Genomic DNA, 50,220 nt, shown 5'->3' on the forward strand with positions numbered 1-50,220 from the left:
TCAGTAAATTATTATAGAAATAGAAAAACAGGTGGAGAAAAACAACTCGTTTTTCTCCACCTGTTTTATTTTAGGGACTTATTAGACAGCCCCTTCATTTTTTTTGTGAAATGAAAGCTAAAACTTATATGGATGGTATATACATGAAATATGGAGGTGGGAAATATGGATGCATACGAGCAAAAGGCGCTATCTGAACTCGCCTCATGGATAAAGAAAGTCAATAAGAAGTCAGGCAAGTTTGAGAGGGTTTCCAAACAGGTTCAACTCAAAGTGAACAGTTATATTCCGTCAAGGGTTCATAAAGTGATTTCCGAGAGCATTAGAAGCATGGTGGGGGCTGTGTTGTCAGGATCTAAGTATATATCCAAAGAAAAAAACGTCATGCTGTTATCTTTGCAACAAAAGGAAGAGTGGGTAAAAGAAAAGGTCACGAGCCATCGAAGAACGGCGGTCATTGAAGGGGTGGGGACGGGTGCTGCAGGCCTATTGGTTGGGATGGTCGATTTCCCCCTGCTGTTAAGCATAAAAATGAAGCTGTTATTCGAGATTTCCCGCCTATATGGATTCGACCCAAACGAATATGAAGAACGCTTGTTCATCCTTCATGTCTTCCAAATGGCTTTTTCAAGCGAGAAAAAGAAAATGGAGACTTTAAGGGTCATTCAGGAATGGAATAGGGGAAATCACCCGGAAATCAATTGGCAGGATTTTCAGCAAGAATATCGCGATTATATTGATGTGGTCAAAATGTTCCAGCTTGTTCCGGGGTTTGGCGCGGCCGTCGGTGCCTATGCAAACCACCATTTACTTGAACAGCTTGGGGAGACGGCGATCAATTGTTATCGAATTCGTCTTTTATCCAGTAAAGAATGATTAGAGTACCCGTCGGTTTCTATTTAAAACTTCGTTTCACTTTTATGAACAGACATGAATATAGTTATTTTTCATACTATATATTGAGGTGAAAACATGCCAAGAGTAACTTACCGAAGTTCGGATGTAGATTTAATGGCAAGGATGATGAGGGCAGAGGCCGAAGGTGAAGGGCTCCAGGGGATGTTATATGTCGGGAATGTCATTGTGAATCGTGCTGTAGCAGATTGTTTGGACTTTAAAAATGTTAGAACAATCCCTGAAGTCGTCTATCAGGTTCAAGGAGGGAATTATTCTTTCGAAGCGGTTCAAAAAGGAAATGTATTTTATCAAAGATCGAGAGAGGCTGAAAGAAGATTAGCAAAAAGGAATTTGGAAAGTTGGAGAGAACACCCAGCGAAATATGCTCTTTGGTACTTTAATCCATATGCTGCGTGCCCTCCAACATGGTATGACCAGCCTTTCACCGGCCAATTTAAAAATCACTGTTTTTATGAACCAAAACCTGGAACATGTGAAAGTGTTTATATGGGATAGTTTTTGGATGTTCCGTCCATGTTACAGTTTTTTAAAGAACACCCTTGTAGGTGCTTCATTTCGTGCAAAAGGGAACCCCTGGAATTAATGGGGTTCCCTTTTGCTGTTCCCGGTAAGTCAATGCCTATCCTTTATTCATAATGGTGTCTTGTTCTTGGTGGGGTTGTTTTTTCTTATGATAAGTGATTGCCGCGTTACCTAATGTTTTGGCAGCTATAAGCATGGCCCGTTCATCAAAGTCGAATAGGGGATGATGGTGTGGATAAGTAGGGTCTTTTCGTGGTTGGGCACCAGTAAAGAAGAATGTTCCTTTAACATTCTGTAAATAATAAGAAAAGTCTTCACCTGTCATATTTGGCTCAACTTCCTCTAGGAATTGGACTTCTTTGATTGAGCTGGTGCAATCGATAAGGAACCTGGTCTCCTCTTCATGGGTGACGACCGCTGGATAGCCTTGATGGAATTGGTAGTCATAGGTGCAATCGGCAGAAAGGCAAATCCCTTTAACGACCCTTTCTATTTCTTCACGAATGAAAGAACGGACACCTTCTTTGAAAGTTCGGACTGTCCCAACTATCTTTGCTTTGTCTGCAATGACGTTAAAGGCATTATCCGCGACGAAGGAACCGATGGTGATGACGGCTGAATCCAATGGGTTAATGCGACGACTGACGATTTGCTGTAAAGCGACCACGAGCTGGGAGGCAGTCACGATGGCATCCCGTGTATTATGAGGTTGTGCACCATGTCCTCCTTGACCTTGTACCAGGATTTCAAAACGGTCGGCTGCCGCCATTAGCGGACCATATGCGTATTGAATGGTTCCTGTCGGGGCCGTTGCCCATAAATGAGTGCCAAAAATCACGTCCACCCCATTTAAACAGCCTGCTTCGATCATTGGTTTAGCCCCGCCTGGAGCATATTCCTCTGCATGCTGATGGATAAACACATATTCACCTTCCAATTCATCCCTCAGTGCATAAAGGGTCTTGGCAAGAACCAGAAGAGTCGCGGTATGGCCATCATGTCCACAGGCATGCATGACGCCAGGAACGGTGGACTTATAAGGAACTTCCTTTTCATCCTGAATGGGAAGTCCGTCAAAATCGGCTCGCAATGCAACGGTCTTACCGGGTTTACTACCATAGATTTTTGCCACTACTCCGTTTCCCCCGACGTTGGTTCGAACATCTATCCCTAGTTTCCGATAAAACTCGGCGATAAAGGCAGCTGTTTTGGTTTCATGAAAGGAGAGCTCAGGATATTGGTGAAGGTATCGTCGGATCGATACCATCTCCCCGTAGGACTCCTCGAGAAGAACATCTAATTGTTCAATCATCACAAAACTCCTAATCATTGGATTATTTGTAAATAGTATATCATAATTGGAGGGAGTAAAAGGGGAATCGGTCATACATAAAGGAGCATTTATCATGATTAAATATTCGAAGCTTGCTGCCATACTAATATGCTTGTTCATTTTCATTATGATCATGAACGAAGTAGAAAAAGGAGTCATATTACCCTTTGACAGTACTATTTCGAGAATCTTTACAGGGGTGGAAACTACATATTGGTTTCCTTTTTTTAAAACAATCACATATCTCGGTTCATCCATTTTTATAGGTTGTGGCAGTCTTGTTCTCGTTCTATATTTATGGTTTGGAAAGAAGGATTACACGGCGATGGCAGTCGTCTCGATAGGAGTGGCTGGAGGCGACCTCTTAAAGAGATTGATAAAGAAATGGATCCAAAGAGATCGTCCTGAATATAGCTTGGTGGAAGCTCCGGGTTTCAGTTTTCCAAGCGGGCATTCCATGGTAGGGATGATCTTTTATTGTATGGTTGCTTATTTCACCATTAAAGCAATAAAGTCCAAATCACTGAAATGGGTAGCCGGCATTGGATTTCTTTTACTAATCCTTCTCATCGGAATGAGCAGGATTGCCCTTAGAGTCCATTTTCCTACCGATGTCTTGGCTGGCTTTGCCCTCGGTGTGGCGTATAGCGTAGGTTGTCTATCCATATATCATGGGTTGAAGAGGAAAGAGGTTAGGGGAAATGATGGGCCTTGAAAGCAGGGTCAAGGATGATTCGTCCGTTTTTTGCCAGTTTTAAAAAAGAAAAGGCCGATATCCAAAAATGGGTGGCCTTTTCATGTATGGTTGATGCCTATTCATCGGAATCCTTCACTAAAGTGTATTGGGTCAGATAGGCTTCGCCTGAGAACATTTTCTGGCTTGAATTGGTTACCGGGGAATTGGATCCATTATTATGGAAGGCTTGCTTGAAGGAGCTTGAGTTCTTCCAACTTAAAAAATTCGTTTGTTTTTCCCAAATGGTCAAGATGACGTATGTTTCGGAATGGATCGGCCTTAGGATACGAAGGGCGACAAGGCCAGGTTCCTTTTCAATGAAACCAGAAATATTTTTAAAGCGATGCTCGAATACAGGACGGCCCTCTTCGCTGACAGGGATATTGTTCATGACGACATACCCGCTTTCAGGAAGTTCGCCCGTGCCACCCACGACTTCGTATTTACGTGGCGAGGCAAAAATGGTTTTACTTGTTGTCTCATGTAAGAGAACGGTAGTTTCCGCATTTTGCATGAGCAATATTTTTTCAGCTGGATGCTTATCTTTTTTTATTTTCATGAAATTGAATGTGCCTGATGTGATGTATATATTCATATTTTCCCCTCCGGTAGTTAATAGTATTCTCTATACCCATTTTACCCAACAGGTAATGTTTTTACCATGTTCCTTCAACTGGTTTTGTCACTTCGTTTGCTCAGGTTTTTATCGAAAAAGGTCGAATTTCTGACAAATACTTAGGTTGGCTATACTTCTATATTAGAAAAAGCTATAGTTTAAGGAGATTCAATTTGAAATTCAACTACCATCTGATATTCTATGTAAGTGATACATAAAAAAAGGAACGTTGAGTGTGTGAAAGGTGGATATTAATGAGTATGGATATTAAGAATGATACATTTTTAAAAGCTGCTAGAGGAGAGAAAACGGATCATGTGCCAGTTTGGTATATGCGTCAGGCAGGTCGTTCACAGCCGGAATACCGTAAATTGAAGGAAAAGTATTCTCTTTTTGAAATTACACATCAGCCGGAATTATGCGCTTTTGTAACAAGATTGCCTGTTGAACAATATGATGTGGACGCAGCGATTTTATATAAAGATATTATGACACCGCTACCAGCATTGGGCGTGGATGTTGAAATCAAGTCAGGAATTGGTCCAGTCATTTCCAATCCGATACGATCATTGAAAGATGTTGAAAAATTAGGGGAATTGACTCCGGAAGAAGATATTCCTTATGTATTGGATACGATTAAATTATTGACGAACGAACAATTGACTGTCCCATTGATAGGGTTTTCTGGTGCACCGTTTACGATCGCTTCCTATATGATTGAGGGCGGCCCATCGAAAAACTATAATAAGACGAAAGCATTCATGTATTCCGAGCCAAAAGCATGGTTTGCGTTAATGGACAAGTTAGCGGAAATGATCATTGTCTATGTGAAGGCACAGATTAAAGCTGGCGTTAAAGCCGTGCAAATCTTCGACTCATGGGTAGGTGCTTTAAATGTCGAGGATTATAGGGTGTTCATCAAACCTATCATGAATCGTATATTCACTTCGTTACGTGAGGAAAATGTACCGCTAATCATGTTCGGTGTCGGGGCAAGCCACTTGGCATTGGAATGGAATGACCTTCCTATCGATGTAGTAGGACTGGATTGGAGATTACCTATTTCACAAGCAAGGGAAATGGGTATTCAAAAAACGGTTCAGGGGAACCTGGATCCTGCCATTTTATTATCATCATGGGATATCATAGAGGAACGGGCTAAACAAATCCTTGATCAAGGCATGCAACAGGATGGCTATATCTTCAATTTGGGACATGGAGTATTTCCTGATGTGAACCCGGAAACATTGAAGAAGTTGACCGCTTTTATACATGAATATTCATCAAGCATGAAAAAAGGCTGAGCGAATCATTTGAACGTAATGGCTAAAAGATGCAAAATAGATTAATCGAAATTTTCTAAAGAGGTGTAATTTCATGACAACGAAAAAAATGGGCCTTTTAGTCATGGCTTATGGAACTCCGTACACAGAAGAAGATATTGAAAGATACTATACGCATATCCGTCACGGAAGAAGACCGAGTGATGAATTAATGGATGACCTTAAAGGGAGATATAAAGCAATTGGAGGTTTGTCCCCCCTTGCAAAGATTACAGCAGGACAAGCTGAAGCGCTTGAAAAACAATTGAACTCCATCCAGGACGACATTGAATTCAAGGCTTATTTGGGCCTTAAGCATATCGAGCCATTCGTCGAGGACGCGGTTAAACAAATGCATGATGACGGCATCACGGAGGCTGTCAGTATCGTATTGGCACCCCATTTTTCAACTTTCAGTGTGAAGTCCTACAATGGACGGGCACAGGATGAAGCGGCCAAATATGGCATGAGCATTCAATCCGTTGAAAGCTGGTACGATGAGCCGAAATTCATCCAGTATTGGGTCGATCAATTAAAAGGCGTAATCGGGAAAATGACTTCAGAAGAACGTGATAATTATGCGTTGATCGTTTCGGCACACAGTCTTCCGGAAAAGATTCTACAATTGGGGGACCCATATCCGAAGCAGCTTGAAGAAACGGCAAAATTGATTGCCGAGGGTGCAGGTGTCTCCAATTATGCGGTAGGTTGGCAAAGTGCTGGACAGACGCCAGAACCTTGGCTTGGCCCTGACGTTCAAGATCTTACAAGAGACCTTTATCATGAAAAAGGATTTAAGGCTTTCATTTACATTCCTGTAGGATTTGTAGCGGAGCATCTTGAAGTCCTATACGATAATGATTATGAGTGTAAAGTGGTTACTGAGGAAATCGGGGCTGGATATTACCGTCCGGATATGCCAAATGTAAAACCGGCATTTATCGATGCCTTGGCTACCATTGTTTTAAATAAGCTGGATGAGAAATAATTTTTAAAAAGAGGGCGATGAATGGTGGATCAGCCTATAAAAACGATTGCCATAATCGGCGGAGGGATAACCGGACTTGCTTCAGCTTATTATCTTCAAAAAAGGTTGAGGCAGGAAGGTCTTCCTCATGAAGTGCTTTTAATAGAAGCTGACCCTCGCTTGGGCGGGAAAATAAAGACCACCGTAAAGGATGGCTTTATCATCGAAAGAGGACCAGAATCATTTCCAGCCCAGAATTCACATGTAGTCCGCCTAGCGAGAGAAGTAGGTATGGAGGAACAGCTTGTAAGCATGAAGGATGGCAGTCTTTCCGTGTTAGTACGGGAAACGCTCTATCCTTTACCAAAGGGTACTTTAATAGGAATTCCGATGAAACTTGCTCCCTTTTTAAGGACCCAATCCATCAGTCTTTTCGGAAAGTTGAGAGCTGTGGCTGATTTAATCCTGCCTCGTTCTAAAGAAAAGAAGGATCAGTCGTTTGGCGGTTTCATCAGAAGGCGACTGGGTGATGAGGTATTTGAGAACCTAACAGAACCGGTGTTATCGAACATTGTTGCGGGGGATCTGGACGGAATCAGTCTAATTTCCACGTTTCCTGATTTCTACGAAACCCAGCAAAAACATCGTAGTCTCATCATGGGCTTGAAGAAAAATACCGCTTCCAAGGAACATTCCACGACAAGAAGTGACCAGCAAACGTTTAAGGCAGGGATGGAGTCGTTCATTCAGGCAATAGAAGGAAAACTGGCCCCTGAAACTATCCTTAAGGGCGTAAGGGTAAGGGAAATTGACAAAGTGAACGATGAATACGTCATTCAATTGAATAATAATTCTACGGTTCATGCCGCCTCAGTCATTGTGGCAACGCCCCATCAGGCTAGCTATAACATGTTTGCGAATTACCCCTACTTTGATATGCTAAGGGAAATGTCAGCCATCAGTGTGGCTACAATCTCTTTGGCATTCGATGAAGACGCATTTAATATGGAATTAAGGGGTAGCGGTTTTGTGGTGTCCCGAAACAGTGATTATACAGTTACTTGCTGTTCATACACTCATAAGAAGTGGCCACATATGACACCGGCCGGAAAAATTCTACTTCGCTGTTACATCGGACGCTCCGGTGACGAAACGGTGGTAGACTTATCAGATGAAGAAATCATAAGGATTGTATTGGATGATCTGAACAAGACGATGTCGATAACCAAGGAACCTGACTTTGCATTGATCAGTCGATGGAAAAAGACCATGCCGCAGTATACGGTCGGTCATAAAGAAAAGGTTGAACAGTTAAAGAAAAGCATCAGAACTGAACTACCCGGTGTCTTTCTTGCCGGCAGTTCTTATGATGGTTTCAGTTTGCCAGACTGCATCGGTCAATCCGAGAAAGTGGTGAAGGAGGTCTTTGACTTCATTCAACAAGTCGATGCCACTCCCATAAAAACAGTGTCTGTCCATTGATGGGTAGTCACTGTTTTATTGATAAACGGGAAGGCCAGTGAATCATATATTGGTAAATCGATTGAATTACAAGAGATGTTTTGGTAAGATATAATAGAACTTATTGACCGTTTCTTTATTTTGGTCAGATTTGGGGTGAGGAATGTCTGTTGATCGTAAAAAATTGATTTTAGAAGCTGCTACTAAATCCTTTTCTCTCTTTGGATACAAGGCAACGACGATGGATCAAGTAGCTAAAATTGCCAATGTTGGTAAAGGTACGATCTATACCTTTTATAAGAATAAAGAAGAGCTGTTCAAAGAAATTGTCCAACGGATGATAGAGGAAATGAAGTATGAAGCTGAACAATCCTTCGATCAAGAATTACCCTTCTTCGAGAATCTGCATAGAGCTGTGTATCGTATTCTGGAATTCAGGCAGGAACATCAATTATCCTTGAAACTTCTTCAGGAAGAAAGGGAAATTGGGACGCCGGCTGTTCAGGATATGGTGAATGAAATGGAAGAAGCCATAGTGTCGTATATTAAAGAAAAACTAATAGCGGCGATTGAAAAGGGTTACATTCAGGACTGTGACCCGGAGATAACCGCTTTCCTCATGTTAAAAATGTATCTTGCCCTCATTTTTGATTGGGAACGGTATCATGAACCATTAGGGAAAGAAGAAATTGCCGAGTTATTCAAAGTATATTTATTCAAAGGGTTATCAGTTACTTGATAATTCTTTTTTTTGTCTTTTGACCTACATACCTGTGTTCATCTGTTGTAAAAGAACAGATAAAAAGACGATTCCAAAAAAGGAATTGTCTTTTTATCTGGGGATAGGTCAGTTGGTGTAACCCTATATGGATCATCCTACTGGATGGTAAAACACTTAAACTCTCATTCTCCAGTAAGGCAATGATCACATTGGTTTCCGTAACATTCGTGCTGTTCTTCAATTTTCTTTCCACAATCCACACACTGCTTTGGAGGTAAGTTTCTAAAGAACTCTACGCTACTTTGAATCATGAACATCATCTCCTGAATTTTTTTATTAATCTGATTTCTATAGATTTATTGTATTATAACAGAGTGATAATGTCAACGAATGTTTTATAACATATATGAAAAAGATGAAATGAGGGGGAGAATAGTTTATATTTATGGGGAAGTCATGAGAGAATAAAGGAGTGCCAAAGATGAAAATCACCGTAATTGGCTGCTGGGGCGGCTACCCAGCTAAAAATGAGGCAAGTTCCGGCTATTTGCTTGAATATGAAGATTTTCGCATTCTGCTCGATTGTGGAAGCGGTGTTTTATCGCAGCTACAAAATCACATGAAACCCGAAGAACTTGATGCGGTCGTGCTATCACATTATCACCCAGACCATGTAGCGGATATTGGCGTCTTACAGCATGCGGCACTAATACAGCAAATCTTGGGCAGTGAAAAAAGGACCATTCCTATATATGGCCATGATTTGGATACTACGGAATTCGAAAAGTTAACATATAAGGATATTACAAATGGAGTGGCCTATTCCACTGATGAACCTTTAACGATTGGACCGTGCACTTTTACTTTTATGAAGACGAAACATCCTGTGCCATGCTTTGCCATGAGAATCGAAGCTGAAGATCATGCCCTTGTTTATACGGGGGATAGTGCCTATATGGATGAATTGGCTGAATTTGCGAAGGACGCCAATGTTTTATTGTGTGAAAGTAATTTTTACAGCAACATGGACGGCACGAAGGCTGGTCATATGACGGCAAGGGAAGCGGGAATGCTCGCCGATAAGGCCGACGCCCAACTTTTGTTGTTGACCCACCTCCCACATTATGGAGACCTCAACCAACTCAAAAAAGAGGCTTCCGAGGTTTTTAAACGGGAAATTGCTATAGCCAAAAGCAATCTTGAATTTCAATTATAAAAATATTTGAACGAACAAATGGATGAAGAACGCCGACAAGGGGGAGCTACGTTGCTTTTTATTGATAATAAAGGTATTACAGATCCACAGATTAATTTAGCTATTGAAGAATATGCGCTCAAACACTTGAATATTGATGAAACTTTTCTTTTATTCTACATAAACCGTCCGTCCATCATTATCGGGAGGAACCAAAATACGATAGAGGAAATCAATTCGGATTATGTTGAAGAAAACGGGATTACCGTTGTCCGCCGACTTTCAGGGGGAGGGGCTGTTTATCATGATTTGGGGAATCTTAATTTCAGCTTCATCACGAAAGATGATGGGGACAGCTTTCATAATTTCAAAAAATTCACTGAGCCGGTCGTTCAGACGCTCGAAAAATTGGGAATACATGCTGAACTAAGCGGACGTAATGATATCCTCGCCGAAGGAAAGAAAATTTCCGGTAATGCGATGTTTTCAACGAAAGGCAGGATGTTCAGTCACGGTACCTTGCTGTTTAATTCGGAAATGGACCACATCGTTTCGGCCTTGAAGGTGAAGAAAGATAAAATTGAGTCAAAGGGCATTAAATCGATTAGGAGCCGGGTTGGAAATATTGCCGACTTTCTTAAAGAACCGATGTCAGTGGAAGAATTCCGTTCTTTCCTTTTGAAGAATATTTTTGAAGATAGTGAAGTCATTCCGGAGTACGTTCTAACAGAGGACGACTGGAAAAGAATCCACGAGATCTCAAAAGAAAGATATCAAAACTGGGAATGGAACTACGGGAAGTCCCCTAAATTCAATGTGCAGAATTCTCATAGATTCCCCGTTGGATCGGTGGATATCCGTCTAGAAGTGAGCAAGGGAATCATTAGGAACTGCAAAATTTATGGTGACTTTTTCGGAGTGGGGGAAGTTACGGATATCGAGCAAAAACTGATCGGAGTCCGGTATGAAAAGGAATCGATTAATCGTATTTTAGATGAAATTGATGTCCACCATTATTTTGGCAATGTAACAAAAGAAGAAATTTTAGCACTCATCTTTTAATGATTGAAAAAGCTGTCCTCGTAAATGGGGACGGCTTTTGTGTCTAATTATGACAATAATTGCTTAAAAATGGATATAATTGTTGATGTTGGTTCTTTCTTTTACTATAATAAAAGTGTATTTAGTTTGCGTTAAAAATGAATGACTGCTCATTCATGCTATGTACACAGGGGGAGGGAGAACGATGAATTTATCTGAACAGCTTCATCAAACAGCTTTAATAAAGGCTGATAAGCCAGCTTATTACTTTATGGATCAATCCACTTCATATAGAGAACTGGATGCGGCCGTATCAAAGTTTGCAGACGAACTACATAAGCTTGGTGTCTCAAAAGGTGATAATATTGCCTTGCTTCTCGGCAATTCTCCACATTTCATTATTTCGATGTATGGCGCACTACGAACAGGGGCCACTGTCATACCTGTTAATCCAATCTATTCGCCAGATGAAATCGGGTATATATTGAATAACGGTGATGTCAAGGTAGTGGTGGCTTTAGACAAGCTTTCACCATTATTGGAGAAGTTGAATCCGATACTTTCAAGTGTTGAGAATTACGTCATTTGTGAAACGCAACCAGATAATGGGGAGATGAGTAAACTTAGCATTTACCCTAAAATGAAATCGTTTACACAGATGATAGCATCAGGGGATGTCCAGTTCAAAGGACCCGATTTAGATCCGGAAGACACAGCCATTATTCTATACACGTCGGGGACTACTGGAAAACCAAAAGGCGCCATGCTATCCCATAAGAACATCTACTCGAATGCACACGATACGGGTGAGTACTTAAACATTACGGAAGATGACCGTGTGGTGACAACGTTGCCCATGTTTCATGTATTCAGCCTGACTGTCGTCGTGAATGCCCCATTATTAAGCGGGGGCACACTGTTAATCGTTCCACAATTCAGTCCGAAGGAAATTTTCAGGCTAATCAAAAAATATGAGGCGACGGTCTTTGCTGGTGTTCCTACCATGTATAATTTCCTGCTTCAATATCCTGATGGTACGGCTGAAGAACTTGAATCATTACGTTTTTGCATTTCGGGAGGCTCGGCTTTGCCTGTATCCCTTCTTGAATCCTTCGAGAAAAAATTCAATGTGAATATCTCAGAAGGGTATGGTTTATCCGAAGCTTCTCCCGTAACCTGCTTCAACCCCTTGGATCGCCCAAGGAAAGCAGGCTCGATTGGAACCAATATAGTCAATGTCGAAAATAAAGTCGTGAATGAATTAGGAGAAGAAGTAAGGGTCAATGAAGTTGGCGAGTTAATTGTCAGAGGGCCGAACGTAATGAAGGGGTATTATAAAATGCCTGAAGAATCGGCTGCCGTTTTAAAAGATGGCTGGCTTTATACCGGAGACTTAGCCCGTATGGATGAAGAAGGCTACTTTTTCATTGTGGACCGTAAAAAGGAACTCATTATTGTGGGCGGGTACAATGTTTACCCGCGCGAGGTAGAGGAGGTTCTGTATGCCCATCCCGAAGTCGTGGAAGCGGCAGCGATAGGCGTTCCAGATCCGAATCAGGGCGAAGTCGTCCAATGCTTTGTAGTGAAGAAAAATGACGCGTTGAGTGAGGAAGAATTACTTGCTTATTGTTTAGAGCATTTAGCCAAGTATAAAGTTCCGGCCAAAATCGAGTTTATAGACGAGCTCCCAAAAAATACGACAGGCAAGATCTTGCGTCGTAGCTTAAAAACCCATGTAACCCAAGTGTGAATGATACCTAATTAGATAGGAGACAATGGCCTTATGTGCTATTGTCTTCTTTTTTGTACAGCCGATTTGACTAGTAAATGCATAAATTATATGAACTGAGCCTTTATCTTGCTTATTTTTTTCAAAAGAGATATTATGGTTATTAAAAATTTCCCTAGATGAAAGGAGAAGAGGAAGAATGAGAGATGTAAAACTTTTAGATATATTCACCCACCCCATTGCTCAAAAATACCTGAACCGTTCAGGGATGGCCCATGCAATAGCCGTATCCTATCATGCATTTCATATGGCAAAGGAATACAATGTAGATCCTGATATCGCTGCAAAGGCCGGACTTCTGCATGATATGGGCCACTTCACATGGTACAGCAATGGAAAATGGGACTATGACCTGTATAAACAGAACGACATCCATCCAATCAAAGGGGCTGAGAGAGCCCATAAGTTGTTAATCCGGCTTGGAGAAAACCCGATTAAAGCCAAAACCATTTCCCTCGCGATCCTATTTCACACCGATTCGTTTTTACCTTCAAATGATATAACTCGAACGCCACTTCAGCAGGTCGTCAAATGGGCCGATGAGAAAGATGAAGAAGAAGGCGGAAAACACCATTACCGAAAAATTGATTTCCTGCGTGCAAAAGAAAGCATCATTCAATTAGACACACTCATTGATGAAGAGGAAAGGAAAAAGCTATCATCCTAAGTATTGACGGATGATAGCTTTTTCTATTACAGGAAATAAATTCATGATGAATTTAAGTGTTCGGAGTATTTCATCCTCGGTCTTATTCGACTTCTTTCATAATGGCTTGATAAACCTCATCTTTACCAAAATCATATTCCCCCATGCCGAAAACTTCAACAACACGATTATCAGTATCTAGTAAATAAGTGGCCGTACTATGAACGAATTCCCCGGTCCCCGAATCCCGAAATAGAAAATCGAATTGATCCGTGAGTTTTTTCGTATCCTCGGGTGTACCCCGTAAGAACTCCCACCCTTCCGTTTTGTTCATTTCAAACGCTTGGGCATAAGATTTCATTTTATCTATGGTATCCATTTCCGGATTAAACGTAACGGTCAAAAACTCCACTTCCTTCCCAAAAATATCCTGCTTCACAAGTTCATCCCGAATTTTTTGCATTTGATAGGTGGTGTTTGGACATAAATCTGGACAATCAAGGTATATGAATTCTAATAGGCGAACTTTGGGCTTTAAATTGGAGAAGCTGTATGTACCCCCGTCATGGGTATTCATCGTAATTTCTTCGGGTAACGCCATTTTTGCCTGGCGGTACTCTGTAAAATAGTAGATGCCCGATCCAATTCCAATGACCAATAATGTAGTGAAAATAATATAAATCTTTTTCATCGTATCTTCCACCTCAACTCTGATATTCTACCTTCACTATACAGGATGAAATTCCTATAGATGGAATGAAATTGGGTGTAATCATGAACATTTATGGACAATTATTTATCAAAGGGATTGGAAATACGGTTCTAACCTGTCCATTTTGGATTAAACTATAAAAAAGGCACGATTGTTTTAAAGGAGGGGCTTCATGGTAAGGAAATGGGCTGGAAGAGCGATTCTTATATATATCCTTTTTGTGGCCGTTATGTTTTGGTATATATTCTATGGTGCAGATACGGCAATCCCTCAGGCATTGCGCGGTACGGCGGCCGATCCTGCAGAATTTCTAAGCGCCAGGGAGCTTCAACTTAGTGAGGAGTATTCCGGGCTGCGAAACTTCATCTTTTTTGTTGCGACTCCGTATGAATGGCTAATGTATTTTTTCATACTTTTATTTGGACTTTCAAGGGGTTTTGAAAAATCGGCTACCACGATTTCTAAACGAAAAGGAATTCAAACGACCATATATCTATTTTGGCTCTCATTGATTTCCTATGTAGCGTTGTTTCCAATCAGCTTCATGGGCTATCACATGAGTAGACGGTATCATATAAGCACTCAGAGTTTTTCTTCATGGATGAAAGACGATATCATCGATTTTTGGGTAAATTTCGGTACGATGTTCATCATCGTTTCCGTGCTATATTGGCTGATGAAAAAAAGTGCAAAGAAATGGTGGCTTTATGCCTGGTTACTATCCATTCCCTTTACCTTATTTCTCATGTTTGTCCAACCGGTATTAATCGACCCTTTGTATAATGATTTTTATCCACTGAAAAATAAAGAGTTGGAAACTGAAATCTTAGCACTTGCAAAGAGAGCAGATATTCCCGCAGAACATGTATACGAAGTGAATATGGCAGAAAAAACAAATGCTCTCAACGCCTATGTAACGGGAATAGGTTCGAACTCCAGGATCGTTCTTTGGGATACCACATTAAACAGGCTGGACGAAGATGAAATCTTGTTCATTATGGCACATGAAATGGCTCATTATGTGGAGAAGCATATTTATATCGGGATAGCAGGATATATCGGCATGACATTGGTGGGGCTATGGCTGACAGCAAAAATCATGAACTACGTCATAAGGCGATGGGGCCATTTACTTAAGGTACGATCCGTTGATCGAATCGCTTCATTGCCTCTTTTTCTCTTGATTATCTCTGTACTGCTGTTTGTTTCCAGCCCGCTATCGAACTATGTATCCCGTTACCAGGAAACGAGAGCGGACCGGTATGCGATTGAAATGACAGAAGACCATGAGGCTGCCATCACTTCATTCCAGGAACTTACGAGGTCAGGGCTTAGCCAGGTGAACCCTCCGCTCCTGGTAAAATGGCTTCGTTATTTACATCCCACGATGCTTGAAAGAATATCTACGATAGAAAATGAGGAAACAACGGGTGATTGAAAGCTAGCTTAACAGGCTGGCTTTTTTTCTTGCCTAACTTCAGGAAAAAGGAAAATTCTGAGTTTATTTTCAGAAAAAACTATCATTTTATAAATTTACCGTTCTCTACTATAATAAATGAAAATTCCCAGTGCGTTTTTAAGGAGACCAGCTATGTATAATATAATTTTAATCACGTTAGGATCAGTGCTTGTTGCCTTAGCCTATAATTTATTCTTGATTCCCCATTTAATTTTGAGCAGCGGACTCAGTGGAATTGCGATCATGTTAGGAATCATCACCCCAATCAATACAGGGGTATTGAATTTTATATTGAACCTTCCGCTACTCATTGTGGGCTATTTAAAGTTGGGGAGACGTTTTATCACTTATACGATATTATCAGTTGTCGTGATATCGGTGAGTTTGTATGTTATACCGATTCATGGCGTTTCAACGGAGCCGATATTATCTTCTTTGTTCGGGGGAGTCATTTCGGGCGTTGGCATCGGCATTATTTTTCGTGCTTCAGGGTCATCGGGAGGATTTGATATCATTGCCATGCTCCTGGCTAAGAAGAGGGACTTCCCGCTTGGGACATTGCTATCAGGGATGAATGCGGTTGTGGTGATTGCTTCTGGATTCAAGTTTGGATGGGATGCGGCATTATACACATTGATTTCGATTTACGCGGCAGGCAAAGTGATCGATACGATCCATTCCAATCATATTAAATTGACGTTAATGATCGTCACAAAAAAAGGTGATGAGATGAAGGATCGGCTACTTACTAATTTATACCGTGGCATTACGGTCATGGACGGGCAAGGTGCCTATTCGGGTGAGCAGAGCAAAGTGATGATGACGGTCATTACACGCTATCAGTTAACCGATGTGAAGGCGATGATCAAAGAAGTGGATCCGGATGCCTTCGTTAATATCACGGAAACGACTGAAGTCATGGGAATGTTTCATAAAGAATGATAAACGGATAAAAGCCCCCCATATAAGGGAGGCTTTTTTGACTTTATATTTCACATGGCTGCTTAATTTCCAAATTGTTTCAATAGAGTATTCATTTCATTACTCAGTTTTAGGAATAGAGGTTTGTCTTTAGTATCTAGAGCATGATCGATTTCTTTTGCCAGGATATTTTTTTTAGTAGTGAGAATGGATTCCATTATAATCATATCGATTAACATTTCCTGAACGGCAGCATCATTTTTAACTTCACTCATGGATAAAGACTTCACTGACTCTGAATATGATTTATCATTTTTCAAAGTAACCACCCCTGACCCTTTTTATTAGTATATGGATTTGAGGATGTAAAATCAACAGAAAATTTAAAATAATTAGAAAAAATATAAATGTGTCGTTAAAATGACGAGGTAACATGGCCGCTTAAAGAATTCTTAATTTTTTGTGAACTTAAATGTAACCTGTATTATTTATGCTATTATAGTGGAGAATTTAACGCGTTTTCGGATAAATCTTTCATGTGGAAGTCATCATCCTTTTTTGCAAAGTTGATATTCCATAAAAATAAATGAGGTAGAGGTGGATGTAATTTGAATGAAAGCACTCAGGGATTAATCGAGGAATATGAAATCACCCCGTATACACTTATGGTCATGCCCATTAATTATGGAAGTAAAATTTACTCCCGGATCATTGAATTGGAAGATGAGTTCATTTCTCCATTCAAGCCTTTGGATATAATCAAGAAAAGCTGTGAGTACTTTGGCTCCAGCTATGGGGGAAGGAAAGATGGTACAAAACAACTCATAAATATCACCCATAAGGCACCAATAGCAATCGATCCAACCAGTTCCATTTTCTTCTTTCCGACTACATCTCCCTTGCGCCCCCAATGCACCTGGTTAGCACATGAACATGTAGTCTCCTTTGTCCGACTCAATTCCAAGCAGACCACCGTCACATTCAGGAACAGAAAAACATTCGACATAGATGTATCAAGCAGTTCATTTGAAAATCAGCTGCACCGGACCTCCTTTTTGAAATCCAAATTGATTCAAAGGATTGAGGAAACGAAAAGGAAATCCTTTTACTTATTTACCGAAACGGATGGTCTTAAAGCTTCGGAAATGACATCGAAATATCCATTGCTAAAATAATCAGTGTGTTCAGGAAAAGGCGTTGTTTCTCTAGTGGAGGCAATGTCTTTATTTAGGTTATTTTCAAAGGGGAGGAGGACCTCCTTCGATTCATGATAAAGAATAGGGGGTGAAAAAATATTTACTAAAGGGGGAATCTTTGGTAATATTTAGCCTTAGAATAAGGATGGAGTGTTACAGCAATGTATAACAGAATGTACGGAAAAGTCGAATCGCTAGAAAGTTTAGTAAATATGGTACCTATAATTAAAGCTGCTGTGCCTTCTGATTTGTCGATTGCCATATGTGATTTAGAGAAATTCATTGCTTATTTTCCAGGTGAAAGTATAAATATGCATATCCAAAAAGGGCAGTCGTTAAATCCAGAAGAACCCCTCGCCGTGGCATTGAGTGAGGATAAACCATTAAGGGCTGATGTACCAGCTGATTTTTATGGGTTCGAGTTTACTGGAACGGCCGTGCCCCTACATGATAAAAATAATCAAGTCATCGGTGGCATAGCTATCCAGTTACGCAGGCAAAGTGAATTAAGAACGATTGCGGATCAAATTTCTGTATCGCTGAGCCAGGCCAATGAGCGGATTACGGATATTGCAAAGGGATCCTATACCTTAGCGGATGTTTCCAACCAACTTCTTACATCTTCCGAAAAAGCCGAAGAGGACGTTAAAAATACGGATGAGATCTTGTCAATGATTAAAAGGGTGGCGACCCAAACCAATTTATTGGGATTAAATGCCGCCATAGAGGCCGCACGAGCTGGTGAAAAAGGCAAAGGGTTTGAAGTGGTGGCTAAGGAAATCAGGAAGTTTTCTAAAGAAACTGTCGCATCCACGGAATTGATTCGTGAAAAACTTGTGCAAATCCAAGAAGTGACCAAACTGATGGGGACCTCGATTAATCGAATAGCTTCCGTGGGTCAAGAGCAGGCTGCTTCCATTCAGGAAATTTCAACTTTTGTAGAAGAAATCAAAAAGATGTCTGATGAGCTCAATCAATTTACCGATAAGTTATAAGAGGAAGTCAACAGCTTTTGTTGGCTTTTTATTTGTTCACCGAAAAAAGCAGGGGTGTTAAATTTTTTCAGGTTTATACACCCTTTCAAAAAAGTAATAACACAGAATCTCTTCCGTTTTATTACGAAGGCGGGGATTGAAATAGTTATGATGCTCTTCATACCCTTTATATAAAAAGCAATACATCGTGAATGATTCGTCGCCGTTTAATTTGCTTACCTTGATATTCCCCTTGCGCAAATAGCGACGAACCTCGACGAGATCCTCCTGGACTGACTTTAGAGCACGCTCAATAAGTTTTGAATAGGGCCTTTTTAATTTAAACGGACTTGATTCGATGACCTTGAGATCCCGGTTTAAGATTGTAATCACCATGGGAAGGTAGATGGCTTTTTCAATCATATTTCGGTCAGCCTCTGGAATACGGGTCATCATGACCGCCCCTTTCTAATTAACGTTCTCTTATTTTATGTATGTCGGATAATTTATAGAACGTATGTTCTATTTAATATCCTAACTTAAGTGGATTTGATATGCAAGCGCTTTTGTCAATCACGTGAAATTTTCGTTAATAAGATTATGATTTCCTGAGTTAGGGAAAGTATGATGATAGATGGGTAATTATTCTTGCAATTTAAGAAGAAAGTGTTATATCTAAATTAGAACGGTTTTATTATGTGATGCTGCTTGATAGAAAGCAAGCCAAGGGAGATAGTCATGAATTTGGATACTATATTTGAGTGGATTACTCTTGAACATATATCAGGGCTTATTCAGCAATATCGTTCATTCGGCCCGATTCCAGGAATTTTGTTGCCGATGTTAGAAGCGTTTTTGCCTTTTTTACCTTTATTTGTGTTTGTCGTGGCCAATGCTACAGCTTTTGGCCTATGGTGGGGATTTTTATTTTCTTGGATTGGGGCGGTAGGTGGTGCGTTTCTGGTCTTTTTTGTTTTTAGACGATACGGACAGATGAGGTTCTTCCGTTTTCTTCAGAAACATAAACAGGTGCAAAGATTGATGAACTGGGTGGAAAGCCATGGTTTCAGTCCATTGTTTCTCTTGCTTTGTTTCCCCTTCACGCCATCTGCGCTCGTTAATATCGTTGCAGGGCTCTCGAAGGTTAGCACGTTACAATATGCGCTGGCGGTAATCGGCGGAAAGGCAGTGATGATCTTTACGATCAGTTTCGTCGGATACGATATTGTATCATTGATTCAAAAACCATTACGTACCGTGATTGTCGGAATCATCATTTTCATCCTTTGGGTTGTCGGAAAAAGATTGGAAGTAAGGCTAAATAAAAGCATGAAAAAAGAAGAAGGGAAATAACTTAGAATATACAACTAGTAGGGGTTGGGGAATCTGAGAAAATCAAAAAAGCATTCAGTATCCGACTGGATAAAATCAGGCATGGTAGCCTTTATCATTTACATCTTGATCCGTACCTTTTTCTTTTCAAGCTATGCCGTAGAAGGGGAGTCCATGCAACCTACACTGGGTGAAGGCGATAAACTCATTGTAAATAAAGTGAAATACCAAATCAGCGATATCAATCGATTTGATGTTATAGTTTTCCATGCGCATGTCGGGGAGAATTATGTAAAACGGGTAATAGGTGTTCAAGGAGACGATATTCGTTATAAGGATGATTGGCTTTACATAAACGGTAAGAAAGTGCCTGAACCATACCTTGATCATTTAAAGGTAGGATATCCGGGCCAGGATTTTACGGGTAATTTTACATTGAAAGAATTAACGGGCAAATCCATAGTTCCTGATGGCAAGCTTTTCGTTATGGGTGATAATCGACTCGAAAGTGAAGATAGCAGGCACCTAGGTTATATTTCAATGGATAAGGTAGTAGGCAAAGTCGATGTAAGATATTGGCCAATACAAGATTTTAATGTGGATTTTATAGGTGAATGACTGTGGGAGCCCTCTATAGGAAGGGCTTTTTTTTGAACGGAATACGAACGTATGGTTGGTTTTCGTCATTAGAAAGCGGTAAACTATAGGGAAAAGAGACATAATTGGAAGAAGAATCGTGTCAAAAAATAGACAGTATTTCTGGTATGATAGGTCTAGAGATATTGAAATAAAAAGGGGGGAAACAGATGTCACTCCGGTTTTTAATTGGAAGGTCGGGCACAGGTAAAACATCGAAGGTATTGGATGAAATCCGCAACGGGCTAATGGAGAATCCTGAAGGGAATCCGATCATCTATCTGGTTCCTGATCAGATGACATTTTTATCAGAATATAAATTAATTAAGACGCCGGGACTCGAAGGAATGATTCGGACGCAAGTATTCAGTTTTAGCCGGCTTGCATGGCGAGTTCTCCAGGAGACAGGTGGCATGAGCCGAATCCATTTGGACAGTGTCGGCGTTAATATGTTGATACGGAAAATCATGGAGGATAAAAAAGATGAATTGAAAATGTTCCGCCGATCAGCGGACAAGCAAGGATTCGTCTCCCAGATGGAGCAGATGCTTGCCGAATTCAAGCAGTACTGCATCCAGCCGGGTGATATTCGGAGGTATTTGGACGAAAAGTCACCGGGTGGTGGTGGAGTACAAGATAAATTATCTGATCTTGAGCTCATTTATCAGTCATTTGAGGATGAAATGATCGGAAAATATTTAGATTCAGAGGATTATTTCACTTTACTGATAGAAAAAATGGCAGAGTCTTCGTATATAAAAAATGCAGATATCTATATAGATGGTTTTTACAGTCTGACGCCACAGGAATTAATGATCGTGGAAGAAATGATGAAGCTATGTAAGAGTGTGACCATCGCATTGACGCTCGACCAGCCTTATAGGCAATTTGCGCCGGATGATCTGCATTTGTTCAGGCAAACGGGAAATCTCTATAACCAGCTTTATCAAGCGGGACAAAGAACGGGGGTCTTTATCGAACAGGACCACGTTCTGAACAGCACGGCGAAGTTCAATCGAAATCCTGGGCTGAAACACCTTGAAACATATTTTGCGCTTCGTCCCGCACAGAAGTACGATCAGCCATCTGGTGTAACGATTGCTCAGGCCGTTAACCGCAGAGCGGAGATTGAAGGGGTGGCTCGGAACATCCTGACGCTTGTCAGACAAGGTCAGTGCCGTTTTCGCGATATTGCGATTCTAATGCGAAATGGGGATGCCTACGAAGATATCCTCCAGACGGTCTTCCGTGACTATCAAATTCCGCTTTTCGTGGATTCCAAGCGGACGATGCTCAATCATCCATTGATTGAGCTGATCCGGTCAACACTTGAGATCATCAATGGGTTCTGGCGTTATGAACCGGTCTTTCGTGCCATTAAGACCGAACTTCTATTTCCCCTGCAACAAAGTCATGACAGAATGCGCGAACAAGTAGACAAACTTGAGAACTACGTGCTTGCCAGGGGAATCAAAGGGGCTGGATGGACCACAAAAGATCGTTGGACCTACCGTCGCTTCCGTGGATTGGAGCTTGAGGACCGTCCCCAGACGAGTAAGGAAATGCAACTGGAGCAAGAGCTCAATGATTTGAAACACCTATTTACAGAGCCCATCATTAAGCTATCAAAACGGGTGAAGAAGTCGGCGAATGGAAGAGAATTGTGCGAGGCCCTTTATTTGTATTTGGAAGAATTGCATGTACCGGAAAAATTGGAAAAGATGAAGCTTGAAGCAGAAGAGGATGGCGATCTGGTGTCAGCCAGGGAACATGAACAATCGTGGAATGCAGTTGTTGATTTGCTTGACCAATTCGTGGAACTGTTAAGTGAAGAGGAAATCTCGATGAAACAGTTTGCGATCATTATAGAAGCAGGTCTGGAATCATTGGAATTTTCCTTAGTGCCACAGGCAATCGATCAAGTCCTCGTCGCTAATCTGGACCTGTCCCGATTGGATGACGTGAAGACAGCTTTCGTCATTGGCATGAATGAAGGGGTCTTACCAGGAAAAGCCGTTTCTGATGGAGTGTTTTCCGATAGTGACCGCGACATGCTTTTGGCGAGCGGGCTTGATGTTGCCCCAAGTTCAAAAGTGCGTCTTTTGGATGAGGAATTCACGGCCTATAAAGCCTTCACTACACCTTCGGAATCCCTTTATTTATCTTATCCACTCGCTGATGAAGAGGGAAAATCCCTTCTCCCGTCCTCTTATTTAAAACGAGTGAGGGATGTATTGCCTCATGTGAACGAGGCTTTTTATATGAACGATCCATCTGATCTGCCTGCCGGGGAACAGGTGAAATATGCAGCAAACCCAGAAGTGGCCCTGTCTTATCTGGCTGCGCAATTACAGTTGAAAAAACGGAACTACCCAATCCATCCGCTTTGGTGGGATGTCTATAATTCCATCATGGAGGACGAGACGGTTGGACCGACAGCCACTAAGGTGCTATCGAGTCTTTTTTACCAAAATAAAACCATGAAACTATCAGAGGAAACGAGTAAGCAATTATATGGCGAAACCATTCTGACTAGTGTATCGAGAATGGAAATGTTCAATAGCTGCCCGTTTTCCCATTATGCCGCACATGGCTTGAAACTAAGGGAACGACAGGTTTTCCGTTTGGACGCACCGGATATCGGTGAGATGTTCCATGGGGCGTTAAAAATGATTTCGGATTATTTAAATGAGCATGATATCCCGTGGTCTTCTTTGACCAAGGAGCAATGTTTGGAGTTGGCTAGGAAAGCGGTGGAACAGCTTGCACCAAAGCTCCAGAATCAAATCCTGCTAAGTACGAACCGCCATCATTACTTGCGCAGAAAGCTGGAGCATGTGATTGGCCGGGCTTCGATTGTCTTGAGTGAACATGCCAAGGTTAGTGGGTTTGCCCCAATCGGTTTGGAACTGGGCTTCGGAAAAAATGGAGAACTGCCCCCACTTTCGTTCACTTTGAAAAATGGGACGAAAATGGAATTGATTGGTCGGATTGACCGTGTTGATAAGGCCGATGAGGATGAGGGTGGCGTCTATTTGCGTATCCTTGATTATAAATCGAGTGAAAAGGAATTGAACATGAGTGAAGTCTACTATGGGCTTGCCCTGCAAATGCTGACCTATCTCGATATTGTCGTTTCACAATCCCAATCGCTTATCGGTAAAGAGGCGATTCCAGCCGGTGTCCTTTATTTCCATGTTCATAATCCGGTCGTGAAATCAAAAGGCATGCTTAGCTTGGATAAAATCGATGAAGAAATTTATAAGAGTTTTAAAATGAACGGCCTAGTATTAGATCAAACCAACGTAATCAAGATGATGGACACGTCCCTTGATATAGATACTTCCAGTAAATCGGATGTCATACCTGCCGGATTTAAAAAAGACGGTTCTCTTTTAGCGGCCTCTAAAGTGGCCAGCCGTGAAGACTTCTCCTTGCTTAACCAGCATGTTCGAAAGGTCTATCAAGAGTCAGGTGACCGAATGGTCGACGGGGATGTTGGCATAACCCCATATAAAATGAAAGAAAAAACGCCATGTACTTTCTGTTCATTCAAATCCGTCTGCCAATTCGATCAGTCGCTCGAAGAGAATCAATTTAGGAATTTGCCACAGAAAAAGCAAAATGATGTTCTCGATTTATTAAGGGGGGAGGGTGAAAGATGAGTAAAACGATGATTCCCGCCATTCCTGAAGGCGTGACATGGACAGAAGAACAATGGAAAGCAATTTGGGCGAAAGACCAGGATATTTTGGTGGCCGCCGCTGCAGGATCCGGGAAAACAGCGGTGCTTGTCAACCGGATTATCCAAAAGGTCATATTGGAAGATAATCCAATCGATGTGGATGAGCTATTGGTGGTGACCTTCACGAATGCATCGGCCGCCGAAATGCGCCATCGAGTTAGTGAAGCATTAGAAAAGGAAATCAATGAAAATCCCCATTCACAGCATTTGCGTAAGCAGTTAAGCCTGATTAACCGTGCGTCCATTTCCACGCTTCATTCTTTCTGTTTAGAAGTGATCAGGAAATATTACTATTTGACGGATATTGATCCTGGATTCAGGATTGCCGATTCCACGGAAGCGCAGCTTCTGCGCGATGAAGTGATGGAAGAACTTTTCGAGGAGCAATATGGCCAAGGTGACAATGAAGCATTCTTTAAATTGGTCGATGCCTTTACAAGCGATCGAAACGATGATGCACTGCAAAATATTGTCCGGTCATTGTATGATTTCTCCCGTTCGAATCCAGATCCCGACCAATGGCTAAATCATGCAGCCCAGATGTATGATCTGGCGGAAGGGGCAGGGATAGATGATCTTCCATTTATCGAGTCCCTACAATTCGATATTGGTTTGCAGTTGGATACGGCAAAGGATTTGTTGGAGCGATCCCTAGAATTGACAAAGGTTCCGGGTGGTCCTGCTCCAAGGGCAGAAAACTATTTAGCCGATCTTGATTTGGTCGCGAAACTGGCCCGCGTGAAAGATTCTTCCTGGAATGCTCTTTATGAAGAAATTCAAAACGTGAAGTTTGGAACGGCAAAGCGTTGTACGGGAGAGGATTTTAATAAGGAAATTGTGGATGAAGCCACGAAGCATCGTGATAAAGCGAAGAAAATTATTAAATCTCTGCAAGAAGAGCTTTTTTCACGGAAGCCTGAAAGCTATCTGCGTGATATCCGGGAATTGAAGGGGTATGTCGATACACTCATCATGCTCGTAAAACAGTTTGAACAAAGGTTCTTTGCTGCAAAGTCCGAAAAGAACTTGGTCGATTTTGCCGATTTGGAGCATTATTGCCTTGATATTTTGACGGGTGAAACCATAGATGGGGAACGCACGCCGTCAGAGGCTGCCATTGAATATCGGAATCAATTCAAAGAGGTGCTTGTCGATGAGTATCAAGATACGAATCTAGTTCAGGAATCCATTTTAAGATTAGTGACGGCAGATGGTGAATATAGTGGAAATCTATTCATGGTGGGCGATGTTAAACAATCGATTTACCGTTTCAGGCTTGCTGAACCGAATTTGTTTCTTGGAAAGTATTCGCGCTTTACCCATGATGGCGCTGATTCCGGATTGCGAATTGATCTAAACCGTAATTTCCGGAGCCGGAGAGAAGTGCTTGATGGGACGAATTTCTTGTTTCAGCAACTAATGGGGCTGACTGTCGGTGAGATTGATTATGATGAGGATGCGCAATTGAAAAAAGGTGCGCCATATCCCGAAGATAAGGAATATCCCATTGACCTTCATTTAATTGATGGAGCAGCAGATACAAGTGAAGCCGGACAGGATAACGAGGATTCAGAGGTAGGTTTTGAAGCCGAGGAATTGGAAAAAGCGCAACTGGAAGCTAGGATGATGGCGAGGCTCATAAAGCGGGCCATAAACGAGAAACAGCAAATCTATGATACGAAAACCAAGCAATACCGTTCTGCAACATACCGTGATATGGTCATTCTTCTTCGTTCTATGCCATGGGCTCCGCAAATTATGGAGGAATTCAAGAAGCAAGGGATTCCTGTCTATGCCAACTTGTCCTCTGGATACTTTGAAGCTACCGAAGTTGCTATCATGATTTCTTTATTGAAAGTAATAGATAATCCGCAGCAGGATATCCCATTGGCATCCGTTCTCCGCTCTCCGATTGTAGGAATGGATGAGGAGGAAATGTCTCAAATTCGTTTATACCACACAGGTACGTATTATGAGGCGCTAGCCGATTTCTATAGGAAGGGTGACCCGGATGAGCATCCGGACCTATATCGTAAAGCTTCTACCTTTTATAAAAAGCTGGTGAAGTGGCGGAAACTGGCTAGACAGGAAGCGTTGTCGGATTTAATTTGGCTTTTGTACCGCGAAACCCAATTTTACGATTTTGCTGGTGGAATGCCGGGCGGTAAACAGCGCCAGGCCAATTTAAGGGCCTTGTATGATCGGGCCAGACAATATGAAGCGAGTTCATTCCGTGGGCTCTTCCGTTTCTTGCGTTTCATCGAAAGAATGCAGGAGCGTGGAGATGATTTAGGCGCGGCACGGGCTTTAGGTGAACAGGAAGATGTCGTCCGCCTGATGACGATCCATTCCTCAAAGGGATTGGAGTTTCCGATTGTATTCATTGCAGGCCTTTCGAGACAATTCAATATGATGGATTTGCGGAAGCCGTATTTATTGGATAAGGATTATGGATTTGCGGCGAAGTATGTCAATTCCGAGTTACGGATAACGTACCCATCACTCCCACAGCTCGCTTTCAAGAAAAAGAAACAGTTAGAGTTAATTGCCGAAGAAATGCGTGTTCTCTATGTAGCGTTGACGAGGGCGAAGGAAAAGCTCCATTTGATTGCCAGCATAAATGATGCCGAAAAAACACAGCAAAAATGGATAAGTCAAGCAACGCATGGAGAATGGCTCCTGAAAGACCATGCGCGGGCAGGAGCTAAAAGTTACCTCGACTGGATTGGTCCATCCCTTGTGCGTCATCGTGATTTTCAGGGCTTTACTGGGCTTGGTTTTGAAATGGAATCCCATCCGTCAAATTGGTCAATCTCTGTCATTCCAATGGAGGAATTGACTGTTCTGGATGAGGAAGAAGCTATTTTACAGGAGCAATTGCTGGAACATGTTAGGAAATCCGAAAAGGTGGACTTGGAATCTGAATTTGTCGATGCTGTTAAGGACCAACTGAACTGGGAGTATGGGGAACATGAGGCGACTGTGCATCGATCCAAGCAGTCCGTTTCAGAGTTGAAGCGTCAATACGAGCTGAGGGACGAGCAGAGTTCTACGGAGTTATTGCGTAAATTCAAGAGCCCGATAACGAAACGCCCTGTCTTCATGCAAGAAAAATCTCTGACACCCGCTGAAAGGGGAACGATTACGCATCTAGTCATGCAGCATATCGATTTGACATCGGACATCACCATTCCTTCCATTGAGCGATTACTCGTTGACTTGATTCAGCGCGAGTTGTTGACTGAAGAACAGAGAGAAGCCGTGAATCCGGAAACGATTATCGATTTCTTTGAGAGTGATATTGGAAAGAGGCTGCGTAAGGCGCCGACAATTCGACGTGAAGTACCGTTCACGATGTCACTTCCAGCTAAAGAGGCTTATAGTGATTGGGAAAAGGGTGAAGAGGAAGTCTTGATCCAAGGTGTCATTGATTGTATTTTTGAAGATGAACAAGGCCTTGTTCTGCTGGATTATAAAACGGATGCGATAACTGGACGTTTTGCTAGTGGATATGAAGGTGCGAAAGACATTCTTGCCGACCGTTACCGTATGCAATTGGAACTTTACACAAGAGCGGTTGAAGGGATTTTGAATAAAAAAGTGACAAGCCGTTATTTATTTTTCTTTGATGGCTCGCACTTATTGGAAATGTAAAAGAGAAGGGGGGGGTCTGCAGCTGAGGGACACCCCTTTTTTGAATGGCTGTTTTCGTAGGTAGATATTTAAATTTCATAAAAAATGAAGGAGGAAGGGAACCATTGATTCCCTTCCTCCTTCATTTTTTTACACCAATTACACGTAATCTTTTATAATCAGCTACCCAATTTCCGTCTTTATACAAAGTATCTTTTAAATTATTCTCAACGTTTGTAATGATATCTTTTATCCTATGTTCAGGAACATCATCAAATAAATGATTACCAAACATAGCAATCCAATTTTTCAGCCCTTTATCTCCGTCCAATTGTGTGGGCCTATCGTAGTGTTGAGCAAAGGTTACTCTAAATTCTGCTTCTTCCATTAAAGTTGCGTATTCAGCAATACTAGGATAAAACCACGGGAATTTTTCTTTTTTAAACGTTATCCCTTCTCTTTCGATTTGTTGAATGATTTCATCTGTTATGATTTGAACGTTTCCTTTTCCTCCGAACTCAGCTACAAATCTTCCCCCTGCTTTTAAGCTGTGGTAAATACATTGTAGGGCTTGGATTGGTGGTTTTACCCAATGAAGAGTTGCATTAGAGAATACAGCATCAAATTCGCTATGGAAGTCTAATTCTACTGCATTTTGAACCATGAACTTTATTTTTGGGTATTTAATTCTTGCTTGAGTAATCATATTTTCAGAGTTATCTATACCAACGATATCAATACCGAAAGTGGATAATTCATTTGCTAAATCACCCGTCCCGCAGCCTAAGTCAAGAATTTTTTCACCTTGCTTTGGTGCTAATAAATCTACTAAGTCTTGACCATACTCAGAAACAAATGAATGCTTTTTATCGTATAAATCTGCATTCCAGCTATCTTTCTTATTTTGAAGTGTTTTCAAGTTAATTCCCCCCATTGTCAATATGGATATATTTAGTAAACTAATTATACATGAAAGAATAAATGAAAGTTAATGATGAAATTTAATTGCCACAATGGACATAGGCTAACCCTTCGTTGAAGCGTGTTTCTCCACTTGCAGTAAATGCATCTTTCATTTCTTCCTCTTCATCGGAGAAGAATTCGTGTTTTGGCAAAACGGTAAAGTTAGCCCTTACGTCTTTCCAAAACGACCATTTTTAGGTATATAAACAAAAGAATTTGAGAAAAAGCGGTTCGTTCACGTATACTTGAATTGTAAAATAAAATAGTGCATGTAAAGGAGAAGAGTTGAGTATGACGAGAGAACAGACGAGCAGAGGATACTTTGGAGATTTCGGTGGTAGTTTTGTACCTAAAGAACTTCAAGAAGTAATGGATAATTTAGAAGCGGCTTTCATGAAATATAAAGATGATCCTGAATTTAAAGAGGAGTTTCAATACTATTTAAAAGATTATGTGGGAAGGGAAAATCCGTTGACCTTTGCACAAAATCTAACAAAAAAAATAGGCGGTGCAAAAATTTATTTGAAGCGGGAGGACCTGAATCATACGGGCGCTCACAAAATCAATAATGCCATTGGGCAAATACTGCTCGCTAAACGGATGGGGGCAAAGCGTATCATTGCAGAAACCGGAGCCGGACAGCATGGTGTAGCGACTGCGACGGCTTGTGCGATGTTCGGCTTGGAATGCGTCATCTATATGGGCAAGCTGGATACGGAACGGCAGGCATTGAATGTATTTCGAATGGAATTGTTAGGGGCTAAGGTCATACCGGTGGAAAAGGGCCAGGGCAGGTTAAAGGATGCGGTCGATGAGGCGCTGAGTGACTTGGTTCAAAACTATGAAAATACGTTTTACCTCCTGGGTTCTGCTGTCGGGCCTCATCCTTATCCTTCAATCGTCAAGTATTTTCAGTCCATCATCAGTGAAGAATCGAAAAAACAAATCCTTGAAAAGGAAGGGAAACTGCCAACGGCAATCATTGCGTGTACGGGTGGTGGAAGTAATGCCATTGGTGCTTTTGCTCACTATATCGATGACGCAGAGGTTCGTTTGATTGGTGTAGAACCCGCCGAAGCCCCGAGTATATCTCAGGGAGTTCCAGCAGTGCTGCATGGATTTAAAAGTTTGACGTTATTGGATGAGGAAGGGGAACCACAGCCGACTTTTTCCATTGCGGCAGGCTTGGATTACCCTAGCGTAGGTCCGGAACACAGTTTCTTGAAGGAAAGTGGCAGGGCCGAGTATCTAACCATAAAAGGGGAGGAAGCGCTCGAAGCCTTTCAAGTACTATCCAAAACGGAGGGAATCATCCCGGCGCTTGAAAGTTCGCATGCCGTTGCGTGTGCCCTGGTCTTGGCAAAAGAACTATCAAAGGATGACGTGTTGATTGTGAACTTATCAGGACGCGGCGATAAAGACGTTGAGCAAGTATTCAAGATGCTGAGTGAATGATGTATAGAGACAAAAGGGTTTCGGGATGAATTCGTCCTGAAACCCTTTTTAATTTGCTTAAAGATTAAGAGTCCAAGAGTTTTACCTACATATGAATCGTTTGAAGAAGCATCGCCGCCACCCGAATTTGTTGTTGAAACAAGGTCTAGAAGCTATTTAGTGTTGATGAATGAGATGAATCTTTTGCCCTGTCTTTTCTCTATCAAAATAATTCGGCTAAGATCTACATAGGTATTTATTCTATTTTCATTCTTGACGATAAGATTTCTGAATATTTTGTCGTATTTAGTCTTATCACATGTCTTTCAAAGTGAGGAGTCTAGACTAGTAGTCCGATTATTTGTGCGGAAAGCAGGTGGCTTTACCTATATTTGTCCTGTAGTGTAATTGAGTGTTTCGACCGATAGTTAATTAATGGCAAATTAAAATAAAATAGTTTTACAGCTTGAGAGCTTCATACATAGCAAATACAAAGCGAAAGCGAGAGAGGGGAAACGGGATGAAGACTGGAAAAAGGATTGGAATGGCTATGCTGTGTTTCGGGATGAGCTTCTCCATTTTTGCCAATGGAGCGGATGCCAAACAAAGCGAGAAGGTACAAAAGGAAGATATTCGCGTTTACCTAAAAGGGTCTGAGAATGAGATAACGCAAGCCAAGAAGAAGTTTGGGCATGAGCGGAGTTTTGGAAAGGAAGGCTTTACGGCAAACGTAAGCAGCGAAGAATATGAAGCGTTGACTAAGAATGGCAATCTAGAAGTTGAAAAGGTAAACAAGTATACAACTGCGCAAACGGTTCAACCGACTAGCCAGGCCACGACTGCTGCGGTTCCTTCCGCGAGAACGCCATGGGGCATCAAGGCTATCTACAATGATTCGTCCATCACTAAAACATCGGGGGGAGACGGTATTAAAATCGCAGTGTTGGATACTGGAACAACGGTTTCGCATACGGATTTGTCAGCAAATGTGGAGCAATGCAAAGATTTCACTACCTCATCCACATACACCAATAACTCTTGTACAGACAGGGACGGACATGGAACACATGTATCCGGAACTGTCTTGGCAAACGGTGGCTCTGACGGACTTGGGGTATATGGAGTGGCTCCTGAAGCCGAACTTTGGGCATATAAAGTACTGGGTGATGATGGTTCGGGATATTCCGATGATATTGCGGCAGCTATCCGTCATGCAGCCGATCAAAGTGTGAGCACAGGGTCTAAGACCATCATCTCGATGTCCTTGGGTTCAAGCAGGAAAGATTCCTTGATTTCAAGTGCAGTGGACTATGCTTATGGCAAAGGTGTCCTGGTCATTGCGGCTGCCGGAAACAGCGGATATTCAGCGAATACAATCGGTTATCCAGGAGCTCTTCCCAATGCAGTGGCTGTAGCGGCTCTTGAAAATGTTCAGGCTAACGGGACATATAGAGTGGCTAATTATTCTTCCAGAGGGAATCCGAATACGGACGGAGATTATGTGATTCAGGAAAAAGATGTCGAAGTATCAGCTCCGGGTTCAGCCATTGAATCAACTTGGCTAAACGACGGCTATAACACGATTAGCGGAACTTCGATGGCAACACCACATGTTTCAGGGTTGGCGGCTAAAATCTGGTCCTCTAATAAGAACCTGACTAATGCGCAGGTGCGAGCTCAATTACAAACAAAAGCAAAAGCTTATGACATCAAGGGTGGATACGGTGCAGCGACTGGTGATGATTATGCATCCGGTTTTGGATTTGTCCGTGTAAAATAACGGAACCCTTATACAGATGATATCACTGAGGGATAAATGCCTTTGAACGTGTATCATTTCATAATTCATTCATCATCTATATTTTTTTAATATAACAGAAACATCACTATTAAACTTTATTAATAAAATCATCAATTCAACAAATTGAAGCCTCCTAGAAATAGGAGGCTTCCATGCATTAATTATTTCCGGCGATAGGCTGATCTACCCCATTAACATCAAGGACGTTGCTTCCGTTCAGACCATTGGCGGTAAAAACGAATGCACCTGTGTTCGATGAGCCGGAGCCGGTGACGGACTTGCTGGCGGATTTCGGTGAAATGACGGCCGCATCCCCGAATAAGAGGTTTCCTGACCCGACATTAAATATTTGTACTGGACCTACAATGGCTGGCATATGATTTCTCCTTTATACAGTTTCTGTTCCATCTGATGTATTATCGCCTGTTCCTGCCTCATCGTTTTTCCTCGGAATCTGACGGATGTGTTTAATCCTTGATTCCATGCGGATATGACCTACGTTTCCTACGCCTACGATAGAAGATGAAGATATCCCGATGATATCGACATTCCCAACGCGAATGAAGGGGTTGGGATTCGAGAATGTTGTCGCGATTGGTTCAGAAATCCTCGGGATATAGAAAGGACGTGTAAAGACTTCATAATCACTGAAATCGGGTTCCAGTTCGGAAAAGCTATCACTTTTTTTCTGGACTGCCAATGCTTTGGCGGCCCCGTCGATATAAGCAGTGTCTCCAATTTGCAGGTTGGATGAAAATGTGACGGTCTTGGCTGACAAAGACTTTACTTTCGATATTCTTGTGAACATCTGATTTTATCCTTTTGGAGTGAGTGGAACGAATGGTCCGATGATGAGTGATTCGGGGGGAGTGTCGAATGCTGATGATAGCTGGATGGTTTGTACGTCCCCAATGAGGAATAAGGCGGAACTCGCTACCCCCGTCACGTTAATATCACCGACACATAACTGATGGTTTGTTACATTAAACTCCATTTGGATTTCCTCCTGTCTCGGAATGTGAGTTTGTAATGAATTGTATCAATGCTGTTTGAATATCCGATCTTACTTTTTCCGTGATCTTTTCTTTCACATTATCTCGTTGCTGAGGTGCACGTTCAGCATGTGATAGATTGTCAAAGTACATATTGATACGCTGATGAAGCTGGCGTTCCACATCCTGTCTCATGAAGTCGTGATATGAGGGTTCCAATGTGATCTGAAGCTGGCCTTCCGTATCACGGATCATATCCTCCAATCCTGAAAGAATATCATTATAAATCTCCTGAGCGACAATTTCACGGCCTGGAAATAGAAAAGGGGCAGGTTGGATGGGTTGATTGTTGACAGCGAATTCATCAATATTATTTAAATCATTAGGATTCAAACCGATATTCAACGTTCCGTCTAATGACTCGACTTTTAACTGATCAAATTTATATTCAATTTTATCCACGTGGATTGGGGGTTTATTCTTCATTTCGGCAAGTTCATCTGTCAGGCGTTTGAGTTCGTGTTCAAGCTTCATAATTCGTTTATCCTGGGCTTCAAGAAATCGCTGCATTTGTATGGAGTACGAATATAAATCATGATTCACGATTAAACACCTCACCTTCACCTAATGATAACTTCATATATGGCAGTATATGAAATTGCCTCATGTAGGTGAATGCCTATGGATTAGGATTAGGGAGGGCTAAATGGGACGAAGCTAGTCTCAGGGACCATATCATCTTCAAGAAGTGGAGCGGGTTCAGTGAATCCACCTGTATTGGCTAAGGTGGAGTATGGCTTAATCACTCCGGCACTCCCTATTTGAAAAACAGATGAATTGGTTATGCTTTCGATTTTTATCATATTGATTTGGATCGTTTGGTGGATATTGAAAATCATGATGTCCTCCTTTCAAAAAAATGCTAGAGGTTCAATGCTACTGGCTGATCGACACCATCTGAATCGTTTGTGTTAGTGGTACTGTAAGCGTTGTAAAGTGAAATGGATTCGCCTGTATTAAAAGAGCCAGCACCTGCAAACGTTTTTGAAGCGGAATATGGGCTGATCTTTAAAACGTCGCCAATATGGACAACGCCACTGCTCCCGACATTGATCACTTGAATAACTCCTACGATGGCCGGCATGAAAATCACCCTTTTTTATTCTGGTTTATCCCTTATTTACAAGCAGCAAGTCTATTTTGAATGGATGCTTCACTGTATTCTATGATTTTCCTTTATTGATGTGATTCAATTGCCTATCCCTTAGCAGCTTAGAAACCTGTGATGTTTGGTGTTGGTAAATGATATACAAATATGGTAATATAATGATAAATTCATAATTTTCAAATAAATTGAATGAGGGGTGATTGGATGAATGTGCCTTTAGTGCTATCACATTTTCTGGACAGGGCAGCTTCACTTTATGCTGACAAGAAAGCGATTATCGGGGACGATAAGGTCCTGACATATCAGGAGCTGAATGGAAGGGTCAACCAGCTTTCCAATGGATTGAGTGACCTAGGGATTAAAAAAGGGGATAAAGTGGCTTATCTTGCACCGAACTCAATCGAAATGCTTGAAGGTTTTTATGGGGCGTTCCAGCTTGGGGCTGTAATGGTGCCTTTGAACATTCGGTTGACGCCGGCGGATTATGTATTCATTTTGAATCATAGTGAATCAAGGGTCCTTTTTGTGGATCAGGATTTGTATCATCTTATCTCATCGGTTAAGGACCAGCTGAAATCAGTGGAGCATATCATCGTGCACTATAAAGCAAGCGATACAAATGAAATCGATTACAATGTCTGGCTGGAGCGGTTTGACAAAGAAGGCTTCCATCGGGAACAAGTGGATGAGAATGACGTATCAAGTCTCTTATATACAAGCGGCACAACCGGTAACCCTAAAGGGGTCATGCTCACCCACCGCAATAACTATTTACATGCCCTTAGTGCCATGCACCATTTCAGGGTCAATGACCGCGATACATATATGCATGTCCTGCCAATGTTCCATGTGAATGGGTGGGGTGCTCCTTTTTATTATACGGCCAATGGTGCGACGCAAGTTTGCTTAAGAAAAACAACACCAAATTCCATATTCAAGGCGCTTGAGAAACATAAGGTAACCATCATGCATATGGCGCCAACCGTCCTTAATTCATTGTTCCAATATTATGAAAAGAATGTACCGAAGCTGGAACAGGAAATTCGAATCGTCGTGGCTGGTTCGGCACCCCCGCCCGCCTTTGTCACAAGGGTGGAAAAAGAGTTGGGGTGGGAGTTCATCCAAATCTATGGCATGACGGAATCCACTCCAATGAGTTTGCTTTCGGTACCCCGCTCTGAATTCGATGGACTTCCGGAAAGGGAAAAATACAAAATGAAGGCGAAAGCCGGTTACCCCTCCATAGGCAGTGAGGTAAGGGTAGTACATGACAATGGTGACGAAGTAGCACGTGACGGGGTTGATGTCGGTGAAGTCATTGTTCGAAGTCATGGAGTCATGTTGGGATATTGGAAAAATGAAGAGGCCACGATGCAGGCGTTGAAAAATGGGTGGTTGCATACAGGCGATATGGCGACCATGGATAGTGATGGGAATATAGATATCGTAGACCGCAAGAAAGATATTATCATAAGCGGTGGGGAGAATATCTCATCCATAGAAGTGGAAGGGACTTTATATGAGCACGAGGGCATCTTAGAAGCGGCAGTCATCGCAGTGCCCCATGAAAAATGGGGGGAGACGCCACATGCTTTCATCGTGCCAAAACCAGGCGTCCAATTAACGGAAGCCGATATTCTGGCTTTCACAAGAGAAAAACTAGCCCATTTCAAGGCAGTGACCAGCGTCTCATTCGTAAGGGAGTTGCCAAAAACGGCATCGGGAAAAATCCAGAAAATCCATCTTCGCAATGATTATTGGGAAGCTAAAGGGAAAACGGGAAGATTCGTCAATTAAAAGACGGTCCGCGCTGCTCTATGATGAGCAGCGTTTTTTCTAGTAGTTTGTAAGCCATTAATGAATGGGAAAGGAAATATACAACTAAATTTTCCAGGCTCATTTATAATGGAGTAATTAGTGAATGAGGATGTGAAATGATGAAAACTGCAATGGCCCCTTTACAGGAAAGCAAAAGGATTGCCAGCATTGATTTATTAAGAGGTTTGGCCATTTTAGGGATTTTTTTAGTGAATATGCCTTCGTTTCATACGCCCATCTTGTATAGTAGTGGTGTTGAATATTGGGATGAAGGCTGGGACCGTATCTTGTACATAGGTAGCGATATTATCGCCCAGGCGAGTTTTTACCCCTTGTTTGCATGTTTGTTTGGGTTTGGGTCCGTTATCTTGGCTACACGGAGTGAAGATAAAGGCATCTCGTTTCCTTTGCTGTTTACAAAGCGCCTTTGCTTTTTATTAGGGGTAGGATGCATCCATGCCTTTTTCATCTGGCATGGAGACATCCTTGTTAATTACGCAATGTTCGGGTTTGCGTTTTTATTATTCTATAAATGGAAAGGGAAGTATTTGATTTGGCTTGGATCGTTCTTATATATCGTTCCTTTCGGCGTGTTCGGGCTTTTTTTCCTGATCATGAGCTTTGTGGATAGTGGATTGATGGACATTCAAAATGAGGTCGAGTCGATAAAACAATCGCAAGAGATATATTCTGCGGGCTCTTTTATGGAAGTAACGGGACAAAGAATGGCAGACTGGTATATGGTTAATGGTCCAACGAATGTCATCTTCCTCTTCCTCTCCATTTTTCCTTTCTTTTTAATTGGAGCTGGTGTAGCCAAGCAGGGATGGCTTCAAAATCCTGCCCGTTATAAACGTCCAATAAGGGTGATAGCGATTATAAGCCTGTTAACAGGGGTGGCGATCAAGATCCTACCGTATGTGACGGATTACGGTTATGGGACGACATTCATCCAGGATTACTTTGGCGGACCGCTGCTGACGATGTTTTATATTACCGCAATCACACTGTTGGTTGAAAAGACGTGGGCTTACAAGTTGCTATATCCCTTAGCTTTAGTAGGAAGGATGTCGATGAGCAATTACCTATTTCAATCGATTGTCTGTACATTCATTTTTTATTCATATGGTTTTGGGTTGTATGGGAAAGTGACTTATACGGAAGGGTTTCTCCTGATGATCGTTGTTTTTTCTATACAAGTCTTGCTAAGCTTCTTGTGGATGAAGCGATTCCGGTTCGGTCCGGTGGAATTTGTATGGCGATATGTCTCGTATGGCAAAAAGCCCGCTATGATACGGAATGATAAGTGAGGGGGAAGAATGTTCGCAAAACTGCCTTATTTGAGCGTGATACTGGCACCTTCCTTTTGTTTTTATGTAAAAGCCTATGTTATGATGAAATGGATATTGAAAGAGGGGGCAAGTAAATGGGAACTCACTTACACATAACGACTTGGGTTATCGGAATCATTCTTTTCTTTGTAACATATTCCATGCTTAAAAATGGAAGCCCGAAAGCCAAAATGATGCACATGATCACACGTGTATTCTTCCTTTTGATTTTCCTTACAGGTGGAATGCTAATTACTGACTTTGGTGCATATGCAGTGAAAATGATTGTAGGAATCATCGTGATTGCCGCGATGGAAATGGTATTGGTCCGTAGGAAAAAAGGAAAAGCTGTAAGCGCGATGTGGGCATTATTCGTCGTTGCTTTTATATTCGTCCTTTATCTAGGATTATCCCTACCACAAGGTTTTGACTTGTTTTAATCATGATTGAAAAAGGACAAATGGGTTTCATCTCATTTGTCCTTTTTTGTATGCAAACTTTACAAGGAATTAGTGGGAATTCACTTTTTCGATGATGATCCGTTTCCCTGTATTAAGGGTGAATTCAAAACGGTCATGATCCTTTTTACCATAGGAAAAATGGTGCTGGACGAGACAGATTTGGGTCTCGTTATCAAAAGTGAAGAAATTCACGCCGGATTGATTGGTGAGCTCCCTTAAAAAAGTGAGCTGATTGTAGCTATATATACAATCATAAATAGAGAAGTCCAGCGAATTCAGGGTCGTGACAAACTGGAAAAAAGAATCATCGTTCAATTCCTCCAATAAACGTTCAAACGAATATAATAGTTTTTTTCGAATCCTTATGGGTTCATTGTCCCTCAGGAAAGTGAAATCCCTGTGAAGGTGGATTTTCCCCTCCGCTTCCAATATGCCCTGCTGCCATCTTCCCCCTCTATAAACTTCAATGATGCTCTGAACGTGATCTTCAATCGATGATGCCTCATCGGTTTCATCGTCAAAAAAGATCCATTGCTGATTGATATTTTCCACAGTTCCTTCGGTAAACGCTCGTGTTTGTCTGTTCATTAACTTCGTTCGATGTTGCTGACTCATGCTTATACCTCCAATAGGGGAATCCTCACCTACTTTTTAGTCAAAATCCAATGAAAATATAACGGTATATTTTTAAATATTATGGACAAATAACCAACTTTCCATCTTTGCATAGGCTATGTTAAACAGGGATGCCTTCCTTTCCCACTCTATTTTGTCACAACAAGGGTGGGGGCAAAGGGCTTCCACGGAATGGTGCTGTAACGATGCTGGGATTTGAAGCCGGAACATAAATATGGATACCTAATTGCTTAAAAGGCAGAAGGCTATATGATTTGATCGTCCAGATGGAAAGGGTGAAGTGTGATGTGTGGAATTACAGGTTGGGTGCATTTTCAAAAGAATTTACGGACGGAAACTGAAACACTCGAACAGATGACGAAAACTTTGGCTAAGAGGGGTCCAGACGAGGAGAATGTATGGAGTGATACCCACGTCGCCTTTGGTCATAAAAGATTAACAGTTGTCGATGCAGAGGGTGGAAAACAGCCGATGACAAAGGAACATGGAAACGGAAGATATACCCTTTGTTACAACGGCGAATTGTATAACACCGAAGACATTCGAAAACAGCTATTATTAAAAGGATATTCCTTTAAGGGGCATTCTGATACAGAAGTTTTACTAACTTCTTATATAGAATGGAAAGAAAAATGCGTCGAATTGTTCAATGGGATTTTCGCCTTTGCCATTTGGGATGAAAATGAACAGAAATTATTCATTGGAAGGGACCGAATGGGAGTTAAGCCTTTCTTCTATGCTGAAAGGAAAGGCGGGTTCATTTTTGGTTCTGAGATAAAAGCCATTCTAGCCCATCCTGATGTCAAAACAGAAATTGATAGGGAAGGTTTAGCCCAAGTATTAGGGGTGGGCCCATCCAGGACGCCGGGTTCTGGTGTCTTTCATGATGTTAAAGAATTAAGGCCGGCCCATGCCCTTACTTTATCAAGAAAAGGGATGAGAATATGGAGATACTGGAATGTTCAGAGTGAGGAACATCGTGATTCACTAGATGAGACATCTGAAAAAGTACGCTTTCTAGTAAAAGATGCCGTGACCAGGCAACTCGTCTCCGATGTTCCGCTCTGTAGCTTTTTGTCAGGTGGGGTGGATTCAAGTGCGATTACGGCCATAGCAGCGAATGCCTATATGGATGAAGGCAAAGGAAGGCTTCATACGTATTCCATTGATTATGAAGATAATGAAAAATACTTCAAGGCAAATGAATTCCAGCCTAACTCTGACGGACCATGGATCAAAAAGATGTCGGATACATTCAACACCGTGCATCATTCTGCCGTCATTACTCAAGAGCAGCTGACCGACTATTTAATCGAAGCTGTCCAAGTCCGGGACCTACCGGGAATGGCGGATGTCGATTCCTCTTTGCTTTGGTTCTGCAAAGAAATAAAACAAGATTTCGTGGTGGGGTTATCAGGGGAATGTGCGGATGAAATTTTCGGCGGCTATCCATGGTTTCATCGTGCCGATGATTTAAATCGCACTGGTTTTCCTTGGATGAGGTCGACTGGTGAAAGGCAATCGCTATTGAAAGAGGGCTGGCATGAAAAATTAAAACTGGAGGAATATGCAAATGATGCGTATTTGACTACGGTTCTGGAAACTCCTAGATTAGAAGGGGAAAGTGGGGAAGAGGCTAAGCGCAGGGAGCTATTCTATGTAAATTTATTATGGTTCATGACAACATTGCTCGATCGGAAGGATCGGATGAGTATGGGCGCAAGCCTTGAAGTGCGCGTACCGTTTGCGGATCACCGACTTGTTGAATATGCTTGGAACATCCCTTGGGAAATGAAGATGACCGGTAACCGGGAGAAGGGGATATTACGTAAAGCATTAGAAGGAATGTTGCCAGATGAAGTGTTATACCGCAAGAAGAGCCCGTATCCCAAGACACATAACCCTGTCTACACGGATCGAGTTCAGACGTGGTTGAAAGATATCCTGACTGACAAAAGCTCGGTTCTTCACGAGTTATTCGATCAACAGAAAATGACTGATATAGTTGATTCGAAAGGCGCCGCCTTTAAGGTCCCTTGGTTCGGTCAATTAATGTCAGGTCCTCAGTTACTCGCCCACTTGGCTCAAATAGATGTATGGTTCAAGCAATATGATATCCAAATCATTGAATGAAAAAAAGGGGCTCAGCGTATCGTACGCTTTGCCCCTTTTCGTTTGCTTCAGTGATCAAATGCAAGAATTCTATATTGATAGCCACCCAATTCAGAGTGGTCTTCCTTCGCGATTTCCTTCGTTCTTAAATCAATCATTGAGTCCTCTTTTACATCAAATGGGAGTTTATAAGACTGTGACCGGTCTGTCGGGTTAAGAAGAATGACAACAGAGCGTGCCTCATTGAACTTTCGATAAGCGACGATGTTTGTGTTATCGATCTTTTCAAGGAATTCGAAATGTCCTTCATTTGCAAGCAAGCCTTCCTCTTTCCGTAAAGCAATCAATTCTTTGATTTCGTTATGGAGTTCGCGATTCTGTTTGTCTTCCTCCCAGACCATACATTTTCGACAACCGGGATCCTGGTCGCCAGTTAAGCCAATTTCATCTCCATAATAGATGCAGGGACTGCCCTTGAACGTCAGTAGAACGGCATGAATGAGCTTTGCCCTATTCACATCTTCCCCGCAGTCTGTGAAAATCCGTGGTGTATCGTGGCTTCCAAGAAGGTTGAAGGTGACATCGAATACATTGGTCGGATAGCTGTGATAGACAGCCGTCATTTCTTCAATAAACTGCCGGGCATTGATTTTTTGCGATGCAATGAGGCGGAACACGTTATTGGTAAATGGATAATTCATGACTGCATCGAATTGGTCGCCTCTTAGCCATGGCATGGAATCATGCCAAATTTCCCCGAGAATATATAGATCAGGTTTAATGTTTTTCACCGTATTCCGGAACTCCCGCCAAAACGGTGAATCGACCTCATTGGCAACATCAAGTCGCCAGCCATCGATATCGAACTCCTTAATCCAATAAGCGGCGGTTTCCAAAAGGTATTTTTTGACGTCAGGATTGGCTGTATTCAATTTGGGCATCGATTCAAAAAAACCGAATGTTTCATAATTGGGACGTTCTCCTCCTTTTAAAGGGAAGCCGTGGGGGTGGAACCAATCTTTGTATTCTGAGTCCTCACCTTTTTCAAGGAGGTCTTGAAAGGGAGGGAAATAATAGCCGCTATGGTTAAAGACGGCATCGAGCATCACACGGATATTCCGTTTGTGGCATTCTTCCACAAGGGTTTTCAAGTCCTCTTTCGTCCCGAATTGGGGATCGATTTCCATGTAATCGATCGTGTCATATTTATGGTTGGAATGGGCGTGGAAAATGGGAGTGAAATAGATGCCATTGATGCCGAGGTCCTCTAAGTAATCAAGATGCTGTAGGATCCCCTCGAAATCCCCTCCAAAAAAGTTGTCCACTTTCGGTTCTTCACTGCCCCAAGGCTTTGCACCTTCAGGATCATTATCGGGATTTCCATTCGCGAATCTTTCCGGGAAGATCTGGTACCAGATTGTTTCTTTTACCCATTCAGGCGCGTTAAACACTTCATTTCGATGAAGATAAGGTATGGCAAAATAACAGCCTGTATCATCAGGAGCCTCATCAAAAAAACCTTTTTCCGTATAAATGAGTTCTTCCTCACCTGATTGTAGCTTAAATCCATACCTTATTCTCCGGTAAGGTGGCTTCACATAAATATGCCAGTAATCATAATGGCCATCACTGCCAGAAAGGTACATGGGCGCTTGTTCATACTGCCAATGACCTTCATCAAGTATATTGGGGTCTCCAAAGAGGAGTCCAACGTAAGAAATATCTTGTTTTTTTGTACGAAGGCGGATATGAAGAGTTTCTGCATCGATGCTATAAGCAAAATTGTCTGTAGGCCGGTGCTGGATGGACGAACGTTCCATAGAAAACCACTCCAATTCTAGTCAGGTTAATTTTGAAAGCTGAATGAACTTTAAGACTGGAGATTGAGAGGACATTACTTATGTACTGATGAAAAGTTAAAAAAATTAAATATTTCAAAAACTATCCAGTCATTTTGATTATATACCCATTTTATATAAAAAAAGCACCTGGTTCTTAAAAAATATGAAATAGAACGCTTCCATTTAAGAAATAAAATTGATAAAGGAAAATGTTGTAAAAATTGAGTCCTCTCATATAATGATAACAATAAAGATTGATATCGTTTTCATCGTGAATCCACGTTCTTTCCTTTCGATTTTCTAACGGTGGTGTAAACAATTCGAAGCTTTGGGACATGATAGAATCAAACATTTTTAAAAGGAGAATAAAAGTGAAGAAGTTGATGATCTATTTACTCATGTCCCTCATCTTTATCGCTATCGGAAGTGCTTGTGATGCCAATACAGATAAGGAAAATGAAGTGGTGAAGGAAAGGATGCCGCGAGAAAAAGAAACCACGAATGAAAAAAAGCCGGAAAAACTGATTGTTTGGGAAGAGGAGAATAAAGGGGAAGCCCTAAAACCGATCCTGAAGGAATTCGAAAAAGAATATGGAATCAAAGTGGAATATAAAGAGCAAAAAGTGAACGATGGGATGTACACACAATTACGCCGAAATGGGCCTATCGGGACATCCCCGGATATCGTGACACTTACCCATGAAAAAATAGGTCAGCTAGTGGAGGAGGGACTGATACAGGAAATCAAGGTGAATGATGAAGTTACAGATGCCTTTTTAGAAGCTTCCATATTCGCCGAAATGTATCAGGGAAAACTATTTGGGCTGCCCAAGTCTGCTGTTACTTCCGTTTTGGTGTATAACGAGAAGATGATGCCGAAGGTCCCGGACACGATGAATGAATTGTATAAAAAAGCAAAAAAGGCTAGGGCAGGTAAGGAGTATGGATTTGCGGCTGAATGGAACGATTTCTATGATGCATATGGAATTATGACGGGAATGGGAGGGTATGTATTCGATCGGGATAAGAAGAAAATAAATCCTTTGGATATAGGATTGAACAATGAAGGTGCAGTGAAAGGTGCGCATTTCATTCAAAAATGGTATAAAGCGAGTGCCATCCCAGAGGGTGACAAAGAAGATATGGAAAAAATGTTTAGGGAGGGGAAGGTAGCCTCCATCATGAGTTCAAAAACTGCATGGATGGATGGGAAGAATGTCGGCGTCGCTCCGATGCCCCAATTGCCAAATGGAAAGCCAATGAAAACAATCATGGAAATACAGGGCTGGCATATTACCGCATTCACCAAATATCCCTATTGGTCTACAAAATTTGTGGAATATGTATCAAATGAAAAAAATGCAGTGCTCCGTTTTGAACGAACGGGAGAAATCTCCCCTATAAAAACAATCAAAGGGCATGAGGCAATAAAAGATAGTGAAAGGGCACAAGCCATCGCCATACAATTACAATACGCAGAACCGATACCGAATATTCCAGAAATGAATAAAGTCTGGGGACCGATGAATTCCGCGATGCAGGACATAACGGCGATTAAAGCCAAACCGAAAGCCGCTTTGGATGAAGCCGTAAAGAAGATCGAAAAAAGTTACCAGGAGGAATGAAACGGCAAATATGCCCCACTTTCAACCGCTCTCCATTTTATCTCTTTTGTGTAAAAAATTTTATAATATGGATTTGACGTCAAGAGGGCAAAACGCTAATCTTAAAGGCGTAAAGAGATAGCTAGGAGGAGAGCGGATATGAAAAAAAGGGTGTTATCACTCGCTTTAATTCCGTTGCTTCTTTTTTACGCCATTCCTGTAGGAGCAGCTGAAAAAGAACAACGAACATGGAAGGATGAAATCGCATACTCATTGATGATAGACAGATTTTTTGATGGAAATCCTAAAAACAATGGGGATGCAGATGTATTGAATCCTTCAGCTTTTAATGGAGGAGATTTCGAAGGAGTCACGAACAAGTTAAATTACCTTAAAGATATGGGGTATACCGCTATCATCCTATCACCTATTTTTGCTAATGAAGATAATGGCTACCACGGGGAATGGGTGAAGGATTTTTATAAAACAGATGAACATTATGGTACGAAACAAGAATTCAAGAAGCTCGTGGATGAGGCCCATAGCCGTGAGATGAAAGTTATTGTTGATTTTCAGGTTAATCAGGTGGGGAAGAATCATTCTTGGCTAAACGAACCTGATAAAAAAGACTGGTTTCACGAAAAAAAGGACATTTCCAAGGATAGCAATCAGCAGAACATGGAAAACGGCTGGGTGAATGGCCTGCCGGACTTAAATCAAGATAACCAGGAAACTCGGGAATATTTGTTGGATGTTGCCAAGTCGTGGATTGCAGAAACGGATATTGATGGGTATCGACTAAATCAAGTTCAACACGTTCCAAAGGACTTTTGGAAGGAGTTTGTTGAAACAGTCAAGTCTGAAAAATCAAACTTCTATACAATTGGCGATGTCCAAGGCAATGAGGATTTGATAAAAGGATATGAGGAAACGGGAATCGATGCTTTCATGGATTACCCACAAAATGCTGAACTGAGAAAAGCATTCGCTGCACCGGATCAGGATCTGGCACCTGTTTTCAATGCTATCGGAACGAGCGGTACACAGGCTTTATTCATGGATACCCAGAATATGCCCCGTTTCACCAAGGATGCTGCCGATCATAATGAAAACCCTGGGGCAAGATGGAAAATGGCCTTATCCTATATGTATACCACTCCAGGTGTACCCATCGTGATGTATGGATCGGAAATCGCCCTTAATGGTGATGAAGCACCGACCAATCATCAATTGATGAATTTTAAGACAGAGCAAGAGCTAGTGGAGTATATCACCAAGCTTTCCGATCTTCGGGAGATGTACCCTGCATTATCAAAAGGGGATATGGAGCCTTTGTACCAAAAGGGCGGTACGGCGGTTTTTAAACGTGTGTATGGCGACGAAACAATGGTGGTGGCCATGAATAATACAACCAAAACGCAAACGATTAATCTCAGTGAAAAGGATCTTGATGAGAACAAAGAGTTGAGAGGTATGCTGAATGGAGATTTGGTTCGTAGTAAGGATAATGGCTACTCGATCGTAATCGACAGGGAGTCAACGGAAGTCTACACTCTTGCATCTAAATCGACCATCAATACTCCCTATTTGATCATTATCGGGTTGGTCCTTGTCATTTTTGCCATTTTCATTGCTTTGGTCATTAAACGTTCAAAAAGGAATCAAGTAAACTAACCATGTACCTCTCGATTTTTGGCTGCAAAACAATGTCCCTTGGCTTTGTGGAATACAGAAACGGGAGGCTACAGCATGAGCAAAACCTGGTGGAAAGAGGCTGTTTGTTATCAAGTTTACCCCCGCAGTTTCATGGATAGCAATGGAGATGGAGTGGGGGACTTAAGGGGATTGATCTCCAAACTGGATTACTTGCAGGAACTTGGGATCGATGTCATTTGGATTAGCCCGTTTTATAAGTCCCCCAACGCAGATAATGGATATGATATCAGTGATTACCAATCGGTTTCAGAAGAATTCGGCACGATGGAGGACCTGGAACAATTGCTGGACGATGTACACCGACGTGGCATGAGGGTGATTCTTGACTTGGTGCTTAACCACACTAGTGATGATCATCCCTGGTTCGTGGAGTCGCGTTCTTCAAAGGATAACCCGAAACGAGACTGGTATATTTGGAGAGACGGCAAGGATGGTAGGGAACCTAACAATTGGGAAAGTATATTCTCAGGAAGTGCCTGGAAATTCGATGAAAGGTCGAAACAATTCTACTTACATTTATTCGCAGAGAAACAACCGGACTTAAACTGGGAATGTAAAGAAGTCCGGCAGGCTCTATACAGCATGGTGACATGGTGGTTGGATAAGGGCATCGATGGTTTCCGGATTGATGCCATCACCCATATTCACAAGCGTGAGGGGTTGCCGGATATGCCCAATCCGTATTGGCATCAATATGTCCCTGCGTTTGAGATGCATACCAATCAGGAAGGGATATTGGATTACCTTCAAGAGCTTAAGGAAGAAACTTTTGCGAAGTATGATATCATGACGGTTGGTGAAGCCAATGGCGTAAGGATTGAACAAGCGGATGATTGGGTCGGGGAAGAAAACGGTAAGTTCAATATGATTTTTCAATTCGAACATCTGGGCCTATGGAATCGGGGACATGATCATCATGTCGACGTCTATGAACTGAAAAGGACCATGACAAAATGGCAAAAGGGACTTCAGAATAAAGGCTGGAATGCTTTGTTTTTTGAAAACCATGACCAGCCGAGAAGTGTGTCCACTTGGGGAAATGATCATCAATATTGGTTGGAGAGTGCGAAAATGATTGGTGCATTGTACTTTTTTATGCAAGGGACACCATTCATTTATCAAGGGCAGGAAATTGGGATGACAAACGTACAATTCGACTCTATCGATGATTATGATGACATTGGCATGAAAAACTTTTATCATATTGAAACCTCCAAGGGACGTTCACATGATGAAATCATGCAGATCATTTGGCATAACGGTCGGGACAATTCACGTACACCCATGCAATGGAATGATACGGAGCATGGAGGGTTTACAGAAGGAACACCCTGGATGAAAGCAAATTCCAATTACCGTGCAATCAATGTGGAAGAGCAAAGGAATAATCCTTCATCCATCTACCATTTTTACAAAAAGATGATTAATCTCCGTAAGAAGTACCAGGTTTTAGTTTATGGAGAATATGATTTATTATGGGAAAATCATTGTGAACTTTATATTTATACAAGAAAAATGAATAGTGAATCAGTGAAAGTCATATGCAATTTCAGTACGAATCACCATTCCATCGATATATCTGATTGGGGGAATATGGAACTGTTACTGGGCAATTATGACAATGTGGAAGACGAATGTGAGATTCATTTGCGTCCTTACGAGGTGAGGGTCTACCATCATTAGTTGAAGCTATGTAGCCGTTGGTGCTACTGTAGTTAGTCGTCTGACTTCTGTCCTCTTCTCTAAACAAATCATACGTTTCAATGAAGGAGTTGATTTAAAATCAACTCTCTTTTTTATGATAAAAGTGAAGGCTGACTCTAAAAACTGATATTTTCTGAAAAAAATAGAAAATTTAAAAAAAGTAATGGATATAAGCATTGAGTTGAGTGTATGATAGATACATATAATTGTATATTTATTTAATATATTGGAAAAGTATTTATTGACTTTACACGAAGTTGTCCAAAAAGTCTGTAATACGATGAGGGGAGACGGGAAATGCATGGCTATTACGATTAAAGATGTAGCTCAACTGGCGAATGTAGCACCTTCAACAGTTTCTCGAGTGATTGCAAATAATCCTCGAATTAGCGAGAAAACGAAAGTGCGCGTGCGTAAAGCGATGGAGAAATTGGGATATCACCCAAATTTCATTGCCCGCAGCCTAGCAAACCAATCAACGAAAATTATAGGGTTGGTCTTACCAAGTTCATCGAATGTCATATATCAAAATCCATTTTTCTCAACAATCTTGCAAGGACTTAGCGAAGGGGCTCAGGAAAAACAATATTCGCTATTGCTAAGCACGGGAAAAACGGAGAATGAAATTTATGAAGGAATCGTGAATATGGTCCAGGGGGGGATGGTAGATGGTATCGTCCTGATGTATTCAAGGATGAATGATCATATCCTTACTTATTTGCGATCAAGGGATTTTCCATTTGTCATGATTGGAAAGCCGTACGATTTTATCGAGGAAATATCATATGTGGATAATGATAACGTCTTGGCGGCTGAACAGGCCTCAGATTATCTAATCCAATTGGGGCATGAAAGAATCGGTTTCATCGGTGGGGATATAAAGTCTGTGATGACACTCGATCGCCTATCTGGATACGAACGGGCATTAAAAAGGGCTGGGATCGTTCCAAGAAGTGAATATACGATACTTGAGAACTTTGTACATAATGGGGAACTGGAAGTAGCAAATAGGTTGCTATCCATTAAGGAACCTCCGACCGCTTTAATCGTCAGTGATGACTTAATGGCACTTGGACTTGTCCATTCACTAAGGGAGATGGGCATACGCACTCCTGAAGAGATATCAATTGTCAGCTTTAATAACGTTCTTTTCACTGAAATGTCACTACCTGCCCTAACTTCTGTCGATATTAACATTTTTGATCTGGGTTATCAGGCAGCCAAATCGATCATCCAAAAGTTACAAAAGGGAGCAGAGCCGGGGGGAATCATCATACCCCATCAGTTTGTGGAAAGAAGTTCCTGCCGACCTTTAAAGCAAGAATCGTTGGTCATGAATTATTAAAGGGAAGAGCATTGTGTGTCACAATGCTCCTTTATGAATTTCCTGGTATTGAGGACGCTTTTGATTGAACGGAAACCGGTTCCAGTCTGTCCAAGTTATGTTTCTACAAGCACTTTATCAGGAAATGGATACTCTCTAAATCCTTCCTTAGAACGAAAAAAGCAACGGATCTCCTAAATGGAATCCGCTGCCCTGGATCTTACTTTATTAACCGTTTACCACTGAACCGCCATTGACATGGATGACTTGTCCACTGACGTAAGAGGAATCATCACTTGCTAGATATACATAGGCAGGTGCCAATTCCTCCGGCTGTCCTGCTCGGCCCATAGGTGTATTTTGTCCGAATTTGGCCACATCTTCTTCACCGAATGAAGCAGGAATAAGCGGTGTCCAGATAGGACCTGGCGCTACACCATTCACTCGAATGCCATCTTTTGAAATGGAATTCGAAAGAGCGCGTGTAAAGGCTAAAATGGCGCCTTTAGTTGATGAGTAATCGATTAGCTTTGGGTTACCCTGGTAGGCTGTGATTGAGGTTGTATTGATGATGCTGCTCCCTTTTTTCAAGTGCTTCAAGGCGGCTTTCGTTAAGTGGAACATGGAAAAGATATTAGTTCGGAATGTTTTTTCCAACTGCTCGGCTGATATGTCGAGAAGGCTTTCTTGCACATGCTGTTCGCCGGCATTGTTGACAAGGATATCCAACCCGCCGAATTCTTCAATTGTTTGCTTGACGATATCCTGACAAAACGTTTCATCACCGATATCCCCTGCAAGTAGCAAGCATTTTTGTCCTTCTTGTTCGATTAATTCCTTAGTTTTCTTTGCATCTTCGTGTTCATCCAAGTAGGCTACAACTACATTGGCTCCTTCTTTCGCATAATAGATGGCGACCGATTTACCAATGCCGCTATCTCCGCCGGTTACAATCGCTGTTTTTCCTTTTAATTTCCCACTACCTTTATATTCCGATTTTACAGACTCAGGATTCGGATCCATCTTCGTTTCTACTCCGGGTTGATGTTGTTGATGTTGTGGTGGAAACCCTTGTTTATTTTGGTTTGTCATGATTACCCCTCCTATATTTTATTGTATTTTTTATATTCCTTATTTTTGAATTGCTTAAACATAAGAGTTAAGAATAGCATCTCACAACTCCTTGGAATCGATACATTGGTTTGAATAACAGGAAATGTGAAGGCGTTATGTGTGAGATATCCAGATAGGGTGTATGGGGAGGAATGGAGGGGGAAATAGGCATGGGGAAACGGGCACCTTGTGCCTTCAACTAAATGAAAAAAGCCCACCTATCAGGGTGGGCTCAGTTTGTAGACAAAAGGGGTTCGGAATGGTTTCATTCCGAACCCCTTTTGATATTTTCTTGGAATTTTGCTCAAGATTAAGAGCTTGGGTCTC

45 protein-coding genes are annotated in these 50,220 nt (G+C 41.7%); 29 read left to right on the forward strand and 16 right to left on the reverse strand.

From position 1 onward, the window contains the following. Nucleotides 1-165 precede the first annotated feature (165 nt). Both ACQKIC_RS19730 and ACQKIC_RS19735 read left to right on the forward strand, forming a co-directional pair. Nucleotides 166-876, forward strand: a complete 711-nt coding sequence (locus tag ACQKIC_RS19730; RefSeq protein ID WP_402955769.1) for an EcsC family protein — start codon at nt 166-168, stop codon at nt 874-876. A gap of 96 nt (nt 877-972) precedes the next feature. Next, nucleotides 973-1,413: a cell wall hydrolase gene (locus ACQKIC_RS19735; protein WP_402867719.1), complete on the forward strand. Its 441-nt coding sequence runs from the start codon at nt 973-975 to the stop codon at nt 1,411-1,413. 124 nt (nt 1,414-1,537) lie between these two features. On the opposite strand, the gene ACQKIC_RS19740 is transcribed toward ACQKIC_RS19735, so the two are convergent. Next, a complete protein-coding gene (locus ACQKIC_RS19740) occupies nt 1,538-2,752 on the reverse strand; it encodes a M20 family metallopeptidase (protein ID WP_402955772.1) in 1,215 nt (404 codons plus the stop codon). 94 nt (nt 2,753-2,846) lie between these two features. On the opposite strand from ACQKIC_RS19740, the gene ACQKIC_RS19745 reads away from it, so the two are divergent. Continuing rightward, a complete protein-coding gene (locus ACQKIC_RS19745) occupies nt 2,847-3,488 on the forward strand; it encodes a phosphatase PAP2 family protein (protein WP_427592194.1) in 642 nt (213 codons plus the stop codon). A 97-nt stretch (nt 3,489-3,585) separates the two neighbouring features. On the opposite strand, the gene ACQKIC_RS19750 is transcribed toward ACQKIC_RS19745, so the two are convergent. After that, a complete protein-coding gene (locus ACQKIC_RS19750) occupies nt 3,586-4,104 on the reverse strand; it encodes an antibiotic biosynthesis monooxygenase family protein (protein ID WP_402955778.1) in 519 nt (172 codons plus the stop codon). A gap of 281 nt (nt 4,105-4,385) precedes the next feature. Between ACQKIC_RS19750 and hemE the strand changes: the two genes are divergently transcribed. The 4 genes from hemE to ACQKIC_RS19770 all read left to right on the forward strand — a co-directional run bounded on the left by hemE (nt 4,386) and on the right by ACQKIC_RS19770 (nt 8,614). Next, complete coding sequence (gene hemE, locus ACQKIC_RS19755; RefSeq protein ID WP_402956036.1) at nt 4,386-5,429, forward strand: uroporphyrinogen decarboxylase; 1,044 nt, start codon at nt 4,386-4,388, stop codon at nt 5,427-5,429. Nucleotides 5,430-5,502: 73 nt separating this feature from the next. Further along, the gene (gene hemH, locus ACQKIC_RS19760; RefSeq protein ID WP_402955781.1) at nt 5,503-6,435 is read left to right on the forward strand and encodes a ferrochelatase; all 933 of its coding nucleotides are present in this window, start codon (nt 5,503-5,505) and stop codon (nt 6,433-6,435) included. 21 nt (nt 6,436-6,456) lie between these two features. Continuing rightward, nucleotides 6,457-7,896: a protoporphyrinogen oxidase gene (hemY, locus tag ACQKIC_RS19765; protein ID WP_427592193.1), complete on the forward strand. Its 1,440-nt coding sequence runs from the start codon at nt 6,457-6,459 to the stop codon at nt 7,894-7,896. A gap of 142 nt (nt 7,897-8,038) precedes the next feature. Continuing rightward, nucleotides 8,039-8,614, forward strand: coding sequence for a TetR/AcrR family transcriptional regulator (locus ACQKIC_RS19770; RefSeq protein ID WP_402867725.1), 576 nt, complete (start codon nt 8,039-8,041; stop codon nt 8,612-8,614). A 164-nt stretch (nt 8,615-8,778) separates the two neighbouring features. Here the strand turns inward: ACQKIC_RS19770 and yhfH are convergent, their stop codons facing one another. Beyond that, complete coding sequence (gene yhfH / locus ACQKIC_RS19775) at nt 8,779-8,907, reverse strand: protein YhfH (RefSeq protein WP_402867726.1); 129 nt, start codon at nt 8,905-8,907, stop codon at nt 8,779-8,781. A gap of 170 nt (nt 8,908-9,077) precedes the next feature. On the opposite strand from yhfH, the gene ACQKIC_RS19780 reads away from it, so the two are divergent. From ACQKIC_RS19780 to ACQKIC_RS19795, 4 genes are all read left to right on the forward strand, one after another. Continuing rightward, nucleotides 9,078-9,812 carry an MBL fold metallo-hydrolase gene (locus ACQKIC_RS19780; RefSeq protein ID WP_402867727.1) on the forward strand — a complete coding sequence of 245 codons (735 nt, stop codon included), beginning with the start codon at nt 9,078-9,080 and terminating at the stop codon, nt 9,810-9,812. A 51-nt stretch (nt 9,813-9,863) separates the two neighbouring features. After that, a complete protein-coding gene (locus ACQKIC_RS19785) occupies nt 9,864-10,853 on the forward strand; it encodes a lipoate--protein ligase (RefSeq protein WP_402868530.1) in 990 nt (329 codons plus the stop codon). 184 nt (nt 10,854-11,037) lie between these two features. Continuing rightward, nucleotides 11,038-12,582, forward strand: a complete 1,545-nt coding sequence (locus ACQKIC_RS19790; protein WP_427592192.1) for a fatty acid--CoA ligase family protein — start codon at nt 11,038-11,040, stop codon at nt 12,580-12,582. Nucleotides 12,583-12,760: 178 nt separating this feature from the next. Further along, nucleotides 12,761-13,288, forward strand: coding sequence for an HD domain-containing protein (locus ACQKIC_RS19795; RefSeq protein ID WP_427592191.1), 528 nt, complete (start codon nt 12,761-12,763; stop codon nt 13,286-13,288). Nucleotides 13,289-13,370: 82 nt separating this feature from the next. Here ACQKIC_RS19795 and ACQKIC_RS19800 read toward each other — a convergent pair whose 3' ends face one another. After that, nucleotides 13,371-13,958, reverse strand: coding sequence for an SCO family protein (locus tag ACQKIC_RS19800; protein WP_427592190.1), 588 nt, complete (start codon nt 13,956-13,958; stop codon nt 13,371-13,373). A gap of 193 nt (nt 13,959-14,151) precedes the next feature. On the opposite strand from ACQKIC_RS19800, the gene ACQKIC_RS19805 reads away from it, so the two are divergent. Together ACQKIC_RS19805 and ACQKIC_RS19810 are read left to right on the forward strand one after the other, a co-directional pair. Next, entirely contained in the window at nt 14,152-15,417 is a 1,266-nt protein-coding gene (locus ACQKIC_RS19805; protein ID WP_427592189.1) for a M48 family metallopeptidase, read from the forward strand. Nucleotides 15,418-15,570: 153 nt separating this feature from the next. After that, a complete protein-coding gene (locus ACQKIC_RS19810) occupies nt 15,571-16,380 on the forward strand; it encodes a YitT family protein (RefSeq protein ID WP_402867732.1) in 810 nt (269 codons plus the stop codon). A gap of 62 nt (nt 16,381-16,442) precedes the next feature. Here ACQKIC_RS19810 and ACQKIC_RS19815 read toward each other — a convergent pair whose 3' ends face one another. Next, nucleotides 16,443-16,679: an IDEAL domain-containing protein gene (locus ACQKIC_RS19815; RefSeq protein ID WP_402990109.1), complete on the reverse strand. Its 237-nt coding sequence runs from the start codon at nt 16,677-16,679 to the stop codon at nt 16,443-16,445. A 288-nt stretch (nt 16,680-16,967) separates the two neighbouring features. Between ACQKIC_RS19815 and ACQKIC_RS19820 the strand changes: the two genes are divergently transcribed. Beyond that, the gene (locus ACQKIC_RS19820) at nt 16,968-17,534 is read left to right on the forward strand and encodes a competence protein ComK (RefSeq protein WP_402867734.1); all 567 of its coding nucleotides are present in this window, start codon (nt 16,968-16,970) and stop codon (nt 17,532-17,534) included. A 194-nt stretch (nt 17,535-17,728) separates the two neighbouring features. Beyond that, nucleotides 17,729-18,550 (forward strand): methyl-accepting chemotaxis protein, encoded by an 822-nt coding sequence (locus ACQKIC_RS19825; protein WP_427668735.1) that lies wholly within the window; start codon nt 17,729-17,731, stop codon nt 18,548-18,550. A gap of 57 nt (nt 18,551-18,607) precedes the next feature. On the opposite strand, the gene ACQKIC_RS19830 is transcribed toward ACQKIC_RS19825, so the two are convergent. Beyond that, entirely contained in the window at nt 18,608-18,982 is a 375-nt protein-coding gene (locus ACQKIC_RS19830) for a hypothetical protein (protein ID WP_402867736.1), read from the reverse strand. A 285-nt stretch (nt 18,983-19,267) separates the two neighbouring features. On the opposite strand from ACQKIC_RS19830, the gene ACQKIC_RS19835 reads away from it, so the two are divergent. The 4 genes from ACQKIC_RS19835 (at nt 19,268) to addA (ending at nt 27,896) form a co-directional block, all read left to right on the forward strand. Further along, entirely contained in the window at nt 19,268-19,882 is a 615-nt protein-coding gene (locus ACQKIC_RS19835; RefSeq protein WP_402867737.1) for a TVP38/TMEM64 family protein, read from the forward strand. A gap of 33 nt (nt 19,883-19,915) precedes the next feature. Further along, on the forward strand, nt 19,916-20,479 hold the full coding sequence (lepB, locus tag ACQKIC_RS19840) for a signal peptidase I (protein WP_402868532.1): 564 nt from the start codon (nt 19,916-19,918) through the stop codon (nt 20,477-20,479). 188 nt (nt 20,480-20,667) lie between these two features. Next, nucleotides 20,668-24,162 (forward strand): helicase-exonuclease AddAB subunit AddB, encoded by a 3,495-nt coding sequence (gene addB / locus ACQKIC_RS19845; RefSeq protein ID WP_427592188.1) that lies wholly within the window; start codon nt 20,668-20,670, stop codon nt 24,160-24,162. Further along, nucleotides 24,159-27,896, forward strand: coding sequence for a helicase-exonuclease AddAB subunit AddA (addA, locus tag ACQKIC_RS19850; protein WP_427592187.1), 3,738 nt, complete (start codon nt 24,159-24,161; stop codon nt 27,894-27,896). The genes addB and addA overlap by 4 nt, the downstream gene beginning before the upstream one ends. A gap of 121 nt (nt 27,897-28,017) precedes the next feature. Here addA and ACQKIC_RS19855 read toward each other — a convergent pair whose 3' ends face one another. Further along, nucleotides 28,018-28,794, reverse strand: coding sequence for a class I SAM-dependent methyltransferase (locus ACQKIC_RS19855; protein WP_427592186.1), 777 nt, complete (start codon nt 28,792-28,794; stop codon nt 28,018-28,020). 335 nt (nt 28,795-29,129) lie between these two features. Between ACQKIC_RS19855 and trpB the strand changes: the two genes are divergently transcribed. Both trpB and ACQKIC_RS19865 read left to right on the forward strand, forming a co-directional pair. Beyond that, entirely contained in the window at nt 29,130-30,293 is a 1,164-nt protein-coding gene (trpB, locus tag ACQKIC_RS19860) for a tryptophan synthase subunit beta (RefSeq protein ID WP_427592185.1), read from the forward strand. Nucleotides 30,294-30,792: 499 nt separating this feature from the next. After that, the gene (locus tag ACQKIC_RS19865) at nt 30,793-32,052 is read left to right on the forward strand and encodes a S8 family peptidase (RefSeq protein ID WP_427592184.1); all 1,260 of its coding nucleotides are present in this window, start codon (nt 30,793-30,795) and stop codon (nt 32,050-32,052) included. Between the two features lie 178 nt (nt 32,053-32,230). On the opposite strand, the gene ACQKIC_RS19870 is transcribed toward ACQKIC_RS19865, so the two are convergent. From ACQKIC_RS19870 to ACQKIC_RS19895, 6 genes are all read right to left on the reverse strand, one after another. Then, entirely contained in the window at nt 32,231-32,449 is a 219-nt protein-coding gene (locus ACQKIC_RS19870; protein ID WP_402867743.1) for a spore germination protein, read from the reverse strand. 12 nt (nt 32,450-32,461) lie between these two features. Then, nucleotides 32,462-32,881, reverse strand: coding sequence for a spore germination protein GerPE (locus ACQKIC_RS19875; protein WP_402867744.1), 420 nt, complete (start codon nt 32,879-32,881; stop codon nt 32,462-32,464). A 6-nt stretch (nt 32,882-32,887) separates the two neighbouring features. Next, on the reverse strand, nt 32,888-33,067 hold the full coding sequence (locus tag ACQKIC_RS19880; protein WP_402867745.1) for a spore gernimation protein GerPD: 180 nt from the start codon (nt 33,065-33,067) through the stop codon (nt 32,888-32,890). After that, nucleotides 33,057-33,668 (reverse strand): spore germination protein GerPC, encoded by a 612-nt coding sequence (gene gerPC / locus ACQKIC_RS19885; protein WP_402867746.1) that lies wholly within the window; start codon nt 33,666-33,668, stop codon nt 33,057-33,059. The genes ACQKIC_RS19880 and gerPC overlap by 11 nt, the downstream gene beginning before the upstream one ends. Nucleotides 33,669-33,757: 89 nt before the next feature. Then, entirely contained in the window at nt 33,758-33,964 is a 207-nt protein-coding gene (locus tag ACQKIC_RS19890) for a spore germination protein GerPB (protein WP_402955826.1), read from the reverse strand. 23 nt (nt 33,965-33,987) lie between these two features. Further along, nucleotides 33,988-34,209: a spore germination protein gene (locus ACQKIC_RS19895; RefSeq protein WP_427592183.1), complete on the reverse strand. Its 222-nt coding sequence runs from the start codon at nt 34,207-34,209 to the stop codon at nt 33,988-33,990. A gap of 228 nt (nt 34,210-34,437) precedes the next feature. Between ACQKIC_RS19895 and ACQKIC_RS19900 the strand changes: the two genes are divergently transcribed. From ACQKIC_RS19900 to ACQKIC_RS19910, 3 genes are all read left to right on the forward strand, one after another. Beyond that, entirely contained in the window at nt 34,438-36,030 is a 1,593-nt protein-coding gene (locus ACQKIC_RS19900) for a long-chain-fatty-acid--CoA ligase (RefSeq protein ID WP_427592182.1), read from the forward strand. Nucleotides 36,031-36,170: 140 nt separating this feature from the next. After that, nucleotides 36,171-37,361: a DUF418 domain-containing protein gene (locus tag ACQKIC_RS19905; RefSeq protein WP_427668737.1), complete on the forward strand. Its 1,191-nt coding sequence runs from the start codon at nt 36,171-36,173 to the stop codon at nt 37,359-37,361. A gap of 116 nt (nt 37,362-37,477) precedes the next feature. Then, a complete protein-coding gene (locus tag ACQKIC_RS19910) occupies nt 37,478-37,822 on the forward strand; it encodes a YisL family protein (RefSeq protein WP_402867751.1) in 345 nt (114 codons plus the stop codon). Between the two features lie 69 nt (nt 37,823-37,891). Here the strand turns inward: ACQKIC_RS19910 and ACQKIC_RS19915 are convergent, their stop codons facing one another. Next, nucleotides 37,892-38,458: a DUF2777 domain-containing protein gene (locus tag ACQKIC_RS19915; protein ID WP_402867752.1), complete on the reverse strand. Its 567-nt coding sequence runs from the start codon at nt 38,456-38,458 to the stop codon at nt 37,892-37,894. A 306-nt stretch (nt 38,459-38,764) separates the two neighbouring features. On the opposite strand from ACQKIC_RS19915, the gene asnB reads away from it, so the two are divergent. Then, nucleotides 38,765-40,612, forward strand: a complete 1,848-nt coding sequence (gene asnB / locus ACQKIC_RS19920) for an asparagine synthase (glutamine-hydrolyzing) (protein WP_403123583.1) — start codon at nt 38,765-38,767, stop codon at nt 40,610-40,612. A gap of 47 nt (nt 40,613-40,659) precedes the next feature. Here asnB and ACQKIC_RS19925 read toward each other — a convergent pair whose 3' ends face one another. Further along, the gene (locus ACQKIC_RS19925) at nt 40,660-42,411 is read right to left on the reverse strand and encodes a glycoside hydrolase family 13 protein (protein ID WP_427592180.1); all 1,752 of its coding nucleotides are present in this window, start codon (nt 42,409-42,411) and stop codon (nt 40,660-40,662) included. A 392-nt stretch (nt 42,412-42,803) separates the two neighbouring features. On the opposite strand from ACQKIC_RS19925, the gene ACQKIC_RS19930 reads away from it, so the two are divergent. The 4 genes from ACQKIC_RS19930 to ACQKIC_RS19945 all read left to right on the forward strand — a co-directional run bounded on the left by ACQKIC_RS19930 (nt 42,804) and on the right by ACQKIC_RS19945 (nt 48,801). Then, nucleotides 42,804-44,057 carry an extracellular solute-binding protein gene (locus ACQKIC_RS19930; RefSeq protein ID WP_427592179.1) on the forward strand — a complete coding sequence of 418 codons (1,254 nt, stop codon included), beginning with the start codon at nt 42,804-42,806 and terminating at the stop codon, nt 44,055-44,057. Between the two features lie 138 nt (nt 44,058-44,195). Further along, nucleotides 44,196-45,710, forward strand: a complete 1,515-nt coding sequence (locus ACQKIC_RS19935) for an alpha-amylase family glycosyl hydrolase (protein ID WP_402867756.1) — start codon at nt 44,196-44,198, stop codon at nt 45,708-45,710. Between the two features lie 75 nt (nt 45,711-45,785). After that, nucleotides 45,786-47,435: a glycoside hydrolase family 13 protein gene (locus ACQKIC_RS19940; RefSeq protein WP_427592178.1), complete on the forward strand. Its 1,650-nt coding sequence runs from the start codon at nt 45,786-45,788 to the stop codon at nt 47,433-47,435. Between the two features lie 322 nt (nt 47,436-47,757). Continuing rightward, nucleotides 47,758-48,801, forward strand: coding sequence for a LacI family DNA-binding transcriptional regulator (locus tag ACQKIC_RS19945; protein ID WP_402867758.1), 1,044 nt, complete (start codon nt 47,758-47,760; stop codon nt 48,799-48,801). Nucleotides 48,802-49,008: 207 nt separating this feature from the next. Here the strand turns inward: ACQKIC_RS19945 and ACQKIC_RS19950 are convergent, their stop codons facing one another. After that, nucleotides 49,009-49,872 carry an SDR family oxidoreductase gene (locus tag ACQKIC_RS19950; protein WP_402867759.1) on the reverse strand — a complete coding sequence of 288 codons (864 nt, stop codon included), beginning with the start codon at nt 49,870-49,872 and terminating at the stop codon, nt 49,009-49,011. Nucleotides 49,873-50,220: the final 348 nt, after the last annotated feature.

It is taken from the genome of Peribacillus sp. NPDC046944, assembly GCF_050272735.1.
Lineage (GTDB): Bacteria > Bacillota > Bacilli > Bacillales > DSM-1321 > Peribacillus.

Excerpts from the sequence above, each read along its gene's own strand:
- ACQKIC_RS19730 (WP_402955769.1), top strand. The coding sequence starts at position 166 with ATGGATGCATACGAGCAAAAGGCGCTATCTGAACTCGCCTCATGGATA.
- ACQKIC_RS19735 (WP_402867719.1), top strand. The coding sequence starts at position 973 with ATGCCAAGAGTAACTTACCGAAGTTCGGATGTAGATTTAATGGCAAGG.
- ACQKIC_RS19740 (WP_402955772.1), bottom strand. The coding sequence starts at position 2,752 with ATGATTGAACAATTAGATGTTCTTCTCGAGGAGTCCTACGGGGAGATG.
- ACQKIC_RS19745 (WP_427592194.1), top strand. The coding sequence starts at position 2,847 with ATGATTAAATATTCGAAGCTTGCTGCCATACTAATATGCTTGTTCATT.
- ACQKIC_RS19750 (WP_402955778.1), bottom strand. The coding sequence starts at position 4,104 with ATGAATATATACATCACATCAGGCACATTCAATTTCATGAAAATAAAA.
- hemE (WP_402956036.1), top strand. The coding sequence starts at position 4,386 with ATGGATATTAAGAATGATACATTTTTAAAAGCTGCTAGAGGAGAGAAA.
- hemH (WP_402955781.1), top strand. The coding sequence starts at position 5,503 with ATGACAACGAAAAAAATGGGCCTTTTAGTCATGGCTTATGGAACTCCG.
- hemY (WP_427592193.1), top strand. The coding sequence starts at position 6,457 with ATGGTGGATCAGCCTATAAAAACGATTGCCATAATCGGCGGAGGGATA.
- ACQKIC_RS19770 (WP_402867725.1), top strand. The coding sequence starts at position 8,039 with ATGTCTGTTGATCGTAAAAAATTGATTTTAGAAGCTGCTACTAAATCC.
- yhfH (WP_402867726.1), bottom strand. The coding sequence starts at position 8,907 with ATGATTCAAAGTAGCGTAGAGTTCTTTAGAAACTTACCTCCAAAGCAG.
- ACQKIC_RS19780 (WP_402867727.1), top strand. The coding sequence starts at position 9,078 with ATGAAAATCACCGTAATTGGCTGCTGGGGCGGCTACCCAGCTAAAAAT.
- ACQKIC_RS19790 (WP_427592192.1), top strand. The coding sequence starts at position 11,038 with ATGAATTTATCTGAACAGCTTCATCAAACAGCTTTAATAAAGGCTGAT.
- ACQKIC_RS19795 (WP_427592191.1), top strand. The coding sequence starts at position 12,761 with ATGAGAGATGTAAAACTTTTAGATATATTCACCCACCCCATTGCTCAA.
- ACQKIC_RS19800 (WP_427592190.1), bottom strand. The coding sequence starts at position 13,958 with ATGAAAAAGATTTATATTATTTTCACTACATTATTGGTCATTGGAATT.
- ACQKIC_RS19805 (WP_427592189.1), top strand. The coding sequence starts at position 14,152 with ATGGTAAGGAAATGGGCTGGAAGAGCGATTCTTATATATATCCTTTTT.
- ACQKIC_RS19810 (WP_402867732.1), top strand. The coding sequence starts at position 15,571 with ATGTATAATATAATTTTAATCACGTTAGGATCAGTGCTTGTTGCCTTA.
- ACQKIC_RS19825 (WP_427668735.1), top strand. The coding sequence starts at position 17,729 with ATGTACGGAAAAGTCGAATCGCTAGAAAGTTTAGTAAATATGGTACCT.
- ACQKIC_RS19830 (WP_402867736.1), bottom strand. The coding sequence starts at position 18,982 with ATGACCCGTATTCCAGAGGCTGACCGAAATATGATTGAAAAAGCCATC.
- ACQKIC_RS19835 (WP_402867737.1), top strand. The coding sequence starts at position 19,268 with ATGAATTTGGATACTATATTTGAGTGGATTACTCTTGAACATATATCA.
- addB (WP_427592188.1), top strand. The coding sequence starts at position 20,668 with ATGTCACTCCGGTTTTTAATTGGAAGGTCGGGCACAGGTAAAACATCG.
- addA (WP_427592187.1), top strand. The coding sequence starts at position 24,159 with ATGAGTAAAACGATGATTCCCGCCATTCCTGAAGGCGTGACATGGACA.
- trpB (WP_427592185.1), top strand. The coding sequence starts at position 29,130 with ATGACGAGAGAACAGACGAGCAGAGGATACTTTGGAGATTTCGGTGGT.
- ACQKIC_RS19865 (WP_427592184.1), top strand. The coding sequence starts at position 30,793 with ATGAAGACTGGAAAAAGGATTGGAATGGCTATGCTGTGTTTCGGGATG.
- ACQKIC_RS19870 (WP_402867743.1), bottom strand. The coding sequence starts at position 32,449 with ATGCCAGCCATTGTAGGTCCAGTACAAATATTTAATGTCGGGTCAGGA.
- ACQKIC_RS19875 (WP_402867744.1), bottom strand. The coding sequence starts at position 32,881 with ATGTTCACAAGAATATCGAAAGTAAAGTCTTTGTCAGCCAAGACCGTC.
- ACQKIC_RS19880 (WP_402867745.1), bottom strand. The coding sequence starts at position 33,067 with ATGGAGTTTAATGTAACAAACCATCAGTTATGTGTCGGTGATATTAAC.
- ACQKIC_RS19890 (WP_402955826.1), bottom strand. The coding sequence starts at position 33,964 with ATGATTTTCAATATCCACCAAACGATCCAAATCAATATGATAAAAATC.
- ACQKIC_RS19895 (WP_427592183.1), bottom strand. The coding sequence starts at position 34,209 with ATGCCGGCCATCGTAGGAGTTATTCAAGTGATCAATGTCGGGAGCAGT.
- ACQKIC_RS19900 (WP_427592182.1), top strand. The coding sequence starts at position 34,438 with ATGAATGTGCCTTTAGTGCTATCACATTTTCTGGACAGGGCAGCTTCA.
- ACQKIC_RS19905 (WP_427668737.1), top strand. The coding sequence starts at position 36,171 with ATGAAAACTGCAATGGCCCCTTTACAGGAAAGCAAAAGGATTGCCAGC.
- ACQKIC_RS19910 (WP_402867751.1), top strand. The coding sequence starts at position 37,478 with ATGGGAACTCACTTACACATAACGACTTGGGTTATCGGAATCATTCTT.
- ACQKIC_RS19915 (WP_402867752.1), bottom strand. The coding sequence starts at position 38,458 with ATGAGTCAGCAACATCGAACGAAGTTAATGAACAGACAAACACGAGCG.
- asnB (WP_403123583.1), top strand. The coding sequence starts at position 38,765 with ATGTGTGGAATTACAGGTTGGGTGCATTTTCAAAAGAATTTACGGACG.
- ACQKIC_RS19925 (WP_427592180.1), bottom strand. The coding sequence starts at position 42,411 with ATGGAACGTTCGTCCATCCAGCACCGGCCTACAGACAATTTTGCTTAT.
- ACQKIC_RS19935 (WP_402867756.1), top strand. The coding sequence starts at position 44,196 with ATGAAAAAAAGGGTGTTATCACTCGCTTTAATTCCGTTGCTTCTTTTT.
- ACQKIC_RS19940 (WP_427592178.1), top strand. The coding sequence starts at position 45,786 with ATGAGCAAAACCTGGTGGAAAGAGGCTGTTTGTTATCAAGTTTACCCC.
- ACQKIC_RS19945 (WP_402867758.1), top strand. The coding sequence starts at position 47,758 with ATGGCTATTACGATTAAAGATGTAGCTCAACTGGCGAATGTAGCACCT.
- ACQKIC_RS19950 (WP_402867759.1), bottom strand. The coding sequence starts at position 49,872 with ATGACAAACCAAAATAAACAAGGGTTTCCACCACAACATCAACAACAT.